The 57,671-nt window shown below is 39.9% G+C and carries 56 protein-coding genes and 1 riboswitch (1 of these 57 running past the window's edge); of the genes, 39 read left to right on the plus strand and 17 right to left on the minus strand.

Annotation, left to right across the window (positions count from 1 at the left end; translation table 11 throughout):
• Positions 1-49 precede the first annotated feature (49 nt).
• From PCY16_RS05160 to PCY16_RS05170, 3 genes are read right to left on the minus strand one after another with little or no spacing between them, the layout of a single operon-like run.
• The gene (locus PCY16_RS05160; RefSeq protein WP_225791426.1) at positions 50-820 is read right to left on the minus strand and encodes a hypothetical protein; all 771 of its coding nucleotides are present in this window, start codon (positions 818-820) and stop codon (positions 50-52) included.
• Positions 789-1,517 carry a hypothetical protein gene (locus tag PCY16_RS05165; protein ID WP_070577060.1) on the minus strand — a complete coding sequence of 243 codons (729 nt, stop codon included), beginning with the start codon at positions 1,515-1,517 and terminating at the stop codon, positions 789-791. Before PCY16_RS05165 ends, PCY16_RS05160 begins: the two co-directional genes overlap by 32 nt.
• Positions 1,486-2,181: a hypothetical protein gene (locus PCY16_RS05170; RefSeq protein WP_225791462.1), complete on the minus strand. Its 696-nt coding sequence runs from the start codon at positions 2,179-2,181 to the stop codon at positions 1,486-1,488. The genes PCY16_RS05165 and PCY16_RS05170 overlap by 32 nt, the downstream gene beginning before the upstream one ends.
• A gap of 142 nt (positions 2,182-2,323) precedes the next feature.
• Here PCY16_RS05170 and murF point away from each other — a divergent pair, with 142 nt between their 5' ends.
• Positions 2,324-3,697 carry a UDP-N-acetylmuramoyl-tripeptide--D-alanyl-D-alanine ligase gene (gene murF / locus PCY16_RS05175; protein WP_021143734.1) on the plus strand — a complete coding sequence of 458 codons (1,374 nt, stop codon included), beginning with the start codon at positions 2,324-2,326 and terminating at the stop codon, positions 3,695-3,697.
• 89 nt (positions 3,698-3,786) lie between these two features.
• Positions 3,787-4,452 (plus strand): TIGR02206 family membrane protein, encoded by a 666-nt coding sequence (locus PCY16_RS05180; protein ID WP_070577056.1) that lies wholly within the window; start codon positions 3,787-3,789, stop codon positions 4,450-4,452.
• Between the two features lie 62 nt (positions 4,453-4,514).
• Here the strand turns inward: PCY16_RS05180 and PCY16_RS05185 are convergent, their stop codons facing one another.
• Positions 4,515-5,513, minus strand: coding sequence for a hypothetical protein (locus PCY16_RS05185; protein WP_195413448.1), 999 nt, complete (start codon positions 5,511-5,513; stop codon positions 4,515-4,517).
• A gap of 318 nt (positions 5,514-5,831) precedes the next feature.
• On the opposite strand from PCY16_RS05185, the gene PCY16_RS05190 reads away from it, so the two are divergent.
• Positions 5,832-7,376, plus strand: a complete 1,545-nt coding sequence (locus tag PCY16_RS05190) for a peptide chain release factor 3 (RefSeq protein WP_002884210.1) — start codon at positions 5,832-5,834, stop codon at positions 7,374-7,376.
• A gap of 469 nt (positions 7,377-7,845) precedes the next feature.
• Here the strand turns inward: PCY16_RS05190 and PCY16_RS05195 are convergent, their stop codons facing one another.
• The 3 genes from PCY16_RS05195 to thiT all read right to left on the minus strand — a co-directional run bounded on the left by PCY16_RS05195 (position 7,846) and on the right by thiT (position 10,747).
• Positions 7,846-9,024 (minus strand): ryptide export MFS transporter, encoded by a 1,179-nt coding sequence (locus PCY16_RS05195; RefSeq protein ID WP_070577052.1) that lies wholly within the window; start codon positions 9,022-9,024, stop codon positions 7,846-7,848.
• Between the two features lie 116 nt (positions 9,025-9,140).
• A complete protein-coding gene (locus PCY16_RS05200; protein ID WP_070577050.1) occupies positions 9,141-10,004 on the minus strand; it encodes a helix-turn-helix domain-containing protein in 864 nt (287 codons plus the stop codon).
• 167 nt (positions 10,005-10,171) lie between these two features.
• Positions 10,172-10,747, minus strand: coding sequence for an energy-coupled thiamine transporter ThiT (thiT, locus tag PCY16_RS05205; protein ID WP_070577048.1), 576 nt, complete (start codon positions 10,745-10,747; stop codon positions 10,172-10,174).
• 79 nt (positions 10,748-10,826) lie between these two features.
• A riboswitch (TPP riboswitch) is annotated at positions 10,827-10,946 on the minus strand.
• A 103-nt stretch (positions 10,947-11,049) separates the two neighbouring features.
• On the opposite strand from thiT, the gene PCY16_RS05210 reads away from it, so the two are divergent.
• The 3 genes from PCY16_RS05210 to PCY16_RS05220 all read left to right on the plus strand — a co-directional run bounded on the left by PCY16_RS05210 (position 11,050) and on the right by PCY16_RS05220 (position 14,129).
• Entirely contained in the window at positions 11,050-11,430 is a 381-nt protein-coding gene (locus PCY16_RS05210; RefSeq protein ID WP_002891573.1) for a PH domain-containing protein, read from the plus strand.
• Between the two features lie 12 nt (positions 11,431-11,442).
• The gene (locus tag PCY16_RS05215; protein WP_070577045.1) at positions 11,443-12,348 is read left to right on the plus strand and encodes a magnesium transporter CorA family protein; all 906 of its coding nucleotides are present in this window, start codon (positions 11,443-11,445) and stop codon (positions 12,346-12,348) included.
• A gap of 194 nt (positions 12,349-12,542) precedes the next feature.
• Positions 12,543-14,129: a DEAD/DEAH box helicase gene (locus PCY16_RS05220; protein ID WP_008535313.1), complete on the plus strand. Its 1,587-nt coding sequence runs from the start codon at positions 12,543-12,545 to the stop codon at positions 14,127-14,129.
• A 201-nt stretch (positions 14,130-14,330) separates the two neighbouring features.
• Here the strand turns inward: PCY16_RS05220 and PCY16_RS05225 are convergent, their stop codons facing one another.
• From PCY16_RS05225 to PCY16_RS05235, 3 genes are read right to left on the minus strand one after another with little or no spacing between them, the layout of a single operon-like run.
• Positions 14,331-14,600 (minus strand): GIY-YIG nuclease family protein, encoded by a 270-nt coding sequence (locus PCY16_RS05225; protein ID WP_073688086.1) that lies wholly within the window; start codon positions 14,598-14,600, stop codon positions 14,331-14,333.
• Between the two features lie 16 nt (positions 14,601-14,616).
• Positions 14,617-15,369: a tRNA1(Val) (adenine(37)-N6)-methyltransferase gene (locus PCY16_RS05230; protein ID WP_195413449.1), complete on the minus strand. Its 753-nt coding sequence runs from the start codon at positions 15,367-15,369 to the stop codon at positions 14,617-14,619.
• A gap of 49 nt (positions 15,370-15,418) precedes the next feature.
• Positions 15,419-16,354, minus strand: coding sequence for a polysaccharide deacetylase family protein (locus PCY16_RS05235; protein WP_060971760.1), 936 nt, complete (start codon positions 16,352-16,354; stop codon positions 15,419-15,421).
• Positions 16,355-16,483: 129 nt separating this feature from the next.
• On the opposite strand from PCY16_RS05235, the gene PCY16_RS05240 reads away from it, so the two are divergent.
• The 11 genes from PCY16_RS05240 (at position 16,484) to PCY16_RS05290 (ending at position 29,001) form a co-directional block, all read left to right on the plus strand.
• Complete coding sequence (locus PCY16_RS05240) at positions 16,484-17,239, plus strand: 1-acyl-sn-glycerol-3-phosphate acyltransferase (protein ID WP_195413450.1); 756 nt, start codon at positions 16,484-16,486, stop codon at positions 17,237-17,239.
• A 107-nt stretch (positions 17,240-17,346) separates the two neighbouring features.
• A complete protein-coding gene (locus tag PCY16_RS05245; RefSeq protein WP_060971747.1) occupies positions 17,347-18,042 on the plus strand; it encodes a helix-hairpin-helix domain-containing protein in 696 nt (231 codons plus the stop codon).
• A complete protein-coding gene (locus tag PCY16_RS05250; RefSeq protein ID WP_195413451.1) occupies positions 18,032-20,272 on the plus strand; it encodes a DNA internalization-related competence protein ComEC/Rec2 in 2,241 nt (746 codons plus the stop codon). The genes PCY16_RS05245 and PCY16_RS05250 overlap by 11 nt, the downstream gene beginning before the upstream one ends.
• An 85-nt stretch (positions 20,273-20,357) precedes the next feature.
• Positions 20,358-21,620, plus strand: coding sequence for a UDP-N-acetylglucosamine 1-carboxyvinyltransferase (locus PCY16_RS05255; RefSeq protein WP_021143745.1), 1,263 nt, complete (start codon positions 20,358-20,360; stop codon positions 21,618-21,620).
• Between the two features lie 65 nt (positions 21,621-21,685).
• Entirely contained in the window at positions 21,686-22,231 is a 546-nt protein-coding gene (locus PCY16_RS05260) for a GNAT family N-acetyltransferase (RefSeq protein ID WP_013991031.1), read from the plus strand.
• Positions 22,224-23,504 carry a CBS-HotDog domain-containing transcription factor SpxR gene (gene spxR, locus PCY16_RS05265; protein WP_195413452.1) on the plus strand — a complete coding sequence of 427 codons (1,281 nt, stop codon included), beginning with the start codon at positions 22,224-22,226 and terminating at the stop codon, positions 23,502-23,504. The genes PCY16_RS05260 and spxR overlap by 8 nt, the downstream gene beginning before the upstream one ends.
• A 43-nt stretch (positions 23,505-23,547) precedes the next feature.
• Positions 23,548-24,408, plus strand: coding sequence for a methionyl aminopeptidase (locus PCY16_RS05270; protein ID WP_004183173.1), 861 nt, complete (start codon positions 23,548-23,550; stop codon positions 24,406-24,408).
• A gap of 1 nt (position 24,409) precedes the next feature.
• Positions 24,410-25,369, plus strand: coding sequence for a YihY/virulence factor BrkB family protein (locus PCY16_RS05275; RefSeq protein WP_013991030.1), 960 nt, complete (start codon positions 24,410-24,412; stop codon positions 25,367-25,369).
• A 90-nt stretch (positions 25,370-25,459) separates the two neighbouring features.
• On the plus strand, positions 25,460-25,969 hold the full coding sequence (locus PCY16_RS05280; RefSeq protein WP_002891556.1) for a QueT transporter family protein: 510 nt from the start codon (positions 25,460-25,462) through the stop codon (positions 25,967-25,969).
• Positions 25,970-26,019: 50 nt separating this feature from the next.
• Entirely contained in the window at positions 26,020-27,978 is a 1,959-nt protein-coding gene (gene ligA / locus PCY16_RS05285) for an NAD-dependent DNA ligase LigA (protein ID WP_080610786.1), read from the plus strand.
• 9 nt (positions 27,979-27,987) lie between these two features.
• The gene (locus tag PCY16_RS05290) at positions 27,988-29,001 is read left to right on the plus strand and encodes a diacylglycerol kinase (protein ID WP_195413453.1); all 1,014 of its coding nucleotides are present in this window, start codon (positions 27,988-27,990) and stop codon (positions 28,999-29,001) included.
• 126 nt (positions 29,002-29,127) lie between these two features.
• Here PCY16_RS05290 and PCY16_RS05295 read toward each other — a convergent pair whose 3' ends face one another.
• Positions 29,128-29,286, minus strand: a complete 159-nt coding sequence (locus PCY16_RS05295; RefSeq protein ID WP_229056615.1) for a hypothetical protein — start codon at positions 29,284-29,286, stop codon at positions 29,128-29,130.
• 116 nt (positions 29,287-29,402) lie between these two features.
• On the opposite strand from PCY16_RS05295, the gene PCY16_RS05300 reads away from it, so the two are divergent.
• The 3 genes from PCY16_RS05300 (at position 29,403) to PCY16_RS05310 (ending at position 32,951) form a co-directional block, all read left to right on the plus strand.
• Positions 29,403-30,071 (plus strand): hypothetical protein, encoded by a 669-nt coding sequence (locus tag PCY16_RS05300; RefSeq protein WP_229056616.1) that lies wholly within the window; start codon positions 29,403-29,405, stop codon positions 30,069-30,071.
• A gap of 155 nt (positions 30,072-30,226) precedes the next feature.
• Complete coding sequence (locus PCY16_RS05305) at positions 30,227-31,213, plus strand: YafY family protein (protein ID WP_195413454.1); 987 nt, start codon at positions 30,227-30,229, stop codon at positions 31,211-31,213.
• A 109-nt stretch (positions 31,214-31,322) separates the two neighbouring features.
• Positions 31,323-32,951: a hypothetical protein gene (locus PCY16_RS05310; protein WP_195413455.1), complete on the plus strand. Its 1,629-nt coding sequence runs from the start codon at positions 31,323-31,325 to the stop codon at positions 32,949-32,951.
• 38 nt (positions 32,952-32,989) lie between these two features.
• On the opposite strand, the gene PCY16_RS05315 is transcribed toward PCY16_RS05310, so the two are convergent.
• On the minus strand, positions 32,990-33,469 hold the full coding sequence (locus PCY16_RS05315; protein ID WP_195413456.1) for a QueT transporter family protein: 480 nt from the start codon (positions 33,467-33,469) through the stop codon (positions 32,990-32,992).
• Between the two features lie 72 nt (positions 33,470-33,541).
• Positions 33,542-34,369 (minus strand): exodeoxyribonuclease III, encoded by an 828-nt coding sequence (locus tag PCY16_RS05320; protein WP_195413457.1) that lies wholly within the window; start codon positions 34,367-34,369, stop codon positions 33,542-33,544.
• 731 nt (positions 34,370-35,100) lie between these two features.
• Here PCY16_RS05320 and PCY16_RS05325 point away from each other — a divergent pair.
• Positions 35,101-35,853, plus strand: coding sequence for a DUF4767 domain-containing protein (locus tag PCY16_RS05325; protein ID WP_037598361.1), 753 nt, complete (start codon positions 35,101-35,103; stop codon positions 35,851-35,853).
• Positions 35,854-35,935: 82 nt separating this feature from the next.
• Here the strand turns inward: PCY16_RS05325 and tehB are convergent, their stop codons facing one another.
• Together tehB and PCY16_RS05335 are read right to left on the minus strand one after the other, a co-directional pair.
• The gene (gene tehB / locus PCY16_RS05330; RefSeq protein ID WP_037598358.1) at positions 35,936-36,814 is read right to left on the minus strand and encodes an SAM-dependent methyltransferase TehB; all 879 of its coding nucleotides are present in this window, start codon (positions 36,812-36,814) and stop codon (positions 35,936-35,938) included.
• A 778-nt stretch (positions 36,815-37,592) separates the two neighbouring features.
• The gene (locus PCY16_RS05335) at positions 37,593-38,966 is read right to left on the minus strand and encodes a matrixin family metalloprotease (RefSeq protein ID WP_195413458.1); all 1,374 of its coding nucleotides are present in this window, start codon (positions 38,964-38,966) and stop codon (positions 37,593-37,595) included.
• Positions 38,967-39,179: 213 nt separating this feature from the next.
• Between PCY16_RS05335 and PCY16_RS05340 the strand changes: the two genes are divergently transcribed.
• The 9 genes from PCY16_RS05340 (at position 39,180) to folP (ending at position 48,446) form a co-directional block, all read left to right on the plus strand.
• Positions 39,180-39,917, plus strand: a complete 738-nt coding sequence (locus PCY16_RS05340; protein WP_021143758.1) for a LytTR family DNA-binding domain-containing protein — start codon at positions 39,180-39,182, stop codon at positions 39,915-39,917.
• 311 nt (positions 39,918-40,228) lie between these two features.
• Positions 40,229-41,407, plus strand: coding sequence for a sensor histidine kinase (locus PCY16_RS05345; RefSeq protein ID WP_037601828.1), 1,179 nt, complete (start codon positions 40,229-40,231; stop codon positions 41,405-41,407).
• 111 nt (positions 41,408-41,518) lie between these two features.
• On the plus strand, positions 41,519-42,898 hold the full coding sequence (locus PCY16_RS05350) for a hypothetical protein (RefSeq protein ID WP_195413459.1): 1,380 nt from the start codon (positions 41,519-41,521) through the stop codon (positions 42,896-42,898).
• 162 nt (positions 42,899-43,060) lie between these two features.
• Positions 43,061-43,333, plus strand: coding sequence for a 30S ribosomal protein S16 (gene rpsP, locus PCY16_RS05355; RefSeq protein WP_002884675.1), 273 nt, complete (start codon positions 43,061-43,063; stop codon positions 43,331-43,333).
• Positions 43,334-43,344: 11 nt separating this feature from the next.
• Entirely contained in the window at positions 43,345-43,593 is a 249-nt protein-coding gene (locus PCY16_RS05360) for a KH domain-containing protein (RefSeq protein WP_002884680.1), read from the plus strand.
• Between the two features lie 162 nt (positions 43,594-43,755).
• Entirely contained in the window at positions 43,756-45,018 is a 1,263-nt protein-coding gene (locus PCY16_RS05365) for a folylpolyglutamate synthase/dihydrofolate synthase family protein (protein WP_195413460.1), read from the plus strand.
• A gap of 66 nt (positions 45,019-45,084) precedes the next feature.
• Positions 45,085-46,929, plus strand: a complete 1,845-nt coding sequence (locus PCY16_RS05370) for an APC family permease (RefSeq protein ID WP_064524188.1) — start codon at positions 45,085-45,087, stop codon at positions 46,927-46,929.
• 144 nt (positions 46,930-47,073) lie between these two features.
• Positions 47,074-47,637 carry a GTP cyclohydrolase I FolE gene (gene folE, locus PCY16_RS05375; RefSeq protein ID WP_073950277.1) on the plus strand — a complete coding sequence of 188 codons (564 nt, stop codon included), beginning with the start codon at positions 47,074-47,076 and terminating at the stop codon, positions 47,635-47,637.
• Positions 47,638-47,645: 8 nt separating this feature from the next.
• Entirely contained in the window at positions 47,646-48,446 is an 801-nt protein-coding gene (gene folP / locus PCY16_RS05380) for a dihydropteroate synthase (RefSeq protein ID WP_195413461.1), read from the plus strand.
• A 32-nt stretch (positions 48,447-48,478) separates the two neighbouring features.
• On the opposite strand, the gene PCY16_RS05385 is transcribed toward folP, so the two are convergent.
• Positions 48,479-49,930, minus strand: a complete 1,452-nt coding sequence (locus PCY16_RS05385) for an alpha-amylase (protein ID WP_195413462.1) — start codon at positions 49,928-49,930, stop codon at positions 48,479-48,481.
• Between the two features lie 223 nt (positions 49,931-50,153).
• On the opposite strand from PCY16_RS05385, the gene folB reads away from it, so the two are divergent.
• The 8 genes from folB to PCY16_RS05425 all read left to right on the plus strand — a co-directional run bounded on the left by folB (position 50,154) and on the right by PCY16_RS05425 (position 57,113).
• On the plus strand, positions 50,154-50,513 hold the full coding sequence (folB, locus tag PCY16_RS05390) for a dihydroneopterin aldolase (protein ID WP_060972232.1): 360 nt from the start codon (positions 50,154-50,156) through the stop codon (positions 50,511-50,513).
• On the plus strand, positions 50,510-51,001 hold the full coding sequence (gene folK, locus PCY16_RS05395) for a 2-amino-4-hydroxy-6-hydroxymethyldihydropteridine diphosphokinase (protein ID WP_002891525.1): 492 nt from the start codon (positions 50,510-50,512) through the stop codon (positions 50,999-51,001). The genes folB and folK overlap by 4 nt, the downstream gene beginning before the upstream one ends.
• A 188-nt stretch (positions 51,002-51,189) precedes the next feature.
• Positions 51,190-52,092, plus strand: coding sequence for a UDP-N-acetylmuramate dehydrogenase (gene murB, locus PCY16_RS05400; protein WP_060972234.1), 903 nt, complete (start codon positions 51,190-51,192; stop codon positions 52,090-52,092).
• Positions 52,093-52,138: 46 nt separating this feature from the next.
• Positions 52,139-53,293, plus strand: a complete 1,155-nt coding sequence (locus PCY16_RS05405) for an ABC transporter ATP-binding protein (RefSeq protein ID WP_002884517.1) — start codon at positions 52,139-52,141, stop codon at positions 53,291-53,293.
• Positions 53,277-54,071 (plus strand): ABC transporter permease, encoded by a 795-nt coding sequence (locus tag PCY16_RS05410; protein ID WP_021143764.1) that lies wholly within the window; start codon positions 53,277-53,279, stop codon positions 54,069-54,071. Before PCY16_RS05405 ends, PCY16_RS05410 begins: the two co-directional genes overlap by 17 nt.
• Positions 54,068-54,844 carry an ABC transporter permease gene (locus PCY16_RS05415; protein WP_002884421.1) on the plus strand — a complete coding sequence of 259 codons (777 nt, stop codon included), beginning with the start codon at positions 54,068-54,070 and terminating at the stop codon, positions 54,842-54,844. Before PCY16_RS05410 ends, PCY16_RS05415 begins: the two co-directional genes overlap by 4 nt.
• On the plus strand, positions 54,837-55,904 hold the full coding sequence (locus tag PCY16_RS05420; protein ID WP_048790228.1) for a PotD/PotF family extracellular solute-binding protein: 1,068 nt from the start codon (positions 54,837-54,839) through the stop codon (positions 55,902-55,904). Before PCY16_RS05415 ends, PCY16_RS05420 begins: the two co-directional genes overlap by 8 nt.
• A 309-nt stretch (positions 55,905-56,213) precedes the next feature.
• Positions 56,214-57,113, plus strand: coding sequence for an SPFH domain-containing protein (locus PCY16_RS05425; RefSeq protein WP_004183097.1), 900 nt, complete (start codon positions 56,214-56,216; stop codon positions 57,111-57,113).
• A 43-nt stretch (positions 57,114-57,156) separates the two neighbouring features.
• Here PCY16_RS05425 and PCY16_RS05430 read toward each other — a convergent pair whose 3' ends face one another.
• Positions 57,157-57,552 (minus strand): VOC family protein, encoded by a 396-nt coding sequence (locus PCY16_RS05430; RefSeq protein ID WP_002884456.1) that lies wholly within the window; start codon positions 57,550-57,552, stop codon positions 57,157-57,159.
• 115 nt (positions 57,553-57,667) lie between these two features.
• Here PCY16_RS05430 and PCY16_RS05435 point away from each other — a divergent pair, with 115 nt between their 5' ends.
• On the plus strand, positions 57,668-57,671 hold the 5' end (the start) of the coding sequence (locus PCY16_RS05435; RefSeq protein WP_048790227.1) for an ROK family protein. Its footprint extends 890 nt past the window's final position; the window shows 4 of its 894 coding nt (coding positions 1-4); it begins with the start codon at positions 57,668-57,670; its stop codon lies off the right edge, out of view.

Genomic DNA, 57,671 nt, shown 5'->3' on the forward strand with positions numbered 1-57,671 from the left:
TCTCATAAGTTCTTCCTAATGATGGTTTGGTTGCTTTTCATTATAGTTCTTATGGGACTTTTTGTCTGCATTCAAAAAGCTCTATAATCTCTACAGTAGTTTTACCCACTACAGAAATTATAGAGCCTTTTTTTCTCACCTTTTTACTTTTTATGTTTCTCCACCCAATGACAATAATTGACAAGAAAGCGGTTCCCACCATTCCCCAAAAAAGAAAAGAGTCAATATAATCAAAAAAAGTTTTGCGTTCACCATAGACCGAGGTAGAGCCATCTTTCCAAGTAATGGTTTTGTCCCTATCATCAATCCTTTTGTAGGACTCATCATTATAAGTCAAATAATGATCCTTCCGTACATACATATTCAAATAGTTATAGCCGTGCTTTGTGGGAAGGTCTGAAAACAGACTTTCCTTGGCGTAAACTTCAATGTAGATGGTTCCATCTTTAAGACCTTTAATTTTCTGAGTTCGAGCATTTTTGATAAGGAGTTTTCCATCTTGTACAATCTCCCAATCGTACTTACGACTTCTTCCTCCTTCGTTATAGGAAATAGCAAGCTTGTGGTTTTCAGACTGCCATAGCCCGTAGATACTATTTTCACTGATACCATCATAAAAGAATCTAATATAGATGTTGACTATAGGTACCATGATTAGAAAACAAATACTCAAAATCTTGACTAAACGGCCTTCGAATTTACCCCAATGTGCTCGCCATCCAGTTTTGTACTTTTGTGTTCTTCGATATTCATTTTGTGAATGGTCACTTATATTAATTTTCTGTCGGTCAGCGTATTTTCTCTTTAGTAGATGCCTCATTTAGCCTATTTTTCCTTTTTAGATTTCTTTTTATTCTCCAATCGACAAAAATGGCATACAAAATCATAGAACCAATAATTCCAAAAAAGATATAAGGTTCCAGACGATCAAACAAGGTTATTCGTTGACCATAAGGAGATTTTGAACCATCTTTCCAGGTAATGCTCTTGTTTTCATCATCAATCCGTTTGTAAGATTCACCATTATAGGTCAGGTAATTGTCTTTACGAACGTACATATTCAAATAGTTGAGGCCGTTTTTAGCGGGGAGGTCTGAAAGTAGGCGTTCCTCAGCGTAAACTTCAATGTAGAGGGTACCATCCTCGAAGTGTTTAATATCATCGATGCGTGCATTTTTGATGAGGACATTTCCATCCTGAACAATCTCCCAATTGCGCTTACCTGACTTGTAACCTCCTTCGTAGGATATGGCAAGCTGATGGCTTTCAGATTGCCAAAGACCATAGATACTGTCTTTATATACGTTATGATCAAAGAAAATAACATAGATAATGAATATAGGTAAGATGATTAGGAAACCTATCCCCAAAATGTTAGCTAAACGGTCTGTAAATTTATCCCAGCGTGCTCGCCATCCCGTTTTACATTTTTGTTCTTTTCGATATGCTTTTCGTGACTGATACTTTCGATTGAGTTTCTTTCGGTCAGCGTATTTTCTGTTTGTTTGGTGTCTCATTGAGTTTTTCTCTCCTCTTTTGCCGAGCCTCTATAATGATAAGAAATGAGCAAATCCCCATAAGTATCAAATAGAAGGCTTCAAAAACCTCATCTATAGTGGTTTTCCGTTCACCATAAGGGCTGGTAGAACCATCTTTCCAAGTAATAGTCTTGTTTCCAGAATTGATACGCTTGTAGGACTCACCGTCATAGGTAAGATAATTATTTTTGCGAAGATAGAAATCCATATAGCTGAAGCCGTCCTTGGTGGGGAGGTCTGTCAGGTAGCCTTCCACAGTGTAGAGCTCCATGTGAAGAGTCCCGTCATTAAGCCGCTTGACCGGGCGAGTTCTAGCAGCATAGATAATATACTTACCATCCTGTACGACTTGCCAGTCGATATTTCCTCGCTTGCGAATATGCTTATAGGAAATCGCTAACTTATGATGATCAGATTGCCAGAGACCATAAATGTTATCTTTGTTGACGGTATAATGATCGTAATAATAAAAACCACCATACAGCAGTGCAAGCAGCACTAAGATAATCAATTCAGATGTTGGCTCTAGTGGGATGATCTTTCTCCAATCAAACCGCCATCCTTTAGGTTCTTCAATACTTTGGCAGTCGCTATTTATATTTTCCTCTCCTTTAGAGAGGTTGATTAATTTTTTCTTTGTCATACCTAATCCTTTCATCAACCATTGTAACAAATTCATCTCCCAAGCAAAAGCTAGCCTGATTTGTGATATAATTGGGAGTGATTGCGGGCAAGAAAATCTTATTTCTTGCCAGACTTGTAAAAATAAAACAGAGGATTTTAAGATGAAACTGACACTCCATGAAATTGCCAAGGTTGTTGGCGCTAAAAATGATGTCACAGCCTATGAAGATGTTGCCATTAACCAGATTGAGTTTGATAGCCGTAAGATTACAGCGGGCGACCTCTTTTTGCCGCTCAAAGGTGCGCGTGATGGACATGATTTTATCCAAACAGCCTTTGACAATGGTGCTCTAGCGACATTCACAGAAAAAGAATTATCGGCTGATCAAGCTCACATTCTAGTCGATGATGCTCTTGAAGCCTTCCAAAAACTAGCTGCCTACTATCTTGAAAAGACCGGTGTTGACGTTATTGCGGTGACTGGTTCTAACGGTAAGACAACGACCAAGGACATGATTCATGATATCTTGGCCACAACCTATCGTACTTACAAAACCCAAGGTAATTACAACAATGAGATTGGTCTTCCTTATACAGCCCTCCACATGCCTGATGATACGGAGAAAATCGTCCTTGAGATGGGGCAAGACCACATGGGAGACATTCACCTCTTGTCAACCTTGGCGAAGCCAAAAACAGCTGTTGTTACCTTAATCGGAGAGGCTCACTTGGAATTCTTCGGTAGTCGTGACAAGATTGCTCAAGGTAAAATGCAAATGCAAGACGGTATGCCTGATGCTAGTCTCTTGCTTGTACCTAGTGATCCTATCGTCGATCCATTCTTGCCAAGCAATCTTGAAGTTGTACGCTTTGGGGATGGTGCGGAGCTTACGGTCTCTGAGTTAACAGAATTCAAGGATCACCTCACCTTCTCAACGAATTTCCTAGACGGACAAGTTACCTTGCCAGTTACTGGAAAATATAATGCCACAAATGCCATGGTTGCTGCCTATGTCGCAAAACACTTGGGTGTAACTGAGGAAAATATCCTCTCAGCTCTTGCTAACTTGCAGCTTACAAAGAACCGTACTGAATGGAAAAAAGCAGCTAACGGTGCCGACATCCTTTCAGATGTCTACAATGCCAATCCAACAGCCATGAAGCTCATTTTGGAGACCTTCTCAGCCATTCCTAAGAATGAAGGAGGTAAGAAAATCGCTGTCTTAGCCGATATGAAAGAACTCGGTGAACAGTCCGTGCAACTTCACACACAGATGATTCTAAGCCTGACACCAGATGCTATTGATACGGTGATTTTCTACGGTGAGGATATTGCAGAATTGTCGCAACTTGCTAGCCAAATGTTTCCACTTGGTCATGTTTATTATTTCAAGAAAACAGCTGACGAAGACCAATTTGACGCTATGGTCAAACAAATCAAAGAAAGCCTAGGCGAGCACGATCAAATCTTGCTCAAGGGCTCTAACTCTATGAACCTAGCTAAGGTCGTGGAAGAATTACAAGCTAAGAATTAAGTTCTCTAACCTGCTCTCTAAAGCAGGTTTTTGCTTTACCCTGAAATTTGATATAATAGCAGGCATAGTAATTTCAGCAGGAGAAGAGAATGAAGAATTTTTTGACAACCACCCAAACTCATCCACCTCAGATACCTTTGCCCTATTATTTGCTCATGCTTTTGGCGATGCTACTTCTGAGTTACTTGAGTTGGCGTTGGTATAAGAATAAGATATGGCGTTGGACCTTTCTCACTATCCAAGCCATTCAACTCTTTGCCCTCTATACTTGGTACCTCTGGCAGGGCTTTCCACTTTACATTAGTCTGCCCCTTTACCATTGCCGCATGGCCATGTTTGCTGTTCTCCTCCTGAAAAATAGTAGAATAAAGAGCTATTTCGCTATTATGGGAGTCATCGGGACCTACTGTGCATTGATTTATCCAGTATTTGATCCCTATGAGTTTCCACATATCACAGGCTTTTCTTTCCTAATTGGCCACTATGCCCTACTGGTCAATAGCCTCAATGTCATCTTTAATAGTTATAAAACTCATCCCATCAGCAAGCGGCTGATTGTGGTGGCTACCTTATTACTAAATCTAGCTTTGGTAATAGTTAATCAGACCATCGGTGGAAACTATGGCATGCTTAAACACACACCATTTATTATGGGAACTCCCTTACTTGTCAAATACCTTGCTGTTTCAGGAGCTCTGATTATTCTCATGATCATCATGAAAAAAGGTCTGGAGCATTTTGAAAGGAAATATTAAATAAATGAAGAAACACGCTATCAGAAAGTTGATAGCGTGCTTTTATCTTTTCTAAACCAGACTTAGTTGTTTTTCTTTAGTTTATAAATATCATTTTTCTGGTAGTAGGTGATATCAGTATTTTTAAGCAGTTTTTGATATTTTGGATTATTTAAATCTTTAAGAGTAAAAATTTTGTCTTTCTTTAGATTTTTCTTCTCTGAGATGAAATTAGGGCCATAAGATGACATTCTATATAGTTCAACCCCTTTATCATATTTGTCTTCTGGATCGATAGGGTCTTTTGCAGATAAATTGATATCATAGGTTGCTTCGTATTTACCATTGATAAGTACTTTAACTTCAAAACGGTTAGACGAATCTGGAGATTCAAAATAGTATTTATTTTGATAAACGTCAGTAAATTTAATGCTCTCAACATTTTCATAGTTGTCTATAATATCAAGGGCAATCACCTGTTCAACATGTTTGGCGTGTTCTAAAATCTGCTCGTTCCAGTAAATGTGTTTAAAGCCGTCTCTGTTGATAGAGACCTTACGACCGTATACAGTTGGGTTATGTCGATAGCCATAAATAGTCAATGTTGGAAGAACGAGCAGGATTGCAATCGTGCTGTGTAGTATAATTTTGTTTATTTTGATTTTCTTGCTCAGATTAAGACATGACCAAATCCACATAACCCAAAATGGTGGGATGATTAGAGATAGGTAGTAATAGTAATCGTCTAAGGCAAACATAAAACCAAAGAGGTAGACTGCTAGAATTGGAGATAATAATAAGCAAAATATTTCTAGTGCAATCCAAACCGCTTTATGTCCTTTGCCTTTTGAAAAACTTTTACATAAGGCAAAAATATTTAATGTGTATATAATACTTGGAATCAGAAAAAGGGATATAGGAAACAAGCAACAGTTGATTATAGCTAGAACAGCAGAATATATCCAAATCTGATGCTTTTTCGTACCAAATGAAGGTAAGACAAGTGAAGGTAAAATCAGAAAGTAGGCATTAAAAATCATTCCCACAAGGGTTATAAAAACAAGTACTCCAACAAATTCCATAACAATCTCCCAATTATTTTATTTGTTTTATTCTAACACAAAACGCTTTCAGAATTGCTTTCACACTGTAATTTGGATATAATAAAAGAGCTGTGCCTGCGAGAATTATCGCAAGCCTCGACAACAAATGTAGCTTTCAAAAGACAGAAATTTTCTGAAAGAAGAGCTACAACGATCTTGCTTTTCGTTCTGGTAAAAAACCTATTGCCATTAGTAGCTCTGGGACATGGGATTTTTGAGATTTACAAAGAAGCTGCTGACATCCATACCACTAAGGAAAAGTAACAAAAAGATAATTTTTAAAGAAGAAAGAAAACTATGAGCATTCAAGACGAAATCAAAAAACGCCGTACTTTTGCCATCATCTCTCACCCCGATGCCGGTAAAACAACAATCACTGAACAATTGCTTTACTTTGGGGGTGAAATCCGTGAAGCTGGTACCGTAAAAGGTAAGAAAACCGGAAATTTTGCCAAATCAGACTGGATGGATATTGAGAAACAACGTGGTATCTCAGTAACCTCATCTGTGATGCAGTTTGACTATGCGGGTAAACGTGTCAATATCCTTGATACCCCAGGGCACGAGGACTTCTCAGAAGATACCTACCGTACCCTTATGGCGGTTGATGCTGCCGTCATGGTTGTTGACTCAGCCAAAGGTATCGAGGCCCAAACCAAAAAACTTTTCGAAGTTGTCAAACACCGTGGGATTCCTGTCTTCACCTTCATGAACAAATTGGACCGTGATGGACGTGAGCCACTTGACCTCTTGGAAGAGTTGGAAGAAGTGCTTGGTATTGCCAGTTACCCAATGAACTGGCCTATCGGTATGGGTAAAGCTTTCGAAGGACTTTACGACCTTTATAACGAACGCTTGGAGCTTTACAAAGGTGATGAGCGCTTTGCCAAGATTGAAGATGGGGATACTCTTTTTGCCAACAACCCATTCTATGAGCAAGCTAAAGAAGATATTGAACTCTTGACAGAAGCGGGTAATGAATTCTCAGAAGAAGCTATTTTAGCTGGTGAATTGACACCGGTCTTCTTCGGTTCTGCCCTTACTAACTTTGGGGTTCAAACCTTCCTCGATACCTTCCTCAAATTTGCACCAGAACCACATGGTCACAAGACAGTGGATGGTGACGAGATTGATCCTCTCAACAAGGATTTCTCTGGTTTTGTTTTCAAAATCCAAGCCAATATGGACCCACGTCACCGTGACCGTATTGCCTTTGTTCGTATCGTTTCTGGTGAATTTGAGCGTGGTATGAGTGTTAATCTAACCCGCACAGGTAAAGGAGCTAAGCTCTCTAACGTCACTCAGTTCATGGCCGAATCTCGTGAAAATGTCGAAAATGCCGTTGCTGGAGATATTATCGGGGTTTACGATACAGGAACTTACCAAGTTGGTGATACCCTTACTGTAGGTAAAAACAAATTTGAATTTGAGCCACTACCAACCTTTACGCCTGAGTTGTTCATGAAAGTTTCTGCTAAAAACGTCATGAAACAGAAGTCCTTCCACAAAGGAATCGAACAATTGGTGCAAGAAGGAGCCATCCAGCTCTACACCAACTACCAAACAGGCGAATACATGCTTGGTGCCGTTGGTCAACTTCAGTTTGAAGTCTTCAAACACCGTATGGAAAATGAATACAATGCCGAAGTCGTTATGACACCAATGGGTAAAAAGACTGTGCGTTGGATTCAACCTGAGGACCTCGATGAACGCATGTCATCAAGCCGAAATATCTTGGCCAAAGACCGCTTTGACCAACCAGTCTTCCTCTTTGAAAATGACTTTGCCCTTCGTTGGTTTGCGGATAAATATCCAGATGTAACATTGGAAGAGAAGATGTAATACGGCACAAAAGATGACGATTTTAAATCGTTCATCTTTTGACGCTAGCCCCTATCTTGTGTCTAGCTAGCCGTCTCACTAACTACGTCAGACGAATAATATCGATTCGTCTGACTTCGTGTCGTAAAATCTTAATAATGATATCTACACTACATACTATGAGACCGTGGCTAAGTTCCTCACTAACTCGAAAACGGAAAAATATCGTTTCCGTTTTCTCATGTCGTAATATTATGTATAGTTTATGTAAATCGTTCATCTTTTGACGCTAACCTCTATCTTGTGTCTAGCTAGCCGTCTCACTAACTACGTCAGACGAATAATATCGATTCGTCTGACTTCGTGTCGTAATATCTTAATAATGATATCTACGCTACGTCTCTAAAACAACACAAAATATAGGACTATCTAATCAGATAGTCCTATATTTTTTATAAACCTAATAGTTATCAAGTATACCTATGATTAATTACTTTAGATAATTACGATTATGATAAATCAAGCCAGCTTCTAAAAGTATGCAAATTGTTGATAGCCAGAAACTTGTTATAATTCCAAATTTTTCAGTAATAGAACTCATCAGAAAGACGAAAACTGAAAAAGCAAGGGTTGAAATGACTTCAAATACAGAATAAACATGTACTAACTGATTTTCATCCACAGTTTCTTGAAGAAAGACACTTTCAGGGACTTCTTTTAACTGAGAAAAGAAGCCGATTAAACTTGAGAAAAATAAAAATGTTTGTGTGTTTGAGAAAAAGAGGATACTGGCTGTGATGGTCGCCATTGCTAAGAGTGGAAAGAGAATACTTTTCCACTTATGAGCTAAAAACTTTTCGGATAGTTTGTAGACAATTATTCCACCTAAAATGATACCAAGGGAATAGGTTGTATTTGAGTAGCCCCAGTAACTTTCAGTTTGTTTTAACACCTCGGTTACAAAAACAAGGATTACAGATGACACCCAGATTGTATTGGAGAAGTCCTCTAATAAATTTGCTTGGACAAATAACTTTAATTTAGGATTTTTTGCAACTAACTTCCATCCTTTTACTAGAGTATCCAGATTAGTCTCCGACTCTAACTGCTCTATTTTAGCCTGAGGGAGAAAGAGCATCACAGAAGTAGAAAGAAGATAAAGAAATAGGACTATCAACATTGTAGAAAATAGGCCAACCGAAGCGTAAAGGAGTCCTCCCAGTCCCCAACCAATCAATTGCACTCCCTCACCACTTATTGATAAGGCAGCATTTGCCTTTCCCAAATTTGTGGCATATCTAGGAATCATGGCATAAGATACGGGCGACGCAAAGCCATCTAAGATAGAAATAGCGACAACAAAGATATACATTTCTAAGGCTGGAACAAATTGAGCCTTAATGAGCATTACAAGGAGTATTGCTAATAAAAAAGTCTTTCCACATTGAGTGAATGAAAGAACTCTATTTAGAGCTAGTTTTTTAGTCACCAATGGCACTAGAAGACTTGCCACGAAAGCTGATAATCCGATTAGAATCGGAACCATTGAGGTCGCAATAACGGATTTTGTAATGACGTAGATGTTTGCGATGAGAGATACCCTGAGGAAAATGTCAGCTAAATTAGCAAATAATTGAGAGAGAAGTAATTTCAGAAAGGATTTAGACATATCGTTTCTCCATATCGGTTACCAAATCAGGAAATGAAATTGGATTCACATATTTTTTAAACAAAATAATTTTACAAGAATAATAATCTTATTTAATAAATTCCCATATATGCTTTCTAACTATTTTCCTCTATCAATTTTTTTAAATGTGCTTCATAAGTCTTTGCAATATGCTCGCTCCCTGCCAATTTCATGGCCCCAATATATTTTTTCATTTCGATAATGGACTGATTATTTCCTTCTTTTTTATATTGATAATAATTTTGTGCATATTGAAAAACCAATCGTTCATAAATTTCAGTCTCGATAAAAAAGCATTGGTTTAATTGTTTTTCAAAATACAGTGCATCAATGAGTTCTTCTCTTTCTATGCATGTAATATAAACATTTAATAACATGGTTGATATCATGCGTCGATTATTAGGAATCTCTTTGTAAAAATCAGACCTTCTAGACATCTCCTTTGCCAAAACCATAAGAGTCTCATGGTTCAACACATCTAAGGTATTTGCAAAAATCAATAATTCATAATAACCCCAGTACTCAATACTAAATAGATAATCGGTTAAATCGGTTAGGTCTTGCTGTGTATAATAGCTTTCTCCCGATAAATCCTGCAAGCGAATTTTTAATAAAATAGTATTAATGTGATGAAACTTCTCTCGTTTAGGTTCTGATTCTAATTGAGAATTAAGTAACTTCTTTAATCCATCGATATCATGAGTTGATACAAAAAGTCGAATTTTTGACAATAGCTCATTCAGATCATCACGATGAAAATCATGGACAGCATACATGAATTCGTCAATAGGCATATTAATCTCGTCTAATATTAACATAAACTTTGTAATGGTTAAGTCTGTCTGTCCTTTTTCAAAACGAGACAGTTGAGATGTCGAGATACCAGCTTTTGCGACATCTTTTAATCGTATCCCTCTTGATTTACGAAATTTTTTAAAAATTGCTCCAAATTTTTTCATGGAAGCCTCCAGTTTGCATATATGGGAATATATATTTTTTTGTATCTTAACATAAAATACAGGAAAACAAAAGTGAGGTTATTACTGTGAATAGGCAATGATTGCTGTTTTTTATAAACACACAAAAAACCATAGGACTGCCAATTAAGACTGTCCTATGGTTTCTTTTATTTTTCCGTATTGAGTAATCTGCCTAGGAATCGTTGTAGGGCGAAGAAAACAATAAGGCTGGCCAATGTTTCTCCTAGGAAAGATGAGCTATTGACAATGAGTGAATAGAGATAAGGGCTTTGTCCCTTAGGGGCATAGCTTCCCCAAAAGATGACACCGGCTATAAAGTGAATGAGGTAACGAGCAAAGCTACCAAGCAGAATACCTCCAGTGATAAGCATCAGAGACTTGACTTTATTGTCTTGTTTAATGGCTTTATCAAGGGCTGGTTTGACCACACCACTGATACCAATCAGACTAAAGGCGACAAAGTACTCCAGAAAACCTTGTGTCAAGGTCAGCCAACCACCGGCGGCTTGCCCTGTAACAACTTGAAGTAGCCCCCAGATAAGACCGCCCATAGCACCAGCTTTTAAGCCCCAGCGAAAACTGAGGAGAAAGATAGGCACCATCTTAAAGGAAAGGGAAATCCAAGGGCCTAGTGACATGGGCTGAGTAACTAGGTCCAGGATATAAGCAATGGTTGCAAAGAGTGCAACCTCAATCATTGGTCGAATACTTGTTTTCGACATAAAAAACCTCCTATACCAATCGTCTTGATTGGCTATTTTTGCCACATCAAAACGTTGTCATAGAAGTTCTTCTATTTCAATCTATTTTGAGACACATCCCTACGCAGGTTCTAACCTGATCAGGTGGTAAGAGTTTAGGCAGTCTTGAAGAAAAAATTCAAGCTAGCCATTCTCAGCAATTGCTCCTCTTGTGACTCCTTAATTGTACTACCAGAAACCCATTTCTGCAAGTGTCTGAAATCCTAAAATTGTGGTATAGTTAAAGCAAGGATTATCTTTACAATAAAAAAGGAGAAATAACTATGGGACTTTTTTCAGGACTGCTTGGCAATGCATCTAAAAAAGATAATGATAAGGTTGAGCGCCAATTGGAGGGCATCTTAATTCCAGGTGAACAGGTGGAGTTAGCCTATGCCCTTGTTCGTGACTTGATTGTCTTTACAGAGAAGCGCTTGATTTTAGTCGATAAACAAGGTGTTACAGGGAAGAAGACTTCTTACAAGTCTATCCCTTATCACTCAATCTCTCGTTTCACTGTAGAGAGCTCGGGCCACTTTGACCTAGATGCTGAACTTAAGATTTGGATTTCATCAGCACTTGAGCCTGCAGAAGTGCTTCAATTTAAGAGTGATAATAATGTCTTTGAAATCCAACAAGCTTTGGCAGCAGCAGTGCTAGAGTAATGAGGAAGAAAAATGTTTATTGAAAAAGAACTGGGTTATAAGCGTCACTGGATTAATATTGACTCAGATATTATTTCTGAGCAATCCTATCTTTATACCAAGTATGATATTGACCAAGAAACCATAGAGTATGCCTTGGATAAAAATGAACGAGCTCACATGGACTACAACCGTGAGACTGGGACAATCACCTTTATCTATAACGTTCTGGCGCTTGAAAAGGACAAGGAATACTATGAAACCATTCCTCTGACCTTTATTGTTCAAGATACACGTTTGGTGACCATTAGTAACGAGGATAACGCTTATGTGATAAGCAAGATGCAAGATTATGTGGATAACCATGAGGATTTGTCTATCTACAAATTGCTCTTTGCAGGCCTTGAGATGATTTCAAATGCCTACTATCCCGTCATTGAACGCTTGGATCAGCAAAAAGATGAGGTTAGTCGACGCCTAAAACAGACAACGACGAGTAAGAATCTTTACGACCTTTCAGATTTGGAAACAGGCATGGTCTATTTGGTAGCTGCAGCCACACAAAACCGTCTTCTTTTGGAACACATCAAGGGGCACGCCATTTATCGTCGTCTCAATGAGGTCGAAAAAGAACAGTTTGATGATGCCATGATTGAAGCCAGGCAGTTGGTTGCCATGACGGATCTTATTTCTAAGGTCTTACAGCAACTATCAGGTTCTTATAACAATATCCTAAACAACAACCTGAACAACAACTTGAGCAATCTGACCATTATTGAGGTACTCTTGGGAGTTCTTGCCGTTATTACCGGTTTCTTTGGGATGAATGTTCCTCTACCGTTTATGACTGTCAGTCCAGCCTGGATTTTCATCATTATCGGTAGTGCGATTCTTTGTTTTGTCTTGGCCCGCTACTTGCGTTGGTTGGTCCATAAATAATAATTAGTGAGTGAAACCGTCTTCTCAAATTGGAGGCGGTTTTAAAACGTTATTCACTGTCTTTTTATTCTTAAATATGATAGACTAGATGAGTTGTTAAAATAAACGACTATTAAATACAGGTAGTTAACATACTACACAACCAAGTCTCATAAGGTGGCTTCGCACCGCCTTCAAATAGAAAGAAGAATACTTTGAAATTTACAGATTTAAACCTATCAGAAGACATCCAATCAGCTGTTGTTGCTGCTGGTTTTGAAAAGCCATCACCTATCCAAGAGTTGACGATTCCACTCGCTCTTGAAGGTAAGGATGTTATCGGTCAGGCCCAAACTGGTACTGGTAAAACAGCTGCCTTTGGTTTGCCGACCCTAGATAAAATTCGTACAGAAGAAAATACAATCCAAGCCCTTGTGATTGCCCCAACACGTGAGTTGGCAGTGCAATCTCAAGAAGAGCTTTTCCGTTTTGGTCGTGACAAAGGCGTTAAGGTTCGCTCAGTCTACGGTGGCTCTAGCATTGAGAAACAAATTAAGGCCCTCCGTTCAGGTGCCCACATTGTAGTAGGGACACCAGGTCGTCTCCTTGACCTTATCAAACGTAAGGCTCTTAAACTCAATAATATCGAGACTTTGATTTTGGATGAAGCGGATGAAATGCTTAACATGGGCTTCCTTGAAGACATTGAAGCTATCATTAGCCGAGTACCAGAAGAACGTCAAACCCTTCTCTTCTCAGCAACTATGCCTGATGCTATCAAACGTATTGGCGTTCAGTTCATGAAAGATCCTGAGCATGTGAAAATCAAGGCTAAAGAATTGACCAATGTTAACGTTGACCAATACTTTATCCGAGTGAAGGAACAAGAGAAGTTCGATACCATGACTCGTCTTATGGATGTTGACCAACCTGAATTGTCAATCGTCTTTGGACGTACCAAACGTCGTGTGGACGAGTTGACACGTGGTTTGAAACTTCGTGGTTTCCGTGCAGAAGGTATCCACGGTGACCTTGACCAAAACAAACGTCTTCGTGTTATCCGTGACTTCAAGAACGACCAAATCGATATTTTAGTTGCCACAGACGTTGCGGCGCGTGGTCTTGACATTTCAGGTGTCACTCACGTCTACAACTACGATATCCCACAAGACCCAGAAAGCTACGTTCACCGTATTGGACGTACAGGCCGTGCAGGCCAATCAGGTCAATCGATTACTTTCGTTGCTCCAAACGAAATGGGTTACTTGGGAATCATCGAAAACTTGACTAAGAAACGCATGAAAGGTCTTAAGCCACCAACAGCTCAAGAAGCCTTCCAGGCTAAGAAGAAAGTTGCCCTTAAGAAAATCGAACGTGACTTTGCGGATGAAGCTATCCGTTCTAACTTTGACAAGTTCAAGGGCGATGCGGTTAAATTGGCTCAAGAATTCACACCTGAAGAATTGGCCCTTTACATCTTGAGCTTGACCGTTCAAGACCCAGAGACAATGCCAGAAGTGGAAATCGCACGTGAAAAACCATTGCCATTCAAACCCTCAGGTGGTGGCTTTGGCGGTAAAGGCGGCAAAGGTGGCCGTGGCAACCGTGGTCGCGATAACAACCGTCGTGGTGGATACCGTGGCGACCGTAACCGCGATGACCGAGACGGTGGCCGTCGTGACTTCAAACGCAAGTCTAAGAAAAATAGCCGTGACTTCGAAAATCATGGCAATAAACGCCCACACCGTACCTCAAGCGAAAAGAAAAACGGCTTTGTTATCCGTAACAAGGGTGATAAATAAACAATGAAAACGCTCTATGAAATAGAGCTTTTTTTCATAAACCTATTTTTTGAGACTTCCCTTAGGTGAGTGCGGATGTCAGCGAACTTTTTCAAAGTTTCTAATTATAGTATTTTTTTATGAAAGCCCAAATATTATAAGAGTAAAATAGTTATTATGAGAAAGTAGAAGTAGTCTCAAGTAAAGTCAAAAAACACACGGTTATTTTTCCGTGTGTTCTTTGATATAAGCTAGTTTTTTCTCTCGGCTTTTTTTCTTAAAGAGTGCTTCGGCGCTCATGGCTTCAGGTTTGCTGGCGAAGGCTTCTGAGTAGAGGAGTTTAACTGGTAGGCGGGCTCTGGTATACTTGGCGCCTTTGCCTGAGTTATGGGTTTTGAGGCGGCGTTCGACGTCTGTGGTGTAGCCTGTATAGAGGGTGCCATCAGCACACTCAACCACATACATGTAGGCTTTGCTATCCTTTTCTGCCATCGTTTAGGACTCACTTTCAGCCTTTTTTTCCAAAGTAAATCTCATAAATTTCGTCAGTATAATCGCCATTTTCCTTATGCACAAAAAGAGGTGGGAGGATTTTCAAGCCATCTGTTGAACCGTCTTTAATGGCTTCAATTAGGAGCATATTTGCCTCACGTCCTATCTTAGGGTAGATAAACTGGATGCGTTTAGGTGCTAGATTGTACTGGCGCATGGTGTCAATGATATCCAAAAAGCGGTCAGGACGATGTACCATAGCAATGCGTCCATTAGATTTGAGGGCATGACGAGCGACCTGGAAAATTTCTTCTAAATTCGTCGTGATTTCGTGGCGGGCCAAGAGGTAATGCTCTGACAGATTTTTCTTAGACGTTTCTGTCGCCTTAAAGTAGGGAGGGTTACAGAGGATAAGGTCCACCTGAGATCGTGGGGCATGGTCAAGCAAATTTTTTAGGTCGTCATTGACAACAGTCACTTGATTCTCTAGTTGATTAAGAGTTACGGAACGCTTGGCCATATCAGCCAGGCGTTCTTGCAACTCAACCAAGGTAATCGGTGCCTCAGTGCGTGTGCTGGCAAAGAGACCCACGGCACCATTTCCGGAACAGAGGTCGACGATTAATCCCTTCTTTGGAATTTTTGGAAACCGAGAGAGGAGGACGCTATCAATAGAGTAGCTGAAGACCTCCTTATTTTGAATGATTTTCACATCTGTGGAGAAGAGCTGGTCAATGCGTTCTCCATCTTTTAAAATTGGATTTGTCATAGTTTTTATTGTAACAAAAAACAGCTCCCAAAGGAACTGTTGCGAGTGATTACTCTAGGACACCGAAGGTATATCCTTGATTTTTGAAATATTCGATAATTTGTGGAAGGGTCTGAACAGTCAGCTCCTTACCAGCAGTGTCATGCATAAGGACAACCTTAACATGACTTTCAGGGAAATACTGTTGAGAACCATCCATGTAGGCCATCATAGTTTCAGATGTGGTTGGACGAACAGAGAGTGGTTCTGCATCTCCACAGAGCATGTTCCAGTCAATCCACTGGATACCTTGATTGGCGAGAGCATGGTCAGTTGCCTCCAATCCTTGCCATGACATATGACCACCAGGGTAACGGAAAATTCTTGTTTTAAAGTCCTTACCTAGGATGGCTTGGAAATTGGCATTGGTTTGGTCAACTTCAGAAACAATTTGACTTTGGTTTGGAACACGCCCAGGATAAAGTAGGTTAAAGTTGTGGCTTAGGCTATGGTTAGCAATAGCGTGTCCTTCTGTAATTTGGCGTTTGAGGATGTCCGCATTTTCCTGACTAATGGTATTCCCAATGTGGAAGAATGTGGCATGAACACCGTATTCTTTCAAGATATCCATGACTTTTGGTGTCAAAGTAGGATCAATTCCGTCATCGAAGGTTAAAAAGACAACCTTATCGTCAACATCTTGAGATACACCACGGATAGTGTTATTAACAGCAGTAACGTCGTAGGCATAATCAGAGGCTTCAATGCTATGGTTACTACCCTTTTTGAGTTGTGTTTTGTCGTTTTCTTTAGCTTGTTCTGAAGAAGAACTTGCTCCGTTAGCTACTTGTTCAGTTTTTTCAGTCTGAGCTACTTGTTCAGCTTTAGAGCTGTGGCGTTGTGACAAGACAAAGCCTAGAATAGCCAGTACGGCCAAGTTAGCAATAATAAGGCATAGATTAAGTGCCTTCCTGTTTTTCCCTATAATCTCAATACATTTTTTCATAGTTACATTATAGCTCAAACTATTAGAAAGTGCCACAACATTTTCAATTGTTTTACAAAGAAATTCGATGAAAAAGCACTCCTTTTTTTGGTATAATAGTTAAAAAATTGTAGAAAAAGAGGTAAAAACGTGTTTTACGCTTATTTACGTGGGCTTGTTGTCTTCCTTCTATGGATTATTAATGGCAATGCCCATTATCACAATCGTGACAAGTTATTGAGTAAGGACGAGAACTATATCTTGGTAGCTCCACACCGAACTTGGTGGGACCCTGTTTATATGGCTTTCTCAGCTCGTCCTAAGCAGTTTATTTTCATGGCTAAGAAAGAACTTTTCAAGAATCGTATCTTTGGTTGGTGGATTCGTATGTGTGGTGCCTTCCCGATTGACCGTGAAAATCCTGGTCAAGAAGCTATCAAGTACCCTGTTAACATGCTTAAGAAGAGTAACCGTAGTTTGATTATGTTTCCAAGTGGTAGCCGCCATTCATCTGATGTTAAGGGTGGGGTTGCAGTTATCGCTAAGATGGCTAAGGTTAAGATTATGCCGGTTGTCTATCAAGGACCTCGTGAACTCAAGGGGCTCTTGACAGGTGAACGTGTGGATATGAACTATGGTAATCCTATTGATATTTCAGATTTGAAGCGTTTGAATGACGAAAATATCCAAGAGGTTGCTCGTCGTATCCAGTCTGAATTTGATCGCCTTGATGAGGAAGCTTTGAGCTATCAAACAGGCAAGAAACCCAATCCTTTGACTTATATTTACCGAGTACCTCTCGGTATTGTGGCTATCATTGCGGTACTTTTGACCATGGCTTTCTCATATGTAGCTAGCTTTGTTTGGTATCCTGAAAAACATCGTGCCAAAGAAACTCAGAAATAAGCTAAAAACTCTATCAGACATAGATCTGATGGAGTTTTTTACTTTTTGATGTATTTTTTAAATTTTTTACGAATAAGAAAGAAAATATATCAATTAAGGAGAATAGCGTGAAGGAAAAGATTCTAACCTATGTCAAAGATAATCGTCTGTTTGTGAGTGTCATCGCTGTACTAATGGTGATTTTTTGCTTCTTTCTATGGATGACTTGTGGTGCCGGCAACAGCATGGAGGCGGAGACGTCTTATACAGATGTGACAACATTGTCAACCTCCTCATCCAAAGAAGGGTCAAAATCACTTACTGAAGTGTCTTCTCAGTCAAAGACTGAAGAAAGTGAAAAGGATAAGTCAAAAGTAACAGTGGATGTTAAGGGGGCTGTGGCCAATCCAGGTGTTTATACTTTAAAAGCAAGCGCTAGGGTGACTGACGCCATCAAAGCCGCTGGGGGAATGACCGAGGATGCGGATGCTAAGAGTGTTAATTTAGCCGCAAGCTTGTCAGATGAAGAGGTTATCTATGTGGCAACTAAGGATGAAAACCTTTCTGTCCTTGGTCAATCAGGAACTAGTCAGGTGTCTGACAAAGGAGGGCAAACTAATGCTAAGGATGGGAAAATTAACTTAAATACAGCGACTGCAGAGGAATTGCAAACCATTTCTGGAATTGGAGCTAAGCGAGCAGAGGATATCATCGCCTATCGCGAAAGTCATGGTGGCTTTCAGTCCGTAGATGACCTGAAAAATGTTTCAGGAATTGGTGATAAAACGTTAGATAAAATCAGAGAGTCCCTCTATGTGGCTTAAAAAAGCGCCAATCAATCTTTTTTCCTTGTCTCTTTTAATAGCTGCCCTTTATTTTACGATTTTTGGCACTAATGTTTACGCTATTGGGACTTTTGTCTTTCTGATGGTCTGTTTTTTGAAGCATCATTGGAAGAATAAGACAGCCCTAAAGTTGGTGGGACTTGTAGGTAGTTTCTTTTTGGTCTACTTTTTATTCTTGCATCATAGAGCTACTATACAAGATAAACAAGCCCCTGCTGAAATCAATCAGGTGACTCTGGTTGCTGATACGCTATCGGTTAATGGTGAGCAATTATCCGCTATCGGTAAGGCCAAGGGACAAACCTATCAGGTCTTTTACCGACTCAAATCTGAGAAGGAGCAGCATTTTTTCAAGACTACTAGTCAAACGCTAGTATTAAAAGGGAAAATTACGTTAACCACAGCAACTGGTCAACGTAATTTTCAAGGGTTTAATTATCAGTCTTATCTAGCCAGTCAAGGCATTTATCGAATCGCTCAGATTGAGCGCTTGGACCAAGTGGTACCTCAAAAATCTCTATCTCCCCTAGCTTTTTTCCATCAACTGAGGAGGAGGGCTTTGGTTCATATCCAGACGCACTTTCCTAGTCCTATGAGACACTATATGACAGGCCTGCTCTTTGGGTATTTGGATAAGGAGTTCGATGAGCAGAGCCAGCTTTACACAAGTTTAGGTATTATTCATCTATTCGCACTTTCGGGGATGCAAGTGGGCTTTTTTCTGGGATGGTTTCGCTACGGTCTCCTACGCTTAGGTCTTCCTAAAGATTATCTATTTATCGTCTTGCTGCCTTTTTCCTTATGTTATGGCTTAATGACAGGATGGACAGCTTCAGTCCTACGTTCCTTGGTTCAAAGTTTGCTGGCTGAGTTTGGTATTAAAAAACTGGACAATATGGGAATAACCTTGCTTCTATTGTTTCTCTTATTACCTCATTTTCTCTTAACAGTGGGAGGTGTATTAAGTTGTTCCTATGCCTTCTTGTTGTGTTTGTTTGATTTTGAGGACTTGTCATCTTTAAAGAAATCAATCTATACGAGCTTGGTATTGAGTCTTGGGATTTTGCCCTTTCTAACTTACTATTATGGAACCTTTCAACCAGTTAGTTTAATTCTAACAGCGATTTTTTCCATAGTATTTGATAGCTTTCTCTTGCCTGTATTGACAGTATTCTTTGCCCTCTCAGGACTGGTAATCTTTTCTCAAATCAACCCACTTTTTGAATGGATGGAGTCCTTTTTGACTTGGATACAATCCTGGATAGGTCAACCTTTGATTTTAGGGAAACCTAGTTTGTTTCAGTTTGGCTTGATGATAGCTGTATTGATTTTGCTCTTTGATTTTTGGAAAAAGCCTCAGTTTAGGATTTGCCTTTTGATGATTTTTGGACTTTTGATGGTCTGGGTCAAACATCCTTTAACCAATGAGGTGACTGTGGTTGACGTGGGTCAGGGAGATAGTATTTTCCTGAGGAGTATGAAAGGCGAGACTATCCTAATTGATGTGGGTGGCAGGGTGACGTTTGGGACTAAGGAAAAATGGCAAGAGTCTAGCCAGACGAGCAATGCGGAGAAAACCTTGATTCCCTATCTAGAGGCTAGAGGAGTGTCTCAAATTGATTATCTGGTCCTGACGCATACGGACACAGACCATATTGGTGATTTGGAAGAAGTGGCCAAGTGTTTTAAGATTAAGGAAATCTGTGTCAGTCAGGGGGCTTTGACTAAGTCTAGCTTTGTTAAAAGACTTCGGACTATAAAATGCCCAGTTCACACTCTAAAGGCTGGCGACAAATTACCCATGATGGGAAGCAATCTACAGGTTCTTTATCCAAATAAAGTTGGTGATGGCGGTAACAATGATTCGATAGTTCTTTACGGAAAGCTATTAGGAAGCAGTTTTCTGTTTACCGGTGATTTGGAAAAAGAAGGAGAGGAGGAACTAATGGCCAGTTATCCAACTTTAAGGGCAAGCGTCCTAAAAGCTGGACACCACGGTTCAAAAGGTTCTTCGTCTGAAGCTTTTTTGGACCAGCTGCACCCCTCCCTGGCCCTTGTTTCAGCAGGTGAGAACAATCGTTATAAACATCCAAATGATGAAACAATAGAACGTTTTAAGCAACGCCACATTAAAATTTTACGAACAGATAAAGACGGAGCCACCCGTTTTAAGGGCTGGTTTAAATGGTCAAGTGAAACTGTCCGATAATTGTTAGAGTTCTTAATTTGTCATGCACCTCAATCTATGGTAGAATGTAAAGGCTAATATTCCAGTATAAGAAAGATTGAACAGTATGCGTAAAATTATCATCAATGGTGGTAAGAAACTTCAGGGAGAAGTTACAGTATCAGGGGCTAAAAATTCAGTTGTTGCTTTGATTCCAGCCATCATTTTATCTGATGGAGTGGTTACTCTTGATGGGGTGCCAGCAATCAGCGACGTCGATAACCTCATTGAAATTATAGAAGTAATGGGTGGTTCTGTTAAGCGTGATGGCGAAACACTTGAAATTGATCCACGAGGCGTCAAGGATATGCCAATGCCATTTGGTAAGATTAACAGCCTTCGTGCTTCTTACTATTTCTACGGTAGCTTGCTTGGACGTTACGGTCAAGCAACAGTAGGTTTGCCTGGTGGCTGTGATTTGGGACCACGTCCTATTGACCTTCACCTTAAGGCGTTTGAAGCGATGGGTGCAAGCATTTCCTATGAAGCAGAGTCTATGCGTATTGCGACTGATGCTGGTCAACGCATTAAGGGTGCTCATATCTACATGGATACGGTCAGTGTTGGAGCGACTATCAATACCATGTTGGCAGCGGCTAAGGCTGACGGTCGTACGGTTATTGAAAATGCGGCGCGTGAACCTGAGATTATTGATGTAGCAACTCTTCTTAACAATATGGGAGCGCGTGTACGTGGCGCTGGTACAGAAGTCATCACGATTGACGGTGTAGAAAGCTTACATGGCACTCGTCACCAGGTCATTCCAGACCGTATTGAAGCGGGTTCTTACATTGCTATGGCTGCGGCTATCGGTAAGGGAATTAAGGTTAAAAATGTTCTTTATGAACACCTTGAAAGTTTTATTGCTAAACTTGAAGCAATGGGTGTTCGTATGACCGTTGAAGAAGATGCCATCTTTGTGGAAGAGCAAGGTGATCTAAAACCTGTTGACATTAAGACGTCGCCTTATCCAGGTTTTGCAACAGATTTACAACAACCTATGACACCATTGTTATTGAAAGCAAGTGGTCGCGGAAAAATCATAGATACAATTTATGAAAAACGTGTGAATCACGTTCCTGAATTGGCTCGTATGGGTGCTGATATTCAAGTACTCGGTGGACAAATTGTTTACAATGGTCCAACGCAACTTTCAGGTGCACCAGTAAAAGCTAGTGATTTGCGTGCGGGTGCGGCACTTGTTACAGCGGGTCTTATGGCAGAAGGTCAAACTGAAATTACCAATATTGAGTTTATCCTTCGCGGGTATTCAAATATCATTGAGAAACTTTCTGACCTTGGTGCAGATATTCGTTTGATTGAAGATTAAGTCTAAGGTTCAACCCCTAGTGGTTGAGCCTTTTTCCATTTTTAAAACTGTGTTATAATACTATCATGGATATTTGGACTAGTCTGGGTGCTTTTGCCTTTTTTGAGTCGGAGCGCCTTTCTTTTAGACCACTCATCTTTTTGGATCGTTTTGATTTACATGAAATTGTATCAAATCCTCAGAATCTACAATTTTTCTTTCCTGCCACTCAAACACAGCATGAAACGGATTGCCTTTTGGTTCATTATTTCATGAAGGAACCTCTAGGTGTATGGGCCATTGTAGATAAAGAGTTAGATAAGATGATTGGCGTTGTTCGTTTTGAAAAGATTGATGTCCAGAAACGGACTGCAGAGCTTGGCTATTTTTTGAATGCCTCATACTGGGGGAGAGGTCTAATGACTGAGGCGGTTACCTGTCTGTCAGATTTGGCTTTGACAGCTATGGGAATGGACCGTATTATTCTTATTGCCCATTTGGAAAATAAGGCATCGATTCGTGTAGCGGAAAAATCTGGCTTTAAGCTTGTGTCCCGCTTTAAGGGAGCAGACCGATACACTCGTACCATGCGTGATTATCTCCGCTTTGAGAAGGAGGAGAACTGTGAGTAAACATCAAGAAATTCTAGATTATCTTGAGGCCTTGCCAATCGGTAAGCGTGTTAGTGTGCGTAGTATTTCGAATCACTTACAGGTTTCTGATGGAACTGCCTATCGAGCCATTAAAGAAGCTGAAAATCGAGGGCTGGTTGAGACTCGTCCTCGGAGTGGGACGGTTCGAATTGAAAAGAAAGTCCAAGTTCGCCTTGACAGGCTGACCTTTGCGGAGATTGCAGAGATTACAGAGTCTGAGGTTATCTCTGGTCATGAAGGTCTGGAACGTGTCTTCAGTAAGTTCTATATTGGAGCCATGACTATTGAGAATATCACCCGTTATTTAACCAAGGGAGACCTTCTTATTGTTGGGGACCGTGAGGATATTCAATTGCTTGCCCTAGAACACAATAATGCTATTCTAGTGACGGGGGGCTTTCAGGTTTCCAATAGGGTAAAAGAGCTTTCTCGTTTGAAGCAATTTCCAGTTATGGTAACAACTTACGATACCTTTACCGTGGCAACCATGATTAACCAGGCACTTTCGAATGTCCGCATCAAAACAGACATCAAGACTGTAGCTCAAGTCTATACCAGACGAGAAGACTACAACTACATGACTCCAGAAATGACGGTCAGGGATTTTCAGAATTTGGTTAAACGGACCAATTTGGTACGTTTTCCAATTTTATCTGAGTCTGAAAAAGTGATTGGGATTGTGACCATGCGGGATGTGTCTAATCAGCAACCGACGACCATGCTTAAGGCAATCATGACAAAGCCGACGGTGACACGACTTGAGACTAGTTTGGCAACTGTTGCCCAAAAGATGATTTTTGAAGACTTTGATATCATTCCTGTTGTGGACGAAGAAAAACATTATCTAGGTGTTATCACTCGTCGTCAGGTTTTGGAAGAACTTCAGGACAATAATCGTGGCAACTTGCACACCTTTAGTGATCAAATGATAGCTAACCTAAATCAGGACAAGCATGCTTTCAGCTTTGAGGTAGAGCCCACTATGATTGACAATTCTGGGAACCTCACTCAGGGTGTTCTTGCAGAGATGGTTAAAGAGGTTGTCTATCGTATCATGGAAAAGCAGGAGCAAAATGGTCTTGTGATTGAAGAGATGATGTTTTACTTTCTTCAGGCAGCTCAGATCGATGACAAGGTGACGATTACACCAAGTATTATCGCTGAGACCAGACGTAGAGCGCATCTGGACCTTATGGTTACTCACGGAAATCATACCGTCTGCAAATCAGTCGTTGTGGTTAAGAAAACTTAGGAACGAATAAAAAATAAAAGATATAAAGAAAACGGAGAAAACAATGATTACATTAAAATCAGCACGTGAAATTGAAGCGATGGATAGGGCAGGGGATTTTCTTGCTAGCATTCACATTGGTCTACGTGACCTCTTGAAACCAGGAGTAGACATGTGGGAAGTAGAAGAGTATGTGCGTCGTCGTTGTAAAGAAGAAAATGTTCTTCCCCTTCAGATTGGAGTTGAGGGAAGCATTATGGATTACCCTTATGCGACATGCTGTGGCCTTAATGACGAAGTGGCACATGCCTTTCCACGTCACTATATTTTGAAAGATGGTGACCTCTTGAAAGTTGATATGGTCTTGTCAGAACCTATTGATAAGTCAGTCCTTGATGTGTCAAAATTGGACTTTGACAATGTTGCTCAGGTTAAAAAATACACGGAATCATATTCTGGCGGTTTGGCTGACTCATGTTGGGCTTATGCGATTGGAACGCCATCTGACGAAGTGAAAAAACTTATGGAAGTAACACGTGAGGCTATGTACCTTGGTATTGAACAAGCGGTTGTCGGTAACCGTATCGGTGATATCGGGGCAGCTATCCAAGAATACGCTGAAAGTCGTGGTTACGGTGTTGTTCGTGATTTGGTTGGACACGGAGTTGGGCCAACAATGCACGAAGAACCAATGGTGCCAAACTATGGGGTGGCTGGACGAGGTCTCCGTCTCAAAGAAGGAATGGTTTTGACTATCGAGCCAATGATTAACACTGGTACTTGGGAAATTGATACGGACCTTGAAACGGGTTGGGCTCACAAAACTCTTGACGGTGGACTTTCTTGTCAATATGAACACCAATTTGTTATTACTAAGGATGGTCCAGTAATTTTGACTTCTCAAGGCGAAGAAAGAACTTACTAATATGAAACGACAAGGCTTAATGGCCCGTCTCTTGGATAAACTCCAGTGGCGCCCTTTGCAGGTTTATCTTAGGCATTATCGTAGTGCAGAGATAGACATTTCAACTATCGCAGTGGCTTACTATCTCATTTTGACGGTTTTTCCGCTCATTGTCATTGCGGCCAATGTCTTTCCCTATCTGAATATTGATACGACAGATCTCTTGAAGTTTATGAATGAGCATCTTCCTAAGCAGTTTTATGCACCTGCAGCCAACGTTGTTCAGGATATCTTCTCGACACCTTCTGGACAGTTGTTGGGAGTTGCCTCTTTGACGGGATTCTGGACTATGATTAAGTCCTTGTCTTCACTTCAAAAGGCGATTAACAAGGTATATGGTGCCTCAGAACATCGTGATGTCTTTATTAGTCACATTATCGGTGGTTTCATGAGTCTGGTTATTTTGTTCCTGCTCACCTTTGCACTAATGCTGTCCACAATTATTCAGTCGGTCCTTCGAGTTATCAATCAGACCTATCCTATTGGTTCCAAGATGACCCAGCTTATTCTAAATAGTATTCAACCTCTGAGTATTGCAGTTGTCTTCCTGGGAATGATGGTGCTTTATTTCGTGCTTCCAAATGTGAAGATTCGAAAAATCCGTTACGTTATGCCAGGGACTATCTTTACGACTTTAGTGATTGGTTATTTAAGTAACTTGTTTGGAACCTACGTGATTCGTACCTTGAGTCGATTAGTTGACATCAAGTTATTTGGATCCATTATGATTTTCGTCTTCATGCTTTGGTTCATCTTTTTGGCCAGGATTTTGATTTTGGGCGCCGTCTTTAATGCGACCTATCAAGAACTTAGACAAGGTGAACTAAAAAGTAGAAGAGGAGATGTGATTACTATTATTCAGAGCTTTTCTGGAGATGGTAGTGACAGCAAAAAACACAAAAAACATGAGGATGATTCCTAGATGATAAAAAGAGCTTGGTGAGATCCAGGCTCTTTTGACGGGATTATTGATTTTTCGTAACTAATAAAAAACATTGATTATGGAGGAAAAATGAAAAAACAAACTGTTCGTGATTTAACACATATTGCTATTGTGGCAGCCCTTTATGTGGTCTTGACTGTCGTGCCACCCTTTAACTTAATTTCCTACGGTCCCTACCAGTTCCGAATTGCAGAAATGTTCAATCTTTTAGGATTTTATAATCGCAAGTATATCATTGCCGTTACTTTGGGCTGTGTGATTGCTAATTTCTTTAGCTTTAACATGATTGATGTGGTTGTTGGAAGCCTATCAACATTGGTCTTTGTTGGTTCAGGCGTTTATTTCTTTGATCGTTTTAAAAACCAAGACATTTTGGGTGGCCTTTTTGACAAGGCTCATGTTTTCTTTGCCTTTTACTTCTCATTCTTCATGGTGACGATTGCGGCTGAGTTGACCCTAGTTACTCAAGCACCATTTTGGGCAACTTGGTTCACTGTTGCTATGGGAGAATTGGCTTCACTTTTGGTTGGTGCAATTCTTATTAAGAAATTGGCCAAAGTCATTGATTTTGTTTCCTAAATTAACGTCTGTAAAGGCGTTTTTTTCTGCTTTTATGTTAAAATGTTCCTATGGAAAAACGAATGAAAGAGCTGGTTGCTAAACTTAACCAGTATGCAAAAGAGTATTATACGGAAGATAATCCATCGGTGTCAGATGCAGACTATGATAAGCTCTATCGAGAGCTAGTAGCTTTGGAGGCTGAGCACCCTGAATATGTTCAAGCAGATAGTCCTACGCATCGTGTGGGAGGTCTGGTTCTTGATGGTTTTGAAAAATATCAACATGAGTATCCGCTTTATAGTTTGCAGGATGCTTTTTCACGAGAAGAACTGGATGCCTTTGATCAGAGAGTGAAGGCCGAATTTCCTAATGCTGATTATATGGCTGAACTTAAAATTGATGGTCTCTCTATCTCGCTGACCTATGTGGATGGTGTTCTCCAGGTAGGTGCTACACGTGGTGATGGTTCTATCGGTGAAAATATCACTGAAAATGTCAAGCGTATCTCAGATATTCCTCTCAAGTTGGACCAGCCGCTTAATATTACCGTTCGTGGAGAGTGCTACCTGCCACGGGCTGAGTTTGAACGCATCAACATCCAGCGTCAGGAGAATGGTGAAGCCGAATTTGCCAATCCACGTAATGCAGCAGCCGGAACCCTTCGTCAGTTGGATACTAAAGTGGTTGCAGAGCGTCGTTTAGCGACTTTCCTTTATCAGGAAGCGAGTCCAACGGAGCGTCTCACACAAAATGATGTCTTGAATGAAGTGGCAGAACTAGGTTTCTCTGTTAATCCACGACGTATTGTCACATCATCGATGGATGAGATTTGGGACTTTATTCAAGCTGTTGGACAGGATCGCGATGACTTGGCTTATGATATTGATGGTGTTGTTATCAAAGTCAATAGTTTGGCTATGCAAGAAGAGCTAGGTTTTACAGTTAAGGCACCACGTTGGGCCATTGCTTATAAATTCCCTGCTGAGGAAAAGGAAGCAGAACTTCTCTCAGTGGACTGGCAGGTAGGTCGTACGGGTGTAGTAACGCCGACTGCTAATTTAACTCCAGTGCAATTAGCAGGGACAACGGTTAGTCGTGCTACTCTTCATAATGTGGATTATATTGCTGAAAAAGACATTCGTATCGGGGATACCGTTATTGTCTACAAAGCTGGTGATATTATCCCTGCAGTACTTCGTGTAGTAGAAAGCAAGCGTACAACGCAAGAACCGATGGAAGTACCGACGCAATGTCCATCTTGTGGCAGTGGTCTCTTACATTTTGAAGATGAAGTTGCCCTACGTTGTATTAATCCTTCTTGTCCTGCTCAGATTAAGGAAGGCCTCATCCATTTTGCCTCTCGTGATGCCATGAACATCGCAGGTATGGGACCTTCAGTGGTTGAAAAGCTCTTTAAAGCTGAATTGGTTAAAGATGTAGCTGATATCTATGGCTTGAACAGTCAGGATTTTCTCCATTTGGAAGGTTTCAAGGAAAAGTCTGCTGAGAAACTTTATGCAGCCATTCAAGCCTCAAAAGAAAATTCTGCAGAGAAATTGCTCTATGGTTTGGGTATTCGTCATGTCGGTGCCAAAGTTAGTAAGCAGTTGCTAGAAGCATTTGGAAGTATACAAGAGTTAGCAAGCGCAGATGTCGAGGCAATTGCTGCTGTAGATGGTTTAGGAGAGGTTATTGCCAAGTCCATCCAGCGTTATTTTGCCAAGGAAGAAGCTCAGGTTCTTCTTAAAGAACTGGAAACCTATGGGGTTAATTTGTCCTACCTTGGGCAAAAGGTAGCAGATGATGCCATCCTATCTGGAAAGACAGTTGTTTTGACAGGAAAATTGGAGCATCTTAAACGTAGTGAAGCAAAGGCAAAACTTGAAGCTCTGGGTGCTAAGGTGACAGGTTCTGTCTCTAAGAAAACAGATTTAGTAGTTGCTGGTAGTGATGCCGGAAGTAAGTTGGAAAAAGCACAAAGCCTAGGAATTGAAGTAAAAGATGAGGCTTGGTTGCTGGATTTATAGGAGTTCAATATGAAACAAAAACGTGCCCGCTTAATTTATAATCCAACATCTGGACAAGAAATTATGAAAAAAAATGTTGCCGAGGTCTTGGATATTCTGGAAGGCGCTGGCTTTGAAGCATCAGCCTTTCAAACAACACCAGATGAGAACTCAGCAAAAAATGAGGCCACTCGTGCGGCTAAAGCAGGCTTTGACTTAGTCATTGCTGCAGGTGGCGATGGAACAATCAATGAGGTTGTTTCTGGGATTGCCCCACTCAAAAATCGCCCACAAATGGCGGTTATTCCAACGGGGACAACAAATGACTTTGCACGCGCTTTAAAGATTCCAAGAGGAAATCCTGTTGAAGCAGCCAAGGTTATTGCTAAAAATCAAACCCTTCTGATGGATATTGGCCGTGCCTATGATGACAAATACTTCATCAATATTGCGGCTGCTGGTTCCTTTACGGAACTAACCTATAGTGTACCTAGTCGCTTAAAGACAGTACTTGGTTATTTGGCCTACCTTGTTAAGGGGGCAGAGTTGTTGCCACAGGTAAAGAAGGTTCCTGTTCGTATTACGCATGATGAGGGTGTTTTTGAAGGTGGTCTTTCCATGATTTTCGTTGCCTTGACCAATTCAGTTGGTGGCTTTGAAACGATTGCCCCAGATGCTAAACTGGATGATGGTAAATTTACTCTAATCATGGTTAAGACTGCTAACCTCTTTGAATTGGTTGACCTCATTCGTCAAATTCTCCAAGGTGGTAAACACATCTATGACAAGAGAATTTCCTATATCAAAACGAGCTCGCTGTATATTGAGCCTTTAAGTGATGATCGTATGATGATTAACCTCGATGGCGAATACGGTGGTGATGCACCAATTCATCTCCAAAATCTGAAGAATCATATTGAATTTTATGCAAATATTGATGAGATTTCTGATGATGCCATCACTCTTCCAGATACAGACGAATTAGCTCTTGAAGCCATCGCACAAAAATTCAGTACAGAAGCTGAAAAAATTGAGAATGACTAATGTTAAACCTTTAAGCAACCTAAGATAGGTTGCTTTTTAAGTATATTTGTAGAAAATGACGCTTTCATTTGTTACAATAGAAAAAACTGGGAAATTGTTATATAGAATATTTAGAGGAGTAGAGGTTTAATAAAGAGAATGAACATTATTTAAGTGATGATCATCTAAAGAATGGTGATCAGGCTTTCGAGTCGGCTTTTCGTAATAAAGGGCCAGAGTTTGAATCTGCTTTTCAGGAGGAAAAAGCTGAGAAGCGACATTTCTTTTTGACCCTTGCTTTGCCATTGATACTCTTAGGTGTGAGCTAGGGCTCGGTCTTGTTATCCTGGGAGTATAAGCCGATAATTGTGTATCTGGCTGTAATTGTGGCATGTTTTGTCCTTGCTATCATTCTCTTTAGAATGGGACAGAAGCTAGGTAGATTTCTCTTCACCGCAATCGTGGTTGGCTTGATTGGACTATCCTTCTTTGCCACTTTAGGTGGTTCTGTCTATCGAGGGGCTATGAAAAAATACAGGTTGATTCAGCAGGTGTCTCAGTCAGATCTTGATGAAGATAAACCAGATAGCGATGATCCCAAAGATTACGAAGATGAGTCTGCAATTTATAACTGGACGGAAGAAGATTTTGAAAATCTGAAACCCAAGGCTGATACCTTACGTTCGATTATTAAAAGTCATGGTAAGGGGAATTATGTCGAGATGGAGTCTAGTGGTCTCAAGGTGAGATATGACCGTGGAGATGGCAATGAGTATATTAATCTCTCTTTTGTGAAGGACGAAAAGGGACGCTTTGTCTATGATGGCGGAACAGCGACTTATCCAGTTGATGGCGTTACGGTAGTTGATAATTATAGTAGTGACTGGACAATAGAACAGCTTAACCGGTTACGCACTAAAGACCAAGACTATCTTGGTCCAGCAACAGCCTTGTCTGAGGTGGTGAGGGAACACCCTCAGGCGGACAGTGCTCAGAGGCGCATAGCGTGCACTCTTCAGGAGCTATGCATAAGACAGTTGATCTTGATTATACTGACCAGAATAGCTCTATTGAGAGAGCACAATTGTTAAGACTATCTTTTGAGTATAACGAAAAGAAAAAGGACTATTATTTGAGCTATAATTCTGTGGCTCGTCGCTACTGGGGATGACTATCTATGATAATGAATAACTAGACAGCAATTTTTTTAGTAATAAGAGATTCAATTATAAAGGGGGATTTTATAATGACAGCATCAAAAACCAAACGTCTCTTGTATTTTATGTCCGAATTGGAAAAGGGAAATGACATTTCAAAAACGGACTACCTTGCTCGCTTTGGCATAAGTGAGCGTACTCTTAAAGAGGATGTGAGTGAGCTCAAGGATAATTTGACTGAGCTCCGTCCTAATATGAAAGTGAAGTATTCTAGAAAATATGGTTCCTACCATGCTGAGTATGAACAAGGTTATGGTAACCTTAAATACAATCAGGCAGTTATCCTATCTAAGATTCTTTTAGAGAGTCGTGCCCTTCGAAAGGATGAAGTAGCAGAGATAATCAACATCTTTGTTGAGAGGGCTGTAGACGACAAAGAGCGCAGACGTATCAAGCGATTGACTGAGCTAGAACTAGATAGTTATCAAGAACTTAAGATTTATCAGGAACAAGATAAGTCACTCTTACCAGCTATTTCAGCCATTTTCGATGCTATTGTGGACCAACGTCCATTGTCATTTAGCTACCGTAAGCCAGGTGAAAAAGTGGAGGAGTATAAGGTCTTTCCAATTTCAGTCATTTTTGACAACCACTATTTCTACTGTATTTCTTACAAATTGGATGAGAACTTTACTTGTGATTACAAGTTCTCTGAAATATGTTATTTCCGTGTCGATCGTTTTCAGACCATTCATAAATCTGAAAATGACGTCGCCTTCACGCTTAGTCCAGAACAAGAAGCCCGTCTCATTACAGATGAGCAGGTGCGTTACCAAGCTTTCTCAATGCTTTCTGGTAACGAATGGGCTCGAATTACCTTTGAGTATAAAGGTCTCTACCGTGATGTCTTGGAGTCTGATATTCCAAAACTGAAATTGCTAGAGGAAAGCACTAGTGAAGGTGTTGATCAGGTCCGTTATGAGATTGAAACCTTTAGTTTATTAGGCTTTCAAAAGTATATTCAACGCTTTGATGGAGATTTTGTTTTCCTTAAGATTGAAGCAATGGATAATTAATGAAAAAGGCATTCGTTTATCCGAATGTCTTTTCAAATCTGACAAAAATAGTATAATTGTGTTAAAATAGGAATACGGAAGCGTTATCATTTCCAAAAGGAGGGAAAATATGAAAGAAAAGAAAAAAGAAATGCAAAGACAAGTCTTGACTCTTTTAGGAATCTTGATTTTTGCTTTTGTCAATGTGTTTATCTTTGATAATAAGATGGGCGCTGGTTTTTCTGCCTTCTCAACTATCACCCTGATGAGTATTGGACTCTTATCTAAGCGCACCAGTCTGCGAGTTTTGGCCATTATTTCCTATCTCATCAATGTGGTAGCAGCCGTTTTTGGCTTCAACTACGTTGGTTTTCTAACAGCAGTTCAAGCCATTGAACTTATCTTCGTTATCTGGTATCTTTACCCACGTGACACGTTTTTGAGGCGAGATACAACTGATAAATACACTTACCGCTATCGTTGGATTCATTTGCTCTTAACGGTTTTAATCTCAATTGGAGGTTATATCGTTTTTACAGTTGTTTCTAGTATTTGGAATGGTTCCTTCCTAGAATACGGTGGGAACACAGCTCTCATCTTTGCCATGCAATATTTACTCTTTTTGAGTATTACCAAGTCAAGGGAAGATGAACCGACCAAGGTTGCTCATTTGTTCCAAAAGGAACGCCGTACTAAGGAAATGAAAGCAGCAATAGAGGCTGAACGCCAAGCCAAAGAAAGAGCACTTGCACAAGCTTTCGAGGTACCTTTAAAGGCACCTAGTCAAACGGCTGCAAAATTTGGTAACAACATGATCAAATTTGCATCTGTCTGGCTTTTGGTGATGGATATGTCCATCTTGGCTTATTTCTTCCGTCCAAATGATGTTGGCTTCGGCTTTGGTGCCTTCTTTGTACTCTTGACCATTGTCTTGTCCTTGATTTTCAAATCTGAGGAAGACAAGGAGGACGTTTTCTCTATCATCTATCATAAGGTCCGTCCTATTCAACCTATTTTCTTCATTTTACTTTTGATTGCCCATGCGCATAAGTTCAGCTACGGGGCTGCTTACGCTCTCTTATTCTCAGCTGCTTATTTCTTCTGGGCTATCAATAAAATAAATATGAAGACCCTCTTGACCTTTACAGTCATCATTTATTTCTTCCCAGTCTTTGGTTATCTCTCTAACCCATACCGTCTGGGTGCTGAAAATCTTAAGATGGTAGGTGAACTGGTGACAGATCGTGAGAAGTCTAATACCTTCTATCTCGGTCATTATTGGTCACTTCTAGGTCTACAGAGTGATGGTGAATATGAAGGAGTCCCTACTTCTTGGCAGGCTGCTAAGTTCGCTGACATTCAGACATTCTCTGATGACAGTGATATTACTTCAGGTGTTATCCAAGTGAATAGTCACAATGATTATGATTATGATTTACATTTAAGAAATAACAAGGGCACCATTGAAGTCACAACTGGCTCTGGAAAAGATAAGAAAGAATACCAGTTCACTGACTTTGCCAGAACTTATTATCGATATGAAAAATTGAAAAAAACGGATAACCAAAAGCGTTATAAAGATTTTTACAAGGTAGGTACTGTTTCGACTGAGTTGGGAACTTATAATCTTTACCTCGAAATGAATCAAGATTGGGTTGATGAGTATCAAAAAGATCCTACTAATGTTGACTACCGTTTGCTTATCTCTGGTGACAAATTGACACCAAGAGAAGCTTACGAAAAAGCTTTTGATTACTAAAAAAATATCTCTGCACATTGCAGAGATATTTTTGTTTGTCAGTCTTTATATCCTCGTTTGGCCAACTCTCGTACAAAGACAGCTCCCAAGATTGACGGTACTAATTGTCCTAGGAGGAGATTAATAACGAGAGCAAAATAAGGAAGTTTGAGTAAGGCGCTAAGCCAGATTGGTACCACTAAGGCAGGAACGAGTAGGATTGGAAGGATGATGAACCAGCTAGATAACTTAGCTTTACGGATGAGGTAGATGCTACCAGTTGTTAAAAAGCTAGCACAGAAACCACCAACCACGTCAATCAATCCCAAACCTCCAAAAGAGTTTACGATGGCATTAGCCAGACTAATTGGAAATACTAGAAATGGGAAGATGTAGGTTAATCCATATAAAGCGGTGGCCAGACGCATCTGAACCGCACCAAAGGAAATGGCTTGAGACACAAAGAGGATAGCGATGTAAAGAGCCATCATAATAGCTGACAGAACGAGCTTTTGAGTGGTATTAAGTTTGGTTTTCATAATTTCTCCTTAATTGGGCATAGTAAAAGAGTAGCAGTTCTACTCTTTTTGTGATTTAGGTCTAGAGTTATTTTATAAGTCAATCTCTAAGACAATAGGTGTGTGGTCTTGGCGATCACCAGAGTCAATCATGTCTGATTTTGTGACCTTATCGGCAATACGATTTGAAGTCAACCAGTAGTCGATTCTCCAGCCTGTATTGTTGATTTTAGATGTTTTACTACGTTGGGCCCACCATGTGTAGGCTCCTGTAACGTCGCCATTGAGGTGACGGTAGGTATCTGTGAAACCTTTGGCAAGGAGGTTAGTGAAGCCAGCACGCTCTTCATCTGTAAAACCAGGTGAACGACGATTACTTGAAGGGTTAGCCAAGTCGATTTCCTTGTGGGCAACATTATAGTCACCAGTCGCAAGAACGGGTTTCTGAGCGTCCAATTCAGCTAGATAATCCGCATATTTTTCATCCCAGATTTGACGTTCAAGCAGACGTTTAAGGCCATCACCAGCATTTGGTGTGTAGACCTGTGTCACAAAGAAATTGTCAAATTCAAGAGTGATGATGCGCCCTTCACAGTCCATGGTTGAAGGTGCTCCGATTTCAGGATAAGTAATGACTGGTGTCAATTCTTTTTTATACAAGAACATGGTTCCAGCATAACCTTTACGGGCAGGTTCAACAGATGAACGCCAAGTATTGTCATAGTCAAGGAAGTAGTCTTCCAAGATTTGCAAATGCTTTTTAGTCGGTCCTTTAGCAGACAGTTTTGTCTCTTGAATAGCAATGATATCTGCATTTTCGGCGACTAAAGTGTCGATAACAGCACGTGATAATTGAGCGCGTGCAGAATCACTAGTGAGAGCGGCGTTTAGGGAATCAATATTCCAAGAAATTAATTTCATGTGTACAGTTTCCTTTTTTGAATCTTTCCTTTCTATTGTAGCAGAAAATAAGGTGTCAGGCGAGTTATGGGCTTGATAAGGGAAGCTAGGAGGAGTATACTTATCTTAGATTGAGAGGTACATATTAATGAAAAAGCAATCGTACATTTATTACTTGTTTTGGGGTCTCTTGTTGATACAAGTCTTTCTTACAATCATGATTTGGTGGTCACAGGGGCTAGTGCTTCCTCTTGTTATTTTTCCGGGGATGAGTTTCTTCTTCCTGCTTTATTTAAAGTACCTCTTAGGCTACAACCTTAATCAGTCTCCTTCAGAACCCTTATTTGTCCTCCGTAGGTATGGCCTTGGAACTAGTTTAAATCCCAAAAATCCCCTAGGCTATAAGATTAGTCTCCTACTAGTTGTGGGTGTTTTAGTTTTACTTTTCTGCCTAACCCTATTAGTTTTTCTTGGAAAATAGAGTCTTAGGTTTTTTTATTTGTAATTACTACTAATTAGTGGTAGTGTTGTTCTCATAAAAAATAAAAGAATCACTGGAGAAAAGATTTATGACGATTGAACTTGGCATTTCAACTTTTGGAGAAACAACCCTCCTATAATCGACTTGTTCGTCGTTATTTTGAAAATAAAGGATAATAGCTTGAAGGTAAACCTCAAGTTCTCCACACTATTGTCATCATCCCTGTTCTATGATAGGATGGAAGATAATTGATAAAGAGAAGAGGAAAATTATGCGAAAGCTATCAGAAGCAGAATGGATAAGTCGTTTTGAGCAAGTTCAAGGGCGTAAACCGAAACCTGATGAACTACAATTAGCCTATCAGTCTGGCCTTATTGGAATCTCGAAAAATTATAATTATATCTATATTCTTCTGGGGGCTTTAGTAGCGATCGTCGTTGGCATTGGCTTGACTCTAGTCTCTAGTTCAATGAAGAACGTCAAACAGACTAAGTCGTCTGCCACAGTGGCTAGCTCGATATTCTCATCGACAGATAAGGCTAGTGCCAAGCCAAGTACGTCATCGACCGAAAATACGAAGACAAGTGAATCTAGCAGTGCAAGTATTGATACACCTGACGCTAACCATGCTAAGGAAGCCTTTACTGAAAATCCACGTTGGACCAATGACAAAGCTAGTCGCCTTGCTAGTTTGATGGTTTCTTGGGGCAATCAGATGAATCAGCCTGGATACAAAGAAATTACCAATGAAGCTTCTTCCTTGCCTATCCGTTGGATGTCGGACCATAACCAGACTGTGGATGCTACTTATGCTGCAAATGGTAATAGTAATTCGGAGTATACCATTGTTTCGGTTTACGAGAGATGGGAAAATGTCTCTGTTCACCGTTATTTCTTTACCATTAAAAAAGATGGGACTCCCTTTGTTCTTTATTCACCAACTACCAATGGTGGTGTCTATTATGTCAAAGAAACGGAAAATGCTGACCTTAAATCAGGATATGCAGATATTGTAAACAATTAAAAACTAGGATTCCAGTTGGAATCCTAGTTTTTAATTTGAAGACAAGTCAAGTTGTAATCAGTTCTTTTACAATCATTCGCTCTTATTTAACCTTCTTAGCTAACATGGTCGCAAATTGAAGGGCGATGGGATTGCCATATTCATCCAAACGGTGAAGGTGACCAAGATTTTCGTTATACTTGACTAACTCCCAGTCTCTATAGTAGTTCTTCAACTCACCCTCTTCAAAAGTAAATGGGAAAGGCATGGTACAAGGGTGCTCCTCAGTGTCCATGGCACAAACAATTAGGTTGTAGCCACCGACAACAGTACGCTCTTGCATATTCTTGATAATAGCCGGAATTTGATCGGGATCAAGGAACATAAAGACGACTGTTGAGAGGATGAAATCAAAGGTCTCAGACTCAGGAAGAGCAGCAGCATTGATATCGTAGTAGCCAGCTCTAACATTGTAATTTTCCTCATCTGCAATCATTTGGATGCGTTGTGTAGCTTCGTTATTAACATCAACGGCTGTAACATCATGCCCAAGAGATGCCAAATAAAGAGCGTTACGGCCGTGACCACAGCCTAGGTCGAGGGTGCGACCAGGTTTGATATAGCCAGATTGGACTGCTTCAAGAACCTCGGAGTGAGCCTTAGTGTCATACTTTTTAGCCATGTAGTCCTCAGGTTTACAGTAAAAAGAAAGATAGCATTCCAAATCATCTGATGCAGCAGCGATGCGATGCCAAGCTTGTGGTTCAACAAAAGGAATCTCTGTCTCGGGGGTAAAAAGGTGCTCTGCAGTAACCTGTCCTTGTTCATCTAATTCGTAGAAGCGGAGAGATCCTGATAGAATGGTCAATTTAGCCCAAGTTCCTACCTTAGTATTGTGTTTTTGCGTCACCATTTCTGGAAGTGTTGTAGCTGTCCAGTTTGGTAAACGTTTGTAGCAAAGAAGTTGCTGATTTATAGTCATTTTATGAGTTCCTTTCAAACGGTATGACTCTATTATAGCAAAAGTATGGAAAAAGAAAAAAGGCCTAGCCGGGTGAGCTAGACGCTTTTCTTATGAGAGATCTGATAATCTAGGAATGGGGGAAAAGTGTTTGGGGAAGATAGGTATAAATGTTAAGAAGGGTTCCTAGACTATTTAAAAAATATTTGTGAGAACAATAAGTTTTAAATGGTAAAACACTTATCTATAACTCATTAGGTCTCTCTTTACATTATCTATTGTACCAAAAATATTGAGAGTTAACTTACAAAAAAATAAAATATGTAAGAAAAAATCATGAACAGTCATTTTCTGGTCTTGAATGGTAATTTTGTGAAAATTTTTCTGAGTGTTAACAAATCTACTAGGATAATATCGATGACTATGTGCTTTAACTACACTAAAAAACGCCTAGCTGCTGTTGCTAGACGTTCTTTATTAGGAGAGATCTGGAAATCTAGGAATGGGGGAAAAGTGTTTGGGGAAGATAGGTATAAATGTTAAGAAGGGTTCCTAGACTATTTTTATTCTGTTTATGAGAATAGTGAGTAAAAACTAACAAAGTAGAGTTTTCTAACTCATCCGGTCTCTCTTTACATTTTCTATTTTACCAAAAAAAATGAAGAAAACTTCACATAATATCAAAATGTGTAAGAAAAAATCATGAACAGTCATTTTCTGGTCTTGAATGGTCATCTCACTTGTATAAAAAAGCAGAACCTGATAGGTTTGCTTATATTTGTTGTGATGGTGTAAGAACTTAAATCTTGCTATAGAGTTTCTTAACATTGTTAATATCAACAGGTTGGATACTTGTCTTACCACCTTTAGGTTCCATTACAGAGGCAACGGCACTGTTGTGTTCAAGTCCAATTGAGTGTCCTAATTCGTGTTGCGCAGTGTTAAGGAGTTTCCCACCGTTCTTTTGGTAATAATTGTTTTGAACATGGAAGGTGTTCAAGTAAACAGTAGCATTACTATATTGCTTAGTTGGGAGGTAGTAAGTAGAGTAGGTAACTCCAAGAGGAGCTGCCACATTACCTTCATAACGTTCATCAGCAATGATGTTGGCTTTTTGTTTATCGTTAGTGAGCAAGAAATTGAAGGCACCAGTGTTATTCCAAGAAGTGATAGCCTGTTTGTAGGCATTCACGATTTCAGGATTTTTAGCATTGATGAAAACTGTCGCTTCCTTACTTGACCAGTGAGGAGTATCGTAATTCTCTTTTACGAGTTCGTTATTCTTTTGCCATACTTGAGCAACTCGGTCCACTGGTTTAGCAGGTTGGATAGGAGTGGCTTTAGGAGTTGTTGGTTTAGTGACAGTCGTTGTTGACTTCTTAGGTTGTGTCGTTGTAGAAGTCGCTGGTTTGTTTACAACAGTCGTTGGTTTCTTAGGTTGAACTGTAGGTGCAGTAGGTTTGTTAGCAACTGTGGCTGGTTTCTTAGGTTGAGTTGTAGATGTTGTAGGTTTGTTAGCAACTGTGGCTGGTTTTTTAGGTTGACTAACAGCAGGAGTTGATTGTTTAGGTTTTGGTGTAGCTGTTGTCGTTGGTTTTGTAGAAGGTGTTAATGGTTTTGGAATATAAGTAGATAGAATCTTATGAACATTACCATTATTAATTTCTGTTGAAACCCATGTGGCACCATCTTTTGACCAGGTTTGTGCTTGAGCGACAGTTTCGGTCTTTGGTTCAGACTGGTTTTCTACAGCCTTATGATTGCTATCTGTATTTGTCGGAATTCTAGTCTCATAGGTTTTGCTTCCAGTCTGGCTGTCGACAGTACTGCTAGCTGTTTGACTATTTTGTTTCAATTCCTCAAAAGTTGGAGTATTTGTGGGAGTTTGTTCATAGTCATTTTCATGTGTATGAAGATCATCCACAGAGGTATGTGATATAGTAGTCACAGTAGTAGGTGTTTCAGTAGAAACACCTGTTTGAGCGATGGTATTTGTAGTTGTACCTGTTTCAAGTTCGGAAAATGTCAGAGCTTGGTTAGGATCTGAAACATAGGTTTGATCCGCAGAGGCATGCTGAGGACTTCCTACAAGAAAAGCACTAATTATACCGACAGTTGCAAGGGTCAACAAGGTCCTTGTCTTAGTCCCTTGCGTTTTAAAAGAATGTAACATAACTTTCTCCTTTTTAATTTAAAACAAAAACAGTTCTCATGATAACACCTAAAAATGAACATAAAGTGACAATGAGATAACAATTGTTTTATAAATGAAATTAGGTGAGATAAAAAGACTTTATGCTGTAAAAAAAGGAATATTATCCAATTAATTATGATAAAATATTAGGTAGATATATTAAAGTATATTAGAGAGAAAGAGGGAAATAAGATGCTTTCTATTATCGTCCTTGAAGATGATGCCTTGCAGCGTCATCGTGTTGGTCGTTTATTGGACGAAGCAGTTGAGGAGTCGAAGGCCGTTGTTGATGGGATTACTTTTTATGAACAGGGTCAGGAATTGTTAGATGCTGATAGAGGTTCGGGTAAATCCATGGTTTATCTTTTGGATATTGACCTTAAAAATCAAACTAAGCAGGGACTAGATATTGGGCTTGAAATCCGTAAGGAAGACTTGAAAGCACAAATTGCCTTTGTTACAGCCTATTCAGAGTTTATGCCCTTGACCTTCCGTTATAAGATTCAAGCTCTAGACTTTGTCGATAAATCCATGGAAGATGTGGATCTTAAGAGAGCTTTGGTAGAACTTTTAGATTTTGCTTATTCACAGGTTGAGCAAGAAACCAAGGCACAGAGTCTAACTGTTAAAACGGATAAAAATGATGTTAATATTCCTTATGATGATATTTTATACATTGAGACAGCCCCTGTGCCACATAAGTTAATCGCTCATACCAAGTCAAACCTAGTGGAATTCTATGGGAAAATTGCAGAAGTAGCAAAATTGGATGATATTTTCTTCCAAACACACCGCTCTTTTGTTGTCAATGTGAATAATGTGACAAGTGTGGATCGTACAGCTAATATGGTCTTCTTTGAGGAAAACGAGTCATGCCTCCTATCGCGGACACGTAAAAAGGAACTTTTGGAACGTTTGAAAAATCGTTAGGTCTTAGATTTTCCCCTTCTTCTCTAATCATTATTGAAAGTTTTCTGAAATTCGATATAATTATTTAATTTTATCTCATCTATTATCAGGAATTGTGATAGAATAGTGTTATGGCTTTTTGCCGTATATTTAGAGATGACTAGAAGGAGGTGGCTAACCATTAAATGATGCTCAATTTGCAAATTGCATTAGAATATCTTTTGCATTTCATTGTCATACAGTGGATTTACGAAAGGACCAGCTTGGTCAAGGTACCACGTATAATCCTTCCTATTGCGTTCCTGGTTGAATGTATAGGGGGAATACTGGGGATGTCATATAATGTCGGTTTGTCCTTTATGACACCGTTCTACCTTCTTTTCTATGCCTATTTCTATGGCAAGGAGAGAACCACCAATATGTTGGCCTTTTATGCCTTCTATCCTCTAGTTCTCTATCTGTTGATTTTTAATGGTTATGCCTACTTCCTGATGCCAGGGTTCGGCATCACATCGGATTTTCTAAACAGAAGTTATCTTTATTTCATTTTCTTTGACCTTTTAATTATTCCAACATTTGTCGCTCTATCCAAGCTCCTTAACATTGATTTTAAATATTTGAGGGTCTTAGAGCGAGATCGTAAATTTGGTCGGATTATGTTTTTCACTAACTTTATCTTGATTAGCTATGTGATTTTGAACTATTCTGTCGTCGTGGCCTCGCGATTCTTTGCCTTGTACTATGCTGGACATGTGATAACCTTAGTGGGGTTTGTAGCTATTTTTTATGCTGTTTACAAGGTTAATAAATATGCAGATGAATTCTTTGAAAATGAGCGTAGAAAAGAGAATCGACGTCACTTGGATGATTTAGAGAAGTATTCTGAGCAGGTCGAAAGTCTTTACGAAACGCTACGCAGTTTCCGTCACGACTATACTAATGTTATGATTTCGCTTAATGAAGCCATCCAGATGAAAGACATCGATCAAATCAAGATGATTTATGATAGTGTCTTGAAAGATTCGGCATCAGATTTGAAGCAGCAAAAGTTTGATTTGGCAAAATTAACTCGTGTGACCAATATGCCACTTAAGAGTCTTTTATCATCTAAAGTGGCTGAGGCTTTTGATAAAGGTATTCAATGTCATGTGGAGGTTGAAGAGGGGGTCTTCTTCACAGATATGCGTCCACTCGACTTGATTACAATCATATCAATTCTTTGTGATAATGCTATTGAAGCTACTGTATTAGCAGATAAACCAAAATTATCTATTGCTATCTTTAAGATGGAAAATCAATCAGTTATTGTTGTTGAAAATTCAACTAAGGAAGCTTCTATTGATGTAGCGCCTTTGAAACAAAGAGGATTTTCAACGAAAGGAACAGGTCGTGGTTTGGGCTTAGCAAATATCGAGGAGATTCTCTTCAGATACGACAATGTCACGCTTGAAACAGAATCAGCACAACACCGTTTTGTTCAATTATTGTCTATTACACCAAAAGAAGATTAATGGGGACTTAATAAGAATTTTTAGAATTCTTGTTAATCCCTATTTTTATGTTAAAAAGTATGGTAAAATAGGGAAGTTAATCATGTGTTTTTTAATTCAGGGGGATTTATTATGTTGAAAGACGAATGGTTAGAGTACTTTGAGGCTGTTAATGGCCGAAAACCAAGACCAATCGACTTCAAAGAGGCCTTGGAACGAGGAGAGTTTGTTCTCTCTGAAGGTACAGAGGATAACCAAGTAGCTGATCAAGGTGAATCAGCAACTGACCAACAGTTTGAAGAAGGAACCGCAACCGCCAGAGCACTAGCTCAGTCTCAGAAAGATCGTGACAACGCGCAAGAAGTTATGGCAAATGCGGCCCAGGAAAAGAGAAGGGCCCTATCTCAAGAGACTGTTGTTCAAGTAAGAACCATTCAGTCGGGCCGTCAGGCTGAGGATATTCAAAAGGAAGAGGAACAGCGCAAACGCGTGGCAGAGGCTAAGGAACGTTTGGCAAGTTATGCGCCAACCCGTCCAGATGCAGGAAATCATTCTGTTAATACCTCGAGTGAACCTAATCAAGCTATTCCAGTTTTCAGTAACCAAGCACAGCATCTTGGATTATCTGAGGATTTGACAAAGTTTGATCGTAAGGAAGAAAAGGCAGCTAAGAAGATTGCTCGTCAAGCTGCTCGTGATAAGAAAAAAGCCGAAAAGCTAGCTGCCAAAGCTAAATCTAAGGAAGAACAGACAGTTGCCAAATTAGAAAAGAGATTGGAAAGTCAGGTTCGTCTTCTAGAAACGATTCAAAACGCTAATCAAAAGTCGCAAAAGGCCAAAAATTGGGGCAAAGGAGCCTTGATTTCTAGTCTTGTTGCTGTTGTTTTGATGTTGCTTGTCGGTGGTGTATACGGTTTTTGGCGTAATGCTTCGGGGAACATTGAGGGAACTTGGGAATTAAAATCGTCTAAGGTCTTGGACGAAAATTCTGGTAAGTTAACCAATGCTCTGAAAGAACATGAAGATAAAGATGAAATTTACGTCTCTTTCCTTAAAGTTGATCATTCTAATAATTTACAAACGCATTCTTACTTCTATAAAGAAGGTGAGGAGGATCAGCCAACTTTTACAGCTTCAGATTATTTGAAGGAATATCAAGTTGTTGATCAGTGGAATAAATCTATTACCTATACTAAAGAAGTTTCAGAATTTAAGCGTGAGTTGACTAAAGTTGTCTCGCAACTTTATCCAAATGCAGATAAGAATCTAGTAGATTACTATATTTCGGATAACGTAGATAACTACCGACTCTACCGTAAAGGAAAACGCACCAAGTCTTATACTGTAAATAAAGATACCTTGGTTGTTTCTACTTACAACGAGGATGGCAAATTGACCAGTCGTGATACTTATGAGAAAGTATCAAAAGCAGCGGCTAAGGGTTTAGAAGCTGAATATGCTGAAGCAAAGGTAGCTTATGAAAAAAATCATAAGACTACAACTAAGAAATAGTCGAAAAGGAAGTTAGAGTTTGACTCTAACTTTTTTTGTAGAAATCTTAAGTCTGTCAAGTTTTTTTCTTGACACATAAAAATGATATGGTATACTAGTTAAGGTCGAGGGGCGATAAGTGCCCTCACCATAATAAAAAACTAAAGAAAAGAGATATTAAAAATGGCAGTAAAAATCCGTTTGACTCGTATGGGTTCTAAGAAAAAACCTTTCTACCGTATTAACGTTGCAGATTCACGTGCTCCACGTGATGGACGTTTCATCGAAACAGTTGGTACTTACAACCCACTCGTTGAAGAAAACCAAGTAACACTTAAAGAAGAACGTGTTCTTGAGTGGTTGTCTAAAGGTGCACAACCTTCAGATACAGTTCGTAACATCCTTTCAAAAGAAGGCGTTATGAAGAAATTCCACGAATCAAAATTCTCAAAATAATTTTTTAGCCTATGGATACCATTGAAAATCTTATTATCGCTATCGTTAAACCTTTAATTGCTTCACCAGATCAGTTGACCATCAAAATTATTGACGGTCCTGAGTTTTTGGAGTACCATCTTGATCTTGCCCCAGCCGATATTGGGCGTGTTATCGGGAAAAAAGGACGTACTATTACGGCGATAAGAGCGATTGTCTATTCGGTACCTACTCAAGGTAAAAAAGTTCGTCTTGTTATTGACGAAAAAGAGAAGGCTTAAGAGGTGACCCTAGGGTTGCCTTTTTTGCATATTTTGGTTATAGATTAGAAGTCTTTGGTATAATAAGAACGTCAACTCATTAAGCTCAAGGAAAAACTAGGAATCTAGTTTAAAGGTCAGTTTAATGACTAAGTTGAAGCATTAGCCAAAAAAGGAGTAATTATGACTTATCAGGAAGCATTGGATTGGATTCATGGACAATTAAAATTTGGCATCAAGCCTGGCTTGGAGCGTATGGCCTGGATGCTTAAAGAATTGGGAAATCCACAAGATAATCTCAAGGCTGTGCATATCGTGGGAACAAACGGCAAAGGGTCTACAGTCAATGCCCTACAAACAATTTTTACCCAGGCAGGCTATGAAGTTGGAACCTTCACCTCGCCCTATATTATTGACTTCAAGGAACGAATCTCTCTTAATGGTCAGATGATTTCAGAAGAGGACTTACTTGACTTGGTTAGTCGTGTGAAGCCTGTGGTTGAACGTCTACCAAAAGAGACAGAGCATGAAAATGCGACAGAGTTTGAAATTATCACAGTTCTGATGTTCCTCTATTTTGGTCAGGTCCATCCTGTTGATATTGCATTCATTGAAGCTGGAATGGGCGGCCTTCATGATTCGACTAATCTAATTAAGCCTTTGGCAGTCCTTTGCCCTTCGATTGGTTTGGACCATCAGGCTATTTTGGGAAATACCCATGCTGAAATTTCAGCAGAAAAAGTTGGTGTTTTGAAGAATGGGGCTCCTTTTATTTATGCGACTGACCGTACTGATGTTAGAGATGTTTTCGAGAAGAAGGCGCGTGAAGAAGGGTCCAAGACCTATGAATTGGGGAGAAATTTCACAGCTGAAGGGTCTAGTCATTCCTTTGATTTCACCTATGGGGAGCAAAAGTTAGATGATATAGCCTTGGCCATGGCTGGTCAACATCAAGTAGCAAATGCTAGTTTAGCTATTATGGCTTCTTTATTGCTTCAAAAAGATTATCCTAAAGTAACTCCTAAACTCATAAAGGATGCACTAGCTCATGCCAATTGGCGAGGTCGAACAGAATTTTTAAGACCTAATCTCATGATTGATGGTGCTCATAATAATGAGAGTGTTAAAGTTTTGATTGACTTGCTGCAATCAGAACATGCAGATAAGGAGATTGAACTTCTCTTTGCGGCTATTGACACCAAGCCTATTGATGGTATGCTAGCTCAACTAAAATCGGTTGGTGACTTGACTGTAACGAGTTTTGACTATCCAAACAGTGTTAAATTAGATAAATACCCAGAAGTTTATAAGCAGGTACCAGATTTCAAAACATGGATTAAAGAACATGTAACGACTGACAATAAGAAACTTTATGTGATTACGGGATCTCTATACTTTATTTCTCAGGTCAGAAAATGGGTTTTAGAGCAGGCAAGTGATGTTTAAGACTTGAAAGATGACATTTAGGGGCGTATAATAACCCTCGTATGTTTTAAAAGCAAGGAGATCGCAATGTTTCAACATCTGAAAAACATTTTAATTGGTGAACCTTTAACTCATGATGATAGTGGTGATGAACACTTATTGTCCAAGATTCAGGCCTTGGCCATGTTGTCGAGTGATGCGCTCTCATCTATCGCCTATGGTCCAGAGCAAGTCGTCTTGGTTCTGACAGCTGTATCTAGTGCGGCTATTTGGTGGTCAATCCCTATTGGGCTTTTGGTTCTCGTCCTTTTGGCCAGCCTTACCATCTCTTATAGACAGGTTATCAAGGCCTATCCTCAAGGTGGTGGTGCCTATATGGTAACGACGGAAAATCTGTCTCCTAAGTTTGGCTTGATAGCTGGTGGCAGTCTTTTGGTCGATTACATGTTGACAGTTGCTGTTTCAGTGGCCTCAGGTGCAGATGCCATTACTTCAGCCCTTCCCTTCCTTCATCCTTTCAATCTTGAGATATCAATGATTTTGGTGCTTGTTTTGATGGTTATGAATCTTAGGGGAATGCGTGAATCGGCAAAATCTTTGATGATACCGGTTTATCTCTTCATTGTTTCGACGCTGTTCTTGTTGGGATTTGGTTTCTTTCAAATTTTAACTGGTCATATGCCTTACGCAGCCACAGCACATTTAGGACAACCCATTACAGGGGTGTCATTGATTCTTATTTTAAGGGCCTTTACTTCAGGTTCTGCCTCATTGACAGGGGTTGAAGCCATCTCTAATGCGGTGCCTTTCTTTCAAAAACCTAAGGCTAAAAATGCAGCATCAACCCTCTTTATCATGTCTAGCATTTTGGGGGCTATGTTTGCGGGAATCACCTTTCTCAACTGGTGGACAGGTATTACACCCCATGCAGGTGTGACTATCTTGTCACAAATGGCTAGAGAAATTCTTGGTCAATCATGGATTGGTAGTATTCTATTTTACATTTTCCAATTCTCTACTGCTATGATTCTTGCAGTGGCAGCTAACACAGGTTTTTCAGCCTTTCCGATGTTGTCCTTTAATATGGCGAAAAATAAATACATGCCTCACATGTATCTTGAAAAAGGTGCACGTATGGGATACTCTAATGGGATCTTGACACTTGCAATTGGTGCCATTACCCTTTTGTTTATTTTCCGAGGAAATACGGAACGGTTGATTCCGCTTTACACCATCGGTGTATTTATTCCATTTGCTCTTTCTCAAACGGGGATGGTCATCCATTGGATTCGTGAATACGGTAAGGGATTCTGGAAACACTCTTTAGCAAATATCTTAGGTGCCCTCATTTGTTATGCTATCGTTCTCATTCTCTTCCTTTTCCGTTTAGGAGATATCTGGCCATTCTTCCCGATTATTGCAATCTTGATGTGGATGTTCCTTAAGATTAAAAAACACTATAATGGTGTTGCTCAACAGTTGCGTATTGATGGAGCGGTAGAAGAACACCATTATCAAGGAAATATTGTTCTTATCCTTGTTGGGAATGTTACCAAGGCTAATATCGGAGCTATTTCCTATGCACGTTCTATTGGTGACAAGGTTATCGCCATGCATGTATCTACTAAGGATACAGAGAACAAGGACAAGGAAACTGAACAAGAGTTTAAAAAATATTTCCCTGAAATTGAGATGGTTCATATCCAATCACCATATAGCTCAATCACTCAGTCAACCATTCAGTATGTGGACGAGGTCGCCACTCAAGCTGAGAAGGATAATGCGACTCTGACAGTCATGATTCCTCAGTTTGTACCTAAAAAATCATGGCAAACCATGCTTCACAACCAAATGAGTTTACGATTGAAATATTATCTCAAATGGCGTGAGAATATTGTGGTTTCATCTTATTCTTACCACTTGAAAGACTAAAAAATATAAGCGAAGATATCCTCTATATGAAAGGTGGTCTTCGCTTTTTTTGAGATTTAGGTAGCTAGGAAATCTTATTTTTGCAAGAAAAATCCAGCAAAATAAGGTATAATAGATAGTATTATAACGTTGCAAGAGGAAATTATGGCAAATCAAGAAAAAGTAGAACAAGCAGTCTATCAACTATTGGAAGCTCTAGGTGAAAATCCTGAGCGTGAGGGACTTTTGGATACACCAAAACGTGTGGCTAAGATGTATGCTGAAATGTTTTCAGGTCTAAATGAAGATCCTAAGAATCAATTTACAGCTGTCTTTTCAGAAGTTCATGACGAAGTTGTCCTTGTCAAGGATATTCCTTTTTACTCTATGTGTGAGCACCATTTGGTTCCATTTTATGGTAAGGCCCATGTGGCTTATTTGCCAAGTGGAGACAAGGTGACAGGACTTTCCAAATTAGCGCGTGCGGTTGAAGTAGCTGCTCGTCGTCCGCAGTTGCAAGAACGTCTTACAGATCAAGTTGCTACAGCACTTGAAGAAGCTCTGAATCCTCGAGGAGTTTTTGTCATGGTTGAAGCAGAGCACATGTGCATGACTATGCGAGGCATTAAGAAACCAGGAAGTAAGACAATCACAACTGTCGCTAAGGGCCTTTATAAAGAAGACCGTGAAGAACGCAAGGAAATTCTTTCATTGATGCGTGATTTTTAGGAGTTAAGATGTTTATCGGTAAACATGAGATTGCAGGTAAGGCCTGTATTATGGGAATCTTGAATGTCACCCCTGATTCTTTCTCAGATGGTGGCGATTTTGACACAGTAGAGGATGCCTTGGCTCAGGTTGAGCGCATGATTGCCCAGGGGGCTGCTATTATCGATGTCGGTGGCGAATCTACAAGACCAGGGGCAGAATTTGTGACTGAGGAAGAAGAGGTTGCTCGTATCGTTCCAGTTATTCAGGCTATCAAGGCAAAATATGATGTGCTCATCAGTATTGATACCTATAAGACAGCCACTGCTAGAGCTGCTCTTGAAGCAGGTGCAGATATTCTAAATGACGTCTGGGCTGGACTTTATGATGGTCAGATGTTAGCTTTAGCAGCTGAAAAGAATGTGCCGATTATCCTTATGCATAATCAAAAAGAAGAAGTATACAATGATGTCACAGAAGATGTCTGTACATTCCTCAGTCAACGTGCTCAGGCCGCGTTGGAAGCAGGTGTGGCCAAGGACAATATCTGGATTGATCCAGGCTTTGGATTTGCTAAAAATGTCCAACACAATATTGACCTGCTAAAAGGCTTGGACAAGGTCGTTTCCTTGGGCTATCCTGTTCTTTTTGGAATTTCTCGTAAGCGAGTTGTGGACTACCTACTAGGTGGGAATACTCAAGCTAAGGATCGCGACCAGGGGACAGCTGCCTTATCTGGCTATGCAGTTACCAAAGGATGTCAGATTGTCCGTGTACATAATGTTGACGTCAATCATGATATCGTTAAGACTATTTCAGGAATTTTATGATACTAAAAAAAAGCTCAACTGAGCTTTTTTTCTTAGTCTTGAATTGTCCAAACGCTGACAGATTTTTCAGAAACTGGGAAGTCTCCCCATCCGTCTTCGTCAATGGTTACAGTATCAGAGCAGTTTCCAAGAATGTCATAGAAGGCTTGTCCAGCCCAATCACTACCAATTTCCATAGACTTGCTGTTAGCAGCATCATTAGAAATCGTTACAGCTAATGGAGCCCCATCTTCGTTGCCAGAGCGTGTCCACCCGATACAGTTTGGATCATCAAAGTAGTCTGTTTGCTCACCGTAAGCTAGGTCTTTACGAGCGTAGAGCAAGGTATCTAGGCTCTCTTGGAAATTTTCTTGGGCAAATTCACCCTCAATACCATAGTAGTCACCATAAAAAAGGCAAGGAAGACCGTCTTCACGGAGAAGGATGAGAGCGTAAGCAGCTGGTTTAAACCATTCTTCAACAGTAGATTCTAGAGCTTGTCCGCGTTGAGTGTCGTGGTTGTCTACGAAGGTCACGGCATGTTCAGGATGATTTTTGACCAAGGAATGATCGAAAATTGTTGTTAAATCATAATCAGCGCCCGCTGTGCTAGCGTTGTGTAGATTGTTGTGGAGGGAAACATCGACAAGGTCAAAACGTTTTTCAATCTTTTCAAGATAGGTATTGTTATCCTCCTCGTTACCATTCCAAAATTCACCAAAGACATAGAAATCCTGACCTTGTTTTTCTTTGACATCGCGAATAAAATTACGCATAAAGAAAGAATCAATGTGCTTAACGGCATCCATTCGGAACCCTTGAACGCCTGTAGTTTCAACGAACCAGTCTGCCCATTCGTAAATATTTTCAATAACTTCAGGGTGTTTATAGTCTAGGTTGGCATACATAAGGTAGTCGAAGTTACCATTTTCGTTGTCAACCAAGTCGTTGTCTGCCCAGCCTTTGTTGTCACCTTGGATAAGATAGATACCACTTTTATTACGTTTGGCATCGAAGTCGGTTCCGTTAAAGTGGTACCAGTGCCATTCAAAATCGTTGTAGGCTTTATTTCGTCCGTCAAAGGTGAAATGTGTCCAGCCTTCGATTTCAAATGGTTCGCTGATCTCTTGGGTACGGTCTTCTGGGTCAACTTCGACCACTTCGAAGGTCTCAAGTTTATCTGCTGCCGCCTTGTGATTAAGCACAACGTCGGCCATAGGTACAATACCAACTTCTTTGAGTTGGTTGATAGCATTGAGATATTCTTCTTTGAGGCCGTATTTGGTGCGGACTGTTCCTTTTTGGTCGAATTCTCCAAGGTCAAAGAGGTCATAGACTCCGTAACCAACATCATTTTTGTTTGTAGCTTTAAAAGCGGGTGGCATCCAAACGTGGCTGATGCCTAGGTCTGCTAAATGTTGGGCATCTTCAGCCAAATTGTTCCAGTGTTGACCGTCACTTGGGAGATACCATTCAAAATATTGCATTGCGGTTTGATTTGTCATAGTTTTTTTCCTTATTAGTTGAGATAGTCTTGCTTATAATTCAGGAGTCTCTTTTTAGCTCCTGTGCCTATATTTTACCAAATCAGAAGATTTATGCAATCGATTGCATAAAGTGTAAATGCACTAACTTCAGATCTGTCTAAAATATCATACTAATTAGAGACCAACTTTTCAACTGTTTTGTGCTAGAATAAAGAAGAGTCTAGTGTCTTAAGGAGAAATTATGGATAAAATTATTTTAAATGGTTGCCGTTTTTATGGTTATCACGGGGCTTTTGCTGAGGAGCAGACCCTAGGGCAAATTTTTGTGGTTGATTTGGAATTGACTGTTGATCTAACTAAGGCTTCACAGAGTGACAATCTAGATGATACGGTTCACTATGGTTTGGTTTTCGAAGCCGTGCAAAAACAAGCGGAAGATAAAAAGTACATTTTGATTGAGCGTTTGGCGGGTGCGATTTGTGAGGATCTATTTGCCCAATTTACACCAATTCAATCTATTAAAGTTCGAATTACCAAGGAAAATCCACCAATTAATGGGCATTATAAGAGTGTTGGTATTGAATTGGAGCGTAGCCGATGACAAGAGTTTATTTGAGTTTGGGATCTAATATGGGTGATCGTCAGGACTATCTCCAAAAAGCTGTGGAGGCCTTGAATGACTTACCTGAGACAGAGGTTAAAGCAGTATCTTCCTATTATGAAACGGCTGCTTGGGGACTGACAGAGCAGGCTGATTTTTTGAACCTTGCCTTGCTCTTAGAGACTCAGTTGCCAGCTGAAACCTTACTAAGGTCATGTCAGCAGATTGAAAAAGACCTTGATCGCGTTCGTCATGAGCATTGGGGGCCTCGGACAGTAGATATTGATATTCTTCTATATGGGCAGGAAATCTGGGAGACTGAGCACCTTAAAGTGCCCCATCCTTATATGAGTCAGAGAGCTTTTGTTTTGGTTCCCTTGATAGAAATAGCAGATGATTTGGTTGACCCTAAAACTGGCCAAGCCTACAAAAAATATTTGAGTCAATTAAACACTAGTGATGTCCGTAAATTGGAAGTTATGGACTAGCTTTGCGTGAAATTCCTTGTCGTCAAGATGGGGATTTTTTGCTATAATTAATCTTGGCTTTTTGTCGTATTTTTCTTTTAATTTTTAGGAAAAATACTAACTCATTTTTAGGTAGTGATAGTAATATGGGGAAGTCTATCACGATACCTACAAAGAAATAAATGTATAGAAAAAGTATGGAAAATAACATGTTAGATGAACTTAAAGAAGATTTAGTGGGGATTGATATTCGTTTCGACGAACCCTTAAAACGTTATACATATACCAAGGTTGGTGGTCCAGCGGATTATTTGGCCTTTCCACGTAACCGCTATGAACTCTCTCGTATTGTCAAATTTGCTAATAAGCATGACATTCCTTGGATGGTGCTCGGTAATGCCAGTAATTTGATTGTCCGTGACGGTGGCATCAGAGGTTTTGTGATTATGTTTGACAGACTTAATGGTATTGCAGTTAATGGTTATCAAATTGAAGCTGAAGCGGGGGCTAATTTGATTGCGACAACCAAGGTGGCTCGTTTCCAAAGTTTGACTGGTTTTGAATTTGCAGCGGGGATTCCAGGTAGTGTTGGTGGTGCCGTCTATATGAATGCGGGTGCCTATGGTGGTGAGATTGCCCATATCTTGGTTTCTGCTCAGGTTCTTACAAAAGACGGTGATATTCGTACGATTGATGCAAGAGATATGCGTTTTGGTTATCGTCGTTCGGTGCTCCAAGAAACAGGTGAAGTGGTTATTTCAGCTAAATTTAACCTCAAACCAGGAGACTACGAGCAAATCAAGAATGAGATGAATCGTCTCAATCATTTGCGAGAGCTTAAACAACCTCTTGAATACCCTTCATGTGGTTCGGTCTTTAAACGCCCACCAGGTCACTTTGCAGGTCAGCTGATTATGGAAGCTAACCTCAGGGGACATCGTATCGGGGGTGTTGAGGTGTCAACTAAGCACGCTGGCTTCATGGTTAATGTCGATCAAGGAACAGCAAAAGACTATGAAGACCTTATTTCAGATGTTATCGCTAAGGTTAAGGAAAATTCAGGTGTTACACTAGAGCCTGAAGTACGTATCATTGGCGACGAATTAAACTAATAAAACCCTATCCCTATATTTGCTATCCATGGAGGATTTATGACAATTGACTAATCCGATTATTGCCTTTCGAAACGTCTCAAAAGTGTTTGAAGACAGTGGCACACAAGTTTTAAAAGACATCAACTTTGAATTAGAAGAAGGTAAGTTTTATACCCTACTTGGGGCTTCTGGTTCTGGTAAATCAACAATTTTGAACATCATTGCAGGTCTCTTAGATGCGACCAGTGGTGACGTCCTTTTGGATGGAAAGCGTATCAATGATATTCCTATCAATAAAAGGGATGTCCACACCGTTTTCCAATCTTATGCCCTCTTTCCACATATGAATGTCTTTGACAATGTGGCTTTTGCCCTTAAATTGAAAAAGGTGCCTAAAAAGGAAATCGAAGAGCGTGTAGAAGAAGCCTTAAAGATGGTTCAACTCAATGGTTATCAAAAACGCTCAATTCAAAAATTATCAGGTGGTCAACGTCAACGTGTTGCCATTGCCCGAGCAATTATTAACCAACCACGTGTGGTCCTTTTGGATGAGCCCTTGTCAGCACTGGATTTGAAACTACGTACTGAAATGCAATACGAGTTGCGCGAATTGCAGCAACGTCTAGGGATTACCTTTGTCTTTGTAACCCACGACCAAGAAGAAGCCTTGGCCATGTCGGATTGGATTTTTGTTATGAACGATGGTGAAATTGTTCAATCAGGAACTCCGGTTGATATCTATGACGAACCTATTAACCACTTCGTTGCAACCTTTATTGGAGAATCTAACATCCTACCAGGTGTTATGATTGAGGACTATTTGGTTGAGTTCAATGGGAAACGTTTTGAATCTGTTGATGGAGGAATGCGTCCTAACGAACCTGTCGAAGTGGTTATTCGTCCTGAAGATTTGCAGATTACACTTCCTGAGGAAGGCAAATTGCAAGTTCGCGTGGAAACTCAGCTCTTCCGTGGGGTCCACTATGAAATCATTGCCTATGACAATCTTGGCAATGAATGGATGATTCATTCAACCCGTAAGGCGATTGAGGGTGAGATTATCGGTCTTGATTTTACGCCTGAGGATATTCATATCATGCGTCTTAATGAGACAGAAGAAGAGTTCGATGCACGTATTGAAGAATATGTGGAAGTGGAAGAACATGAAGATGGCTTGATTAATGCCATTGAGGAGGAGCGCTATGAAGAAAACAGCTAGCCTCTTCTCGGTACCTTACCTCCTTTGGCTCCTACTCTTCGTGGTTGCTCCAGTGCTCATGCTACTCTATCAGTCTTTCTTTGATATCAGTGGCAACTTTACTTTGGATAATTATGGCACCTTCTTTTCCAGTTGGACTTACTTAAGGATGAGTTTTAACTCGGTTCTTTATGCAGCCATCATTACTCTGGTAACGCTTATTATCTCTTATCCGACGGCATATCTTTTAACCAGACTGAAGCATAAGCAACTTTGGTTGATGTTGGTCATTTTGCCAACCTGGGTCAATCTCCTTCTGAAAGCCTATGCTTTTATGGGGATTTTTGGTCAACAAGGCGGTATCAATGCCTTTCTCGGTTTCTTTGGGATTGCACCCATGCAAATCCTCTTTACGGATTTCTCCTTTATTTTCGTAGCTAGTTACATTGAAATTCCCTTTATGATTCTACCGATTTTCAATGCACTGGATGATTTGGATGAAAATATTGTGAATGCAAGTAAAGATTTGGGAGCCAATGATTGGCAGACCTTTACCAAGGTTATTTTTCCCTTATCGCTTAATGGGGTACGCTCTGGTGTCCAGTCGGTCTTCATTCCTAGTCTCAGCCTCTTTATGCTGACACGCTTGATTGGTGGTAACCGAGTTATCACCCTAGGGACAGCTATCGAACAGCATTTCCTCACGACACAAAACTGGGGAATGGGGGCAACCATTGGTGTTGTTCTTATTGCTGCTATGATTGCGACAATGTGGTTAACAAAGGAGAGACGTCAATGAAAAAATTTGCAAATCTCTATTTAGCTCTTGTCTTTGTTATCCTTTACCTGCCAATCTTTTATTTAATCGCCTATTCTTTCAATAGTGGTGGCGATATGAATAGTTTCACAGGTTTTACTCTGGATAACTATCAGAGCATGTTTTCAGATAGCCGACTTATGTTAATCCTGGCTCAAACCTTCTTTTTAGCTTTCCTTAGCGCTCTTCTGGCAACGATTATTGGTACCTTTGGGTCTATCTTTATCTACGAGAGTAAACAGAAGCAGCAGACTGGGATTTTATCTCTAAATAACGTGCTCATGGTTGCACCGGACGTTATGATTGGTGCAAGTTTCTTGATTCTCTTCACCTTGATTGGTTTCCAACTAGGTTTTGTATCTGTCTTATTGAGTCACATTGCCTTTTCAATCCCAATCGTGGTTCTCATGGTGTTGCCACGTCTCAAGGAAATGAATCGAGATATGGTGAATGCCGCTTATGACCTAGGTGCCACTCAATGGCAGATGTTACGTGAGGTTATGTTGCCATACTTGACACCTGGTATTATTGCTGGTTATTTCATGGCCTTTACCTATTCATTGGATGACTTTGCAGTAACCTTCTTTGTAACGGGGAATGGTTTTTCAACACTTGCTGTGGAAATTTACTCACGTGCACGTAAAGGGATTTCTCTGGAAATCAATGCCTTGTCTACCGTTGTTTTCCTATTCTCTATTCTTTTAGTGATAGGTTACTATGCGATTACCAAGGAGAAGGAGGAGCAGGATGCGTAGACTCTATCAATTTCTGGCAGGTATCTTAGCCATTATCTTCTTCCTTTGGGGTATCTCTGCCTACATGCAGAGTCGTACAGGAAATGTGTCGGACAAATTAGTTATCTATAACTGGGGTGATTATATTGCCCCAGACCTCCTGACCAAATTTACAAAAGAAACGGGCATCAAGGTTCAGTACGAAACCTTTGATTCCAATGAAGCCATGTATACCAAGATTAAGCAGGGCGGAACAACCTACGATATCGCTGTACCGTCAGACTATACCATTGATAAAATGGTTAAGGAAGACCTTTTGGTGAAGTTGGATAAATCTAAAATCAAAGGTTTTGACCAGATTGGTTCAAGCTTTAAAGGGCTTAGTTTTGACCCTCACAATGACTATTCCATCCCTTATTTCTGGGGAACTGTCGGTATTGTTTATAATTCAAAATTGGTGAAAAAAGCACCACAGCACTGGGATGATCTTTGGTCACCAGATTACAAAAACCAGATTATGCTAGTTGATGGTGCGCGTGAAGTCCTTGGTTTCTCACTCAATAGCCTGGGATATAGCTTGAATACGAAGAACATGACTGAATTACGTTTGGCTGAAACTAAACTTAATAGTCTAACACCAAATATCAAGGCTATTGTTGGTGACGAGATGAAGGGCTACATGGTTCAAGGTGATGCGGCCATTGGAGTAACCTTCTCAGGGGAAGCTAGTGAGATGCTTGATAAAAATGAGGACCTACGTTATGTTGTCCCATCTGAAGGCTCAAATCTTTGGTTTGATAATCTGGTGATTCCTAAGACTGTAAAGCATGAAAAAGAGGCTTATGCCTTTATCAACTTCATGCTTAAACCGGAAAATGCAGCCCAAAATGCTGAATATATCGGTTATGCCACACCTAACCAAGCAGCTAAAGCTTTGCTTCCAAAGAGTATTACTGATGATAAAGCCTTTTATCCATCAGAATCAACCATTAAAAACCTTGAAGTCTATAACAACTTAGGACAAAAATGGCTCGGAATCTATAACGATATTTACCTTCAAGTTAAAATGTATCGTAAGTAAGTCTTTTGAGATTTGAGTTTTGGATGCCATCTAGAATGATTCTTCAAACGATTTTATTTTCGAAAATACTAAGAGGCTGAAACGATTTCGTTTCAGCCTTTTTCTTATATCGAAAAGTCTCGCCTGTTGCGTACAACTCTCTCGATTAACAGGAGTTTCCAAGTTTTCAAGAGTGCTGACATATAAGCGATAAAGAAAGTGTCTCTTTTACACTATTTCGAACGAGCTATGCTATTTTTCTTGAAAAATTGTATCACTGTGCTATAATAAAGCAAAGAAAATTTTAATGTTTATTTTGGAGGACTTAACATGCAAGCAGCACTTCTCTTTTTACTGTTTTCATTCCTGATTATTTTGGGAATTCTCATCAGTATGCTTTACGTTGTACGTCAACAGTCAGTGGCTATCGTTGAACGTTTTGGGCGTTATCAAAAAATTGCAACGAGTGGGATTCATATGCGTTTACCATTTGGTATCGATAAAATTGCCGCTCGTATTCAATTACGTTTGCTTCAAAGTGAGATTGTGGTTGAGACTAAGACAAAGGACAATGTCTTTGTCATGATGAATGTGGCTACTCAATATCGTGTTAATGAGCAAAATGTTACAGATGCTTACTATAAACTCATGCGTCCAGAAGCTCAAATTAAATCATACATTGAGGATGCTCTCCGTTCATCAGTTCCTAAATTGACGCTCGATGAACTCTTTGAGAAGAAAGATGAAATTGCCCTTGAGGTTCAACACCAAGTGGCTGAAGAAATGACAACTTATGGTTATATCATTGTTAAGACCTTGATTACCAAAGTTGAACCAGATGCTGAAGTTAAACAGTCTATGAACGAAATCAATGCTGCTCAACGTAAGCGTGTCGCAGCTCAAGAATTGGCAGAAGCTGATAAGATTAAGATTGTCACAGCAGCTGAAGCTGAAGCTGAAAAAGATCGTCTTCACGGGGTTGGTATTGCCCAACAACGTAAGGCTATCGTTGATGGATTGGCTGAATCAATCGCAGAACTTAAAGAGGCCAATGTGGGTATGTCTGAAGAGCAGATTATGTCTATTCTTTTGACTAACCAATACTTAGATACGCTTAATACTTTTGCGGCTAAAGGCAATCAAACCTTATTCCTACCAAATAATCCAAACGGTGTGGATGATATTCGTACCCAAATTTTGTCAGCCTTAAAGACAGATAATAAAAATTAAGCACAAAAAGAAGCCAGATCTATACGATCTGACTTTTTTTGTTTTATTTTTCTAGGAATTGCGTCAAACGGATAACTTCAATCTTATAGCCATCTGGATCAGTGATAAAGTAGTACATTTTTGGTTTACCAGGAAGACCTGAGAGGTCTGTAACAGTGTAGCCAGCCTCTTTGTGAGCTTGGTGTGTAGCTTCTAGGTCATCAACACCAACGGCGATATGACCATATCCATCCCCGAGATCATAAGCTTCATGGTCGTAGTTATAGGTTAATTCCAACTCATAATCAGGATCATCTTCGAGTTGTAAATAGACAAGGGTGAACTTATATTCTGGAAAATCATTTCGACGAGCTTCTTTGAAACCAAGTGCCTCTTTATAAAATTTAAGTGAGGCTTCTAGGTCCTTGACACGGACACAAGTGTGTAGAAATTTAGTCATGTGAGATACTCCTTTTATCTAATTGTGTAAGTTTATGATAGCATTTTGGAACCGTTTTTTCTAGTTTTTGCTCTTTTGTGTTATAATGACGAAAAACAATCTGTGGAGGATGCTTATGA

This window comes from Streptococcus sp. SS4 (assembly GCF_030440125.1).
GTDB lineage: Bacteria > Bacillota > Bacilli > Lactobacillales > Streptococcaceae > Streptococcus.

Excerpts from the sequence above, each read along its gene's own strand:
- PCY16_RS05235 (WP_060971760.1), bottom strand. The coding sequence starts at position 16,354 with ATGAAAAAATGTATTGAGATTATAGGGAAAAACAGGAAGGCACTTAAT.
- PCY16_RS05180 (WP_070577056.1), top strand. The coding sequence starts at position 3,787 with ATGAAGAATTTTTTGACAACCACCCAAACTCATCCACCTCAGATACCT.
- PCY16_RS05160 (WP_225791426.1), bottom strand. The coding sequence starts at position 820 with ATGAGGCATCTACTAAAGAGAAAATACGCTGACCGACAGAAAATTAAT.
- folE (WP_073950277.1), top strand. The coding sequence starts at position 47,074 with ATGGCAAATCAAGAAAAAGTAGAACAAGCAGTCTATCAACTATTGGAA.
- murB (WP_060972234.1), top strand. The coding sequence starts at position 51,190 with ATGTTAGATGAACTTAAAGAAGATTTAGTGGGGATTGATATTCGTTTC.
- PCY16_RS05280 (WP_002891556.1), top strand. The coding sequence starts at position 25,460 with ATGAAAAAACAAACTGTTCGTGATTTAACACATATTGCTATTGTGGCA.
- PCY16_RS05410 (WP_021143764.1), top strand. The coding sequence starts at position 53,277 with ATGAAGAAAACAGCTAGCCTCTTCTCGGTACCTTACCTCCTTTGGCTC.
- folP (WP_195413461.1), top strand. The coding sequence starts at position 47,646 with ATGTTTATCGGTAAACATGAGATTGCAGGTAAGGCCTGTATTATGGGA.
- PCY16_RS05310 (WP_195413455.1), top strand. The coding sequence starts at position 31,323 with ATGAAAGAAAAGAAAAAAGAAATGCAAAGACAAGTCTTGACTCTTTTA.
- PCY16_RS05305 (WP_195413454.1), top strand. The coding sequence starts at position 30,227 with ATGACAGCATCAAAAACCAAACGTCTCTTGTATTTTATGTCCGAATTG.
- PCY16_RS05325 (WP_037598361.1), top strand. The coding sequence starts at position 35,101 with ATGCGAAAGCTATCAGAAGCAGAATGGATAAGTCGTTTTGAGCAAGTT.
- PCY16_RS05370 (WP_064524188.1), top strand. The coding sequence starts at position 45,085 with ATGTTTCAACATCTGAAAAACATTTTAATTGGTGAACCTTTAACTCAT.
- PCY16_RS05415 (WP_002884421.1), top strand. The coding sequence starts at position 54,068 with ATGAAAAAATTTGCAAATCTCTATTTAGCTCTTGTCTTTGTTATCCTT.
- PCY16_RS05250 (WP_195413451.1), top strand. The coding sequence starts at position 18,032 with ATGTGGCTTAAAAAAGCGCCAATCAATCTTTTTTCCTTGTCTCTTTTA.
- PCY16_RS05230 (WP_195413449.1), bottom strand. The coding sequence starts at position 15,369 with ATGACAAATCCAATTTTAAAAGATGGAGAACGCATTGACCAGCTCTTC.
- PCY16_RS05320 (WP_195413457.1), bottom strand. The coding sequence starts at position 34,369 with ATGAAATTAATTTCTTGGAATATTGATTCCCTAAACGCCGCTCTCACT.
- PCY16_RS05210 (WP_002891573.1), top strand. The coding sequence starts at position 11,050 with ATGGGACTTTTTTCAGGACTGCTTGGCAATGCATCTAAAAAAGATAAT.
- ligA (WP_080610786.1), top strand. The coding sequence starts at position 26,020 with ATGGAAAAACGAATGAAAGAGCTGGTTGCTAAACTTAACCAGTATGCA.
- PCY16_RS05365 (WP_195413460.1), top strand. The coding sequence starts at position 43,756 with ATGACTTATCAGGAAGCATTGGATTGGATTCATGGACAATTAAAATTT.
- PCY16_RS05300 (WP_229056616.1), top strand. The coding sequence starts at position 29,403 with ATGGGACAGAAGCTAGGTAGATTTCTCTTCACCGCAATCGTGGTTGGC.
- PCY16_RS05225 (WP_073688086.1), bottom strand. The coding sequence starts at position 14,600 with ATGGCAGAAAAGGATAGCAAAGCCTACATGTATGTGGTTGAGTGTGCT.
- PCY16_RS05165 (WP_070577060.1), bottom strand. The coding sequence starts at position 1,517 with ATGAGACACCAAACAAACAGAAAATACGCTGACCGAAAGAAACTCAAT.
- PCY16_RS05200 (WP_070577050.1), bottom strand. The coding sequence starts at position 10,004 with ATGAAAAAATTTGGAGCAATTTTTAAAAAATTTCGTAAATCAAGAGGG.
- PCY16_RS05270 (WP_004183173.1), top strand. The coding sequence starts at position 23,548 with ATGATTACATTAAAATCAGCACGTGAAATTGAAGCGATGGATAGGGCA.
- PCY16_RS05260 (WP_013991031.1), top strand. The coding sequence starts at position 21,686 with ATGGATATTTGGACTAGTCTGGGTGCTTTTGCCTTTTTTGAGTCGGAG.
- PCY16_RS05215 (WP_070577045.1), top strand. The coding sequence starts at position 11,443 with ATGTTTATTGAAAAAGAACTGGGTTATAAGCGTCACTGGATTAATATT.
- PCY16_RS05350 (WP_195413459.1), top strand. The coding sequence starts at position 41,519 with ATGTTGAAAGACGAATGGTTAGAGTACTTTGAGGCTGTTAATGGCCGA.
- tehB (WP_037598358.1), bottom strand. The coding sequence starts at position 36,814 with ATGACTATAAATCAGCAACTTCTTTGCTACAAACGTTTACCAAACTGG.
- PCY16_RS05290 (WP_195413453.1), top strand. The coding sequence starts at position 27,988 with ATGAAACAAAAACGTGCCCGCTTAATTTATAATCCAACATCTGGACAA.
- PCY16_RS05420 (WP_048790228.1), top strand. The coding sequence starts at position 54,837 with ATGCGTAGACTCTATCAATTTCTGGCAGGTATCTTAGCCATTATCTTC.
- folK (WP_002891525.1), top strand. The coding sequence starts at position 50,510 with ATGACAAGAGTTTATTTGAGTTTGGGATCTAATATGGGTGATCGTCAG.
- murF (WP_021143734.1), top strand. The coding sequence starts at position 2,324 with ATGAAACTGACACTCCATGAAATTGCCAAGGTTGTTGGCGCTAAAAAT.
- PCY16_RS05315 (WP_195413456.1), bottom strand. The coding sequence starts at position 33,469 with ATGAAAACCAAACTTAATACCACTCAAAAGCTCGTTCTGTCAGCTATT.
- PCY16_RS05190 (WP_002884210.1), top strand. The coding sequence starts at position 5,832 with ATGAGCATTCAAGACGAAATCAAAAAACGCCGTACTTTTGCCATCATC.
- PCY16_RS05185 (WP_195413448.1), bottom strand. The coding sequence starts at position 5,513 with ATGGAATTTGTTGGAGTACTTGTTTTTATAACCCTTGTGGGAATGATT.
- PCY16_RS05340 (WP_021143758.1), top strand. The coding sequence starts at position 39,180 with ATGCTTTCTATTATCGTCCTTGAAGATGATGCCTTGCAGCGTCATCGT.
- thiT (WP_070577048.1), bottom strand. The coding sequence starts at position 10,747 with ATGTCGAAAACAAGTATTCGACCAATGATTGAGGTTGCACTCTTTGCA.
- PCY16_RS05295 (WP_229056615.1), bottom strand. The coding sequence starts at position 29,286 with ATGGCAAAGCAAGGGTCAAAAAGAAATGTCGCTTCTCAGCTTTTTCCT.
- PCY16_RS05360 (WP_002884680.1), top strand. The coding sequence starts at position 43,345 with ATGGATACCATTGAAAATCTTATTATCGCTATCGTTAAACCTTTAATT.
- folB (WP_060972232.1), top strand. The coding sequence starts at position 50,154 with ATGGATAAAATTATTTTAAATGGTTGCCGTTTTTATGGTTATCACGGG.
- PCY16_RS05195 (WP_070577052.1), bottom strand. The coding sequence starts at position 9,024 with ATGTCTAAATCCTTTCTGAAATTACTTCTCTCTCAATTATTTGCTAAT.
- PCY16_RS05275 (WP_013991030.1), top strand. The coding sequence starts at position 24,410 with ATGAAACGACAAGGCTTAATGGCCCGTCTCTTGGATAAACTCCAGTGG.
- PCY16_RS05425 (WP_004183097.1), top strand. The coding sequence starts at position 56,214 with ATGCAAGCAGCACTTCTCTTTTTACTGTTTTCATTCCTGATTATTTTG.
- PCY16_RS05430 (WP_002884456.1), bottom strand. The coding sequence starts at position 57,552 with ATGACTAAATTTCTACACACTTGTGTCCGTGTCAAGGACCTAGAAGCC.
- rpsP (WP_002884675.1), top strand. The coding sequence starts at position 43,061 with ATGGCAGTAAAAATCCGTTTGACTCGTATGGGTTCTAAGAAAAAACCT.
- PCY16_RS05170 (WP_225791462.1), bottom strand. The coding sequence starts at position 2,181 with ATGACAAAGAAAAAATTAATCAACCTCTCTAAAGGAGAGGAAAATATA.
- PCY16_RS05385 (WP_195413462.1), bottom strand. The coding sequence starts at position 49,930 with ATGACAAATCAAACCGCAATGCAATATTTTGAATGGTATCTCCCAAGT.
- PCY16_RS05255 (WP_021143745.1), top strand. The coding sequence starts at position 20,358 with ATGCGTAAAATTATCATCAATGGTGGTAAGAAACTTCAGGGAGAAGTT.
- PCY16_RS05335 (WP_195413458.1), bottom strand. The coding sequence starts at position 38,966 with ATGTTACATTCTTTTAAAACGCAAGGGACTAAGACAAGGACCTTGTTG.
- PCY16_RS05345 (WP_037601828.1), top strand. The coding sequence starts at position 40,229 with ATGTCATATAATGTCGGTTTGTCCTTTATGACACCGTTCTACCTTCTT.